The sequence below is a fragment of the Martinezella tropici genome, assembly GCF_003287875.1.
GTDB lineage: Bacteria > Pseudomonadota > Alphaproteobacteria > Rhizobiales > Rhizobiaceae > Rhizobium > Rhizobium tropici_C.
The window spans coordinates 110,822-165,994 of sequence record NZ_QMKK01000046.1; the positions used below are offsets into that span (position 1 = coordinate 110,822).

Consider the following 55,173-nt stretch of genomic DNA (forward strand, 5'->3'; position numbering starts at 1 on the left):
CCAGGCGTCAATTCGCCATTTCGTCGGCAATGCTCCACAGGAATTGCACCGCTCTTGCCGTCCGTGCGCGCCTCGCCCATAAAGGCTGCTTATCCCAAGTGAATTCAGGACCGGCATGAACGAAGAGCAATCAGGCGGCGGGACACGCAGTTTCCGCCTGCATAACAATCAGATCCCGGCCCGCCCCCTCGAACCGGCACTCTATCTGGTCGCGACGCCAATTGGCAATCTTGGCGACATTACCCTGCGGGCGCTGGAGACGCTGGCCGGTGCCGACGTGCTCGCCTGCGAGGATACGCGTGTGACGCGCGTCCTGCTTGATCGCTACGGCATCCAGAACAAGCCCTACGCCTATCACGAGCACAATGCCGACGAGGCCGGCCCGCGGCTGCTGCAGGCTTTGGAGGCCGGCCGCTCGGTGGCGCTCGTCTCCGATGCCGGTACGCCGCTCGTCTCCGATCCCGGCTATCGGCTGGCCGTGCAGGCGATCGAGGCGGGTTATAAGGTTGTGCCCATTCCAGGCGCCTCCGCGCCGCTGGCGGCCCTTGTCGGTTCCGGCCTGCCGAACGATGCCTTCTTCTTCGCCGGTTTCCTGCCCGCCAAGGACAAGGGCCGCCGCGACCGCCTGGCCGAGCTGGCAACCGTCCCCGCGACCCTCATCTTCTTTGAATCGCCGCATCGCATTGCCGCCACCCTTGCCGCCGCCGCCGATGTGCTTGGCGGTGAGCGCGCGGGCGCCGTCTGCCGCGAGCTGACGAAGACCTTCGAGGAATTCCGCCGCGGCACGTTGTCCGAACTCGCGTCGTTCTATGACGCCGTCGACAATGTGAAGGGCGAGATCGTCTGGCTCGTCGGCCCGCCGGCGGAGAGCGTTGCGGCGGAGGCCGATGTCGATGCCATTCTCGCCGATCTCTCAGGGACGATGCCGACCGCCAAGGCGGCAACCGAAGCCGCGCGTCTGACCGGCCTGCCGCGAAAGGAGCTTTATCAGCGCCTGCTGGATATGAAGGAGCGTCATGCCTGAGCCTAGGTTTGAGGTTGGCGAAAAGCTCAAACGGCAGAAGGCCTGGCGTCGCGGCCATATGGCCGAATATCTCGCCGCCGCCTTCCTGATGCTCAAGGGCTATCGCATCGTCGCCATCCGCCACCGCACCAAGCTCGGCGAAATCGATATCGTCGCCCGCAAGGGTGATCTCGCCATCTTCGTCGAGGTCAAGTCGCGGCGCGGCGCACAGGAGGCGATCGACGCGGTTTCCTTCTCCTCGCAAAACCGCATCCGTGCCGCGAGCGACCTATGGCTCGCCCGACAGCCGGATTTTGCCCGCCTATCGCAGCGCTATGACATCGTCGCCATGCTGCCCGGCCGCTGGCCGCAGCATTTTCCGGATGCGTTCTGAGCGCGGCGTTACAGGACCGTCATAAAATCAGCCTATTGCCGAGCGATCAACGCTCGCGATTTTCCCGCCGGCGCGCATCATCTCGTTTCGACAGGCCTTATCATGATCCGCAACATCGTTTCCGCCTTTACCGTTCCCTCGCAGGAGGAGCGCAGGGGCTTCGTTTCGCTTGAAAAAACCGCGGCCATTCATGCCGAGAAGCTTGCATCGCTCGCCTGCCTGAATGCGGTACGCATCGGCGGAGCGGACGCCAGGATCGAGGCTCTGTCCTTCCCCTTTACCGTCGCTGCCTGGAACCTCGAGCGTTGCCTGTTTCCAGAGGAAAGTGCGGCCAAGCTGCGGGAAACCGGCGCACCGCTGGTGCTGCTGTCGGAAATGGATCTGGGCATGGCCCGCACAGAACAGCGCGACCCGACGGCGATCATCGCCGGCGAACTCGGCATGAGCCATGCTTATGGCGTCGAGTTTCTGGAGTTGAGCCTCGGTTCGGAGATCGAACGTTCCTACTGCCGCGATGATTTCAACGAGAAGGGCTTTCACGGCAATGCCTTGATGGCCTCGGTCGCCCTGAAGGATGCTTTCTTGTTCCGCCTGCCGGGCGAGGCCGTCTGGTTCAACGACAGCAACGAGCAGCCGCGCATCGGCGATCGCTGTGCCGTCGGCGCCATCGCCGAGACCGAGGCGGGTCCGATGGTGGCGGTTTCCGTTCATCTCGAAAGTGTTGCGACCGCTGCCTATCGCGAAAAGCAGATGGCAGGGTTGATCGACGAGGTCGAGGCTTTCGCTCCCGGCCTGCCAATCCTGATCGGCGGCGATCTCAACACCGGCAACCATACCGGCGGCGATTTCTCTACCGATACGCTGTTCGCTATGGCCGAGGGCCGTGGTTTCGAGTGCCATGGCGGCCCGCTCGATCAGACCAGCACGCGACCGAGCCTGATCACCCGCTTTCCCGATCGCACCATGAAGCTAGACTGGTTCATCACCCGCGGCTTGAAGATCGGCGAAAGCCATCTTGTTTCCTCCCTTAACGGAGAAGGCAAGCCGCTCTCCGACCACGATATGGTCGTCTGCACGATCGAAGGTTTTTCCGCCTGATCGCTGCAATCGTTAAAATGCTCCGGGTTTCATGAACCGCGCCGTTACCGCTTCCATGCGATGAGGTCGCAGACGCGCATGGAATTGGGGGATTGCATGGTCTTGAAACTGATGTTGGCGAGCATGGCGGCTTTTGCCGCGCGTGCCGCCCCGGCCGTAGTCGCGCTGCCGCGGTCGAAAAGCTTCGTAGCTGGCGCCAGCAACGAAATGGAAATGAAGCCGTCGCCGATCGAACCCTCCTGGGTTTTGTCGGGTAATCCGGTCGCCCGCATCGCCGAGCATTCGCGCGGGCAGGACGATGCCGCGATGACGGCGCTGTGGGATTGCACCGCTGGCGAGTTCCGCTGGTATTTCGGCTGGGACGAAACGGTGATGATCCTTGAGGGTGAGGTGCATATCACTACGGAAGACGGCGTCGAGCGGACGCTCAGCGCCGGCGATGTCGCCTATTTCGCCGGCGGCACCTGGGCGACATGGCGCATCGATCGCTACCTGCGCAAGGTCGCCTTTCTGCGCAAGCCGTTCCCGAAGCCTCTGACCATGGCTTACCGCCTGCGCAACTTCGTCCGCCAGGGCGGCGCACAGGGTCTTGCCGCCTGAGTGCGGCAAGCCTGGTCGAGCAAACCTCCGGCGGAAGCCCTTGAATAGCCGTTGCGTTTGGATGCGGGCCGACCTACATCTGTGCGCAAATTCGAGCGAGGGCTGACTATGGCTGGTATCAAGAATGTTGCGGTCCAGATGGACCATGTGAAAAGCATCAACATTGCGGGTGACTCCACCTTCGCCATGAGCCTCGAGGCGCAGAACCGTGGCTACAAGCTCTTCCATTACACGCCAGAGCGGCTGAGCATGCGCGACGGCAGGATCTATGCCTCCGTCGAGCCGATGATCCTGCGCGACGTCAAGGGCGATCACTTCGAACTCGGCGAACCCGAGCGCGTCGATCTCTCGACGATGGACGTGGTGCTGCTGCGCCAGGACCCGCCCTTCGACATGGCCTATATCACCTCGACACATCTGCTCGAGCGCATCCATCCGAAGACGCTCGTCGTCAACGATCCGGCATGGGTGCGCAATTCGCCGGAAAAGATCTTCGTCACCGAATTCGCCGATCTCATGCCGAAGACGCTGATCACCCGCGATCCGGCTGAAATCCGCCGTTTCCGCGATGAAATGGGCGATATCATCCTGAAGCCGCTCTACGGCAATGGCGGCGCCGGTGTGTTCCACTCGACCCGCGACGACCGCAATCTCTCGTCCCTGCTGGAAATGTTCGGCCAGCTCTTCCGCGAGCCCTTCATTGCCCAGCAATATCTGCCCGACGTGCGCAAGGGCGACAAGCGCATCATCCTCGTCGATGGCGAGGCCGTCGGCGCGATCAACCGCGTGCCGGCCGAGCACGACGCCCGCTCCAACATGCATGTCGGCGGTCGCGCCGAAGCGACCGAGCTGACAGCGCGCGAGAAGGAAATCTGCAAGCGCATCGGACCGGCCCTGAAGGAGCGCGGTTTCCTGCTCGTCGGCATCGACGTCATCGGCGACTATATGACCGAGATCAACGTGACGTCGCCGACCGGCCTCCGCGAAGTCAAGCGCTTCGGTGGCGCCGATATCGCCAGCCTGCTCTGGGATGCGATCGAAGCCAAGCGATCCTGACCGGCAGTTCCCGCCACGCTTTCAGCTGAATGATCTATTTACCCCCGCATGTCGATAATTTCGACATGCGGCGTGAAATTTTTGTTCGTTTATTGTTCTTGTTTCATTCCTTGTCTTGTGCCAGATTGCAACCCGAAGTTTGCTGATCGGGGCACGTAACGGCAAACGGGTTCGGCGACAGGGGATAGGGCATGGTAGCGCGCGTCAGTACGGTGGCGTTTCAGGGGATCGAAGGCGTACCCGTCGAAGTGCAGGTGATGATCGCGCCGGGCAAGGTGCTGATGCACATCGTCGGCCTTCCGGACAAGGCGGTGGCCGAGAGCCGGGAGCGGGTTCAGGCGGCGCTGCACGCCTCCGGCCTTGCCCTGCCGCCGAAGAAAGTCACGGTCAATCTCGCGCCGGCGGACCTGCCCAAGGAGGGCAGCCACTTCGATCTTGCCATCGCGCTTGGGCTGATGGCGGCGCTCGGCGCGATCCCCGCTGATGCCCTGTCGTCCTACACCGTTATCGGCGAACTCAATCTGGATGGCACGATTGCGCCCGTTGCCGGCGCGCTTCCCGCCGCGATCGCCGCCAATGCCATGGGCAGAGGGCTGATCTGCCCGGCCGAAAGCGGCCCCGAAGCCGCCTGGGCCGGCAAGGAGATCGATATTCTGGCGCCGCGTAGTTTGATCGCGCTCGCCAATCATTTCCGTGGCACACAGGTCCTGTCACGGCCGGAACCGTCAGTCCGCGCCAATGCCGCCAACCTGCCCGACCTCGCCGATATCAAGGGGCAGGAAAGCGCCAAGCGCGCCCTGGAAGTGGCGGCCGGCGGCCATAATCTGCTTTTCGTCGGGCCTCCCGGCTCCGGCAAGTCGATGCTCGCCTCGCGCCTGCCGTCGATCCTGCCGCCCTTGTCGACGAATGAACTGCTGGAAGTGTCGATGATCCATTCGATCGCCGGTCAGCTTTCCGGCGGCAAGCTCTCGGACCGGCGGCCTTATCGCGCGCCGCATCATTCCGCCACTATGGCGGCGCTCGTCGGTGGCGGCTTTCGCGCTCGGCCAGGCGAAGTGTCGCTCGCCCATCACGGCATTCTGTTCCTTGACGAACTACCGGAGTTTTCGCCGCAGGCGCTCGATGCGCTGCGCCAGCCGCTGGAAACCGGCGAATGCGTCATCGCCAGAGCAAACCACCGTGTCTCCTATCCGGCCGGCATTCAGCTGGTGGCGGCGATGAACCCGTGTCGTTGCGGCATGGCCGGCGAGCCGGGGCATACCTGCGCCCGTGGGCCGCGTTGCGCTTCCGATTATCAAGGCCGCATTTCCGGCCCCTTGCTCGATCGTATCGATATCCGCATCGACGTGCCGGCGGTCTCCGCCGCCGACCTCATCCGGCCGACAGCCTCGGAAAGCAGTGCTGATGTCGCGCTCCGCGTTGCACGCGCCCGCGAACGGCAGCGGGAACGCTTCGAACGAGCCGGCATGAAGGACGTCGCCACCAACGCCCGCTGCTCGACCGCGATGATCGAAACCATCGCCGAGCCGGACGCCGCGGGGCTGCAATTGCTGCGCGACGCGGCCGAGAAGATGAAATTCTCCGCCCGTGGCTATCATCGCATTCTCAAGGTGGCGCGTACCCTTGCCGATCTCGATGACAAGCCGACCGTCGGACGCATCCATCTTGCCGAAGCCATCTCTTACCGGATTGCCGGCGAGCGACTGACCGCGCATGCCTGACAATTCGAGACTCTGCAGCACCCGATCGCCTCCAGCCTGCTCAAATAAAAAGGGGCGCCGCAACACCCCTTTCTCAATCAATTACTGCCGTTAACTCAGCCGCCAAGTCCTTCGAACAGCGCCGTCGAGAGATAACGCTCGGCGAAGGACGGGATGATGACCACGATGGTCTTGCCTTCGTTTTCGGGACGCTGGCCGATCTTGATCGCGGCCGTCAATGCTGCACCCGAAGAAATACCGACTGGCACGCCTTCGAGCTTGGCGACGAGCCGCGCCTGCTGGAACGCCTCGTCATTGCTGACGGTGACCACCTCGTCATAGACATGAGTGTCGAGGATCTTCGGCGCGAAGCCGGCGCCGATGCCCTGGATCTTGTGCGGGCCGGGATTGCCGCCGGAGAGAACAGGCGAATCCGTCGGCTCGACAGCGATGACCTTGATGTCGGGCTTGCGGGCTTTCAGAACTTGGCCGACGCCGGTGATCGTGCCGCCAGTGCCGATGCCGGCAACGAAGATATCGACCTTGCCTTCGGTATCGTTCCAGATTTCCTCGGCTGTCGTCTTGCGATGGATTTCCGGATTGGCGGGATTTTCGAACTGCTGCGGAATGATCGCATCCGGCAGGCTCGAGGCCAGCTCCTCCGCCTTGGCGATCGCACCCTTCATGCCCTTCGGTCCCTCGGTCAGCACCAGTTCGGCGCCGAGCAGCGCCAGCATCTTGCGGCGCTCGATCGACATGGTTTCCGGCATGGTGAGGATAAGGCGATAACCCTTGGCGGCGGCGGCGAAGGCGAGCGCGATGCCGGTATTGCCCGAGGTCGGCTCGATCAGCACGGTCCTGCCGGGAGCAATCTTGCCCTGCGATTCCAGGCTCTCGATCATGGCGACACCGATGCGGTCCTTCACGGACGCGATCGGATTGAAGAACTCGAGCTTTGCCAGGAGGTTGGCCTTGACGCCCTTCTCCTTCGCCAGCTTGTCGAGGCGGACGATCGGCGTGTCACCAATGGTCTCGGTGATTGAGGTATAGACGCGGCCTCGACCGGGTTTGCGGGTGTCGGACATGGGTAGCTCTCCCTACGTTTGAATTATGCGGTGACAATAGGATCAAACGCCTGCGGACACCAGAGTGCGCGCCCTTTGTGCCGCATCGGCCGTGAGAAAAGAATCTCCGGGAACCTTTCTCCGGGGATGTTTATTTCACGCGGCACGTGCCGCGATGAAGGCGGCCGTAGCGGCGAGGATGCTGGCCGCGACCCGGTTCAGGATCTGCAGCGCCCTCGGCTTCTTGAGGAAGGTGCGCGCCCGCGACGCCAGCAGCATATAGGGCACGAGAACGATCAGAAGGACGACGAAGGTCGCCGCCACCAGCGTCGCATATTCGCGCAGCCCGATGCTGCCGATATCGATCAGGGTCGGCACCAGCGCGACATAGAAAAGCATGGTCTTGGGGTTGCCGAGCGTGACAAGCAGGCCGGAGAGGAAGGACATGCCGGCGCTGTTCGATTTCTTCGCGGCAACGTCGGTTGCAAGCAGGCCCGCTGTCCAGAGCTTCCAGGCGATATAGCCGAGATAAAGCGCACCGGCGATCTTGATGAGGATGAAGACCTCGGTGAAAGTCTGCGCGACAAAGGCAAGCCCGAGAACGACCGCCGTCAGGTAGATGGTGTCGCCGAGCACAAGGCCGAGGCCCATGAAGAAGGTCTCGCGAAAGCCGGAGCCGAGGGCGCGCGCCACGATTGCCGTGATGCCCGGGCCGGGAATGGCCGCCGCGACGAAGAGCGCGCCGCAATAGGCGAGCAGGGATGCGAGCGTCATGGCCATTTCCTCCTCAGATGGTGCCTGCTCTATCGCACCACCTTTGCGTTTTCAAGCGATTGCGCTGATGCTGCGAACATATTACCAAGGCGTTGACGACGCGTCGAAACCGCTCTGCCCAAGGATATCATGTCTTCCGCATTGCTCCTGATCGATCTTCAGAATTCCATCCTGACCGGCCTCGGCACGCCGGAGCGTCAGCCTGATATCGATGCTGCGCTGGAGGCTGTTATCGCCAAGCTCGCGGCGCTGAAGCACAGCGCCCGCGCCGCCGGCATTCCCGCCTTCATCGTCCAGCATGACGGCACCCCAGGGCATCGCCTGGCGAAACGCGGCGAAGGCTGGCAATTGCGCCGGGAAATCGCCCCTGAAGCCGGCGATGTCGTGGTGCACAAGACGAGCTGCGATTCCTTCTTCGAGACGGATCTGGAGGTGCGGCTCAAGGGCCGTGGCGTCACCCATCTCATCGTCGGCGGCTGCATGACCCAATTCTGCGTCGATACGACCGTGCGGCGCGCCGTTTCGCTCGGCTTCGACGTCTCACTGATATCGGACGGTCACATGACGGCGGATATGGGCAAACTGAGCTTCGAAGAGATTGTCACCCACCACAATATGCTGCTTGACGGCTTCGATGCCGGGCCGCATGAAATCAAGCTGGTCGCATCCACCGACATCTCCTTCTGAAGCCCTCTCTCCGCCGGAGCCTCCATGCCGCATCTGACCAGTATCATCACCTTTGCCCTGATCGCCGTCGGAATGGTGGTGACGCCAGGGCCGAACATGATTTATCTGGTGTCGCGATCGATCTCGCAGGGGCCGGCGGCGGGACTGATTTCGCTTGGCGGCGTGGCGCTCGGCTTCGTCTTCTATATGCTTTCGGCTGCGCTCGGCATCACGGCCTTCCTGTTCGCCGTGCCCTTTGCGTATGACGCGCTGCGTCTCGTCGGTGCGGCCTATCTCGCTTGGCTCGCCTGGAATGCCTTGAAGCCGGGGGTCGGTCCGCCTTTCAGGTCCGCGATCTCCCAAAAGATGGGCCGCGCAAACTCTTCGCTATGGGTCTGGTGACCAGTCTGCTGAACCCGAAGGTCGCGGTCCTCTATCTTTCGCTGCTGCCGCAGTTCATTGATCCCGCTAACGGCAGCGTCTTCAGCCAATCCGTCATTTTCGGCTTTACCCATATTGCTGTCAGCCTCACGCTCAATTCCATCTTTGCGCTGACGGCCGGCTCCGTCGCGCTGTTCTTCTCAAGCCGCCCGTCCTTCATGCTGGTGCAGCGCTGGCTGATGGGCACGGTGCTGGCCGGGCTCGCCGTACGAATGGCTTTCGAGGCGCAGCGCTGATGCGAGCCGTCATCACCGGTCTTTTGACGCTCGCCTCGCTCGCAAGCCTGGCGCCGCTCGCTTTGGCGGCAGAGAAGGGAACGCAGACGATCGTCTTCATGCGCCATGGCGAAAAGCCGGAAGCAGGTCTCGGCCAGCTGAGCTGCCAAGGTCTTAACCGGTCGCTTGCCCTGCCGCCGGTGCTCAGCAAGCTCTTCGGCAAGCCTGCCGCGATCTTTGCGCCGGATCCGTCGAAGCGGAAGGCGGATTCAGGCATCTCCTACGACTATATCCGTCCGCTCGCCACCATCGAGCCGACTGCCGTTGCGTTCGGGCTGCCTGTTGATACCAGCTTCGGCTATGAGGACATCGATGATCTGAAAGCCGAGCTGAAGAAGCCAGTCTATGCCGGCAAGCTCATCTTCGTCGCCTGGGAGCATAAGCAGATCGTCGATCTCGCCCGCCAGCTGATGAGCGAGAATGGTGGCGATGAAAAAGCGGTGCCGAAATGGCATGGCAAGGATTTCGACAGCCTCTATGTGCTGCGCATCGGCGGCAAGGCTGGATCAGGCGCGACCTTCGAGAAGATGGCTGAGGGGCTCGATGGCCAACCGCAGAATTGCCCGCAGCCGGCTAAGTAAACCTGGAACACCGGCCACATGAGCAGGTGATCATTCGGCGGCGCCTTTGGAAAGATGGTGATTTCTATTCCAGGGCAGGGGGATCGTCCATCCCAGATTCATGCCGGCGGCAGCCGCGAGGATGATGATCGCGCCGATGACCTGGGCTGCGCCGAGCACGTGGCCGAAGGCGAAGCGATCGACCACGATGGCGGCGATCGGATAGATGAAGGATAACGCGCCGGTCAGATGCGTCGGCAGCTTCTGGATGGCGCCGTAAAGCAGCACATACATCAACCCGGTATGGACGACGCCCATGGTGACGAGGATCGACCAGCCGCCGACATCCTGGGGTGCGGCCGAGAAATTGGTGAAGGGCGCCAGCATCAGGATGCCGGTCGAAACCTGGATGAGAGCGATCAGGTGCGGCGGCGTGCCCTTCAACCATTTGGCGGCGATGGCTGTCAGCGCATAGAAGAAGGCCGCGCCCAGCGAAAGCAGGATGCCGATCGTATAACTACCGGTGCCGGCTCCCTCGCTCGGCTTGCCTTCGACGATCACAGCCATGCCGGCAAAGGCGAGAGCCAGCCAGAAGAGCTTGGTGAAGGTGATCCGCTCGCCGAGGAACAGCGCGCCGAGCCCCAGCAGCATGAAGGGCTGCGTATTGTAGACGGTCGTGGCAATGGAAATGGAGGCGTGTGAATAGGCGGCGAACAGCAGCAGCCAGTTGAGGACGATGGCAATCCCGCCACCGACGGCGATGGAAAATGTCTTGAGATTGACGATGCCGGGGCGGAGCAGGCCCATGGCAGCGCAGATGACGAGCAGTGTCAGCGCGCCGAAGAAACAGCGCCAGAAGACGACCCCGCTCACCGCCTGTCCGGACATCAGCACGAACCAGCCGATCGTCCCTGAAATCAGCATGGCTGCCGTCATTTCCACTGTGCCGCGTTTTATCTCGTTCATCACCTTGGCTCCCATCTATCGGAGCCAATCATATTGCGACGGGAGCATGGATAATATAGATTTATTTAGGCAAGGAAATCTCATCACCTAATTAAGTAAGGCTATATCATGAGCGTCCCTAACGCTTCCCTCAATCTCGACGAGATCGATCAGCGAATGCTCGAGGCATTGGCGCGCAATGCCCGGATATCCTTGAAAGAGCTGGCGGAAGTAGCCGGCCTGTCGTCGCCGAGCGCGGCGGAGCGGCTGCGGCGGCTGGAGGAGCGGGGCATCATCTCGGCCTTCACCGTCGATATCGCGCCGGAGGCGATCGGCTATCCGCTACAGGCGATCGTCCGCGTCCGGCCTTTGCCCGGTCAGCTCCATGTCGTCGAACGGATCATCCAGGAGACGCCGGAATTCATCGAATGCGACAAGGTCACCGGCGACGATTGCTTTATCGGAAGGCTTGTGGTGCGCTCCATGGGCGAACTCGATGGCATACTGGACAAGATCACCGAGCGCGCGGAAACCAACACCTCGATGATCAAGGCGACACCGGTCAAGCGCCGGCTGCCGCCGCTTTCCCGCTAAATTCTTGCGTCAAACGCCGGTCGAGCCGAAACCGCCTGCGCCGCGCGTGGTTTCGCTGATCTCCGCAATCTCGGCGATACGCACTTGCATGACTGGCGCTATGACCATCTGCGCGATGCGCATGCCGCGGGTGATCTCGAACGGATCCTCGCTGAGGTTGGCCAGCAGCACCTTCACTTCGCCGCGATAGTCGCTATCGATGGTACCGGGAGAGTTCAGGCAGGTAATCCCATGCTTGAAGGCAAGCCCGGAACGGGGGCGGATCTGCGCCTCGAAACCTTCGGGAACTTCGAAAATAAAGCCCGTTGGAACGAGAACCCGATTCCACGGCGCGATCGTCAGCGTCGCACCGTCGTCGATGGCGGCGCGCAGGTCCATACCGGCCGCGCCCTTGGTTTCGTAGGCCGGCAGTTCCAGGCCCTCGCCATGCGGCAGGCGGATGAGGTTCAGGGTCGGAGTAATATCGGTGTGAATGGTCATGCGGCAATAGTTTGCGCTCGAAAGCCGGAGGTCAATTGCATTTAGGACTTTGAGTCGCTAGATACGGCGCCAATTCACAGGATTCACAAGCATGGCCGAAAGTCTCGCCGAGGCGGTCTCCCGCCGCCGCACATTTGCTATTATCGCTCACCCGGACGCGGGCAAGACGACGCTCACCGAAAAGCTGCTGCTGTTCGGCGGCGCCATCCAGCTCGCCGGTGAGGTCAAGGCGAAGAAGGATCGCATGCAGACGCGCTCCGACTGGATGAAGATCGAGCGCGAGCGCGGCATCTCGGTCGTCACCTCCGTCATGACCTTCGAGTATGAAGGCAACGTCTTCAACATCCTCGACACACCCGGCCACGAAGACTTCGCCGACGATACCTATCGCACGCTGACGGCCGTCGATGCCGCCGTCATGGTCATCGACGCCGCCAAGGGTATTGAGCCGCGGACGCTGAAACTGTTCGAAGTCTGCCGCATGCGCGACATCCCGATCATCACCTTCATCAACAAGATGGACCGCGAAAGTCGCGATCCTTTCGAAATCCTCGATGAGGTCGAAGAGAAGCTGGCGCTCGATACGGCGCCGGTCACCTGGCCGATCGGTCGCTCCAAGACGTTCTGCGGCTCTTATCATCTGGCTGACAATACGGTTCGCGGTTCCGATACCGAGGTCGAGGCGACGAAGGTGAACGGCCCGCAGGCGGTCGCCGACCGGTTGCCGGAAAACGAGCGCCAAGCCTTTATCGACGAAACGGAACTGGCGATCGAAGCCTGCCGCCCCTTCGACCGGGACTCCTTCCTGGAAGGTCATATGACGCCGGTCTTCTTCGGCTCGGCGCTGCGCAATTTCGGCGTTCGCGATCTCATCAATGCGCTCGGTGCATTCGCGCCGCCGCCGCGCGATCAGGTCGCCGACATCAGGACGGTGCACGCGACCGACGACAAGATGACGGCCTTTGTCTTCAAGATCCAGGCCAACATGGACCCGAACCACCGCGACCGCATCGCTTTTGCGCGCATCTGCTCCGGCAAGCTGGAGCGCGGCATGAAGGCGCGGTTGTCGCGCACCGGCAAGCAGCTCGGTCTCACCGCGCCGCAATTCTTCTTCGCCTCGCAGCGCCAGCTCGCCGATACCGCCTATGCCGGCGATGTCGTCGGCATTCCGAACCACGGCACGCTGCGCATCGGCGATACGTTGACGGAAGGCGAATCGCTGGTCTTCCAGGGCGTACCGAACTTCTCTCCGGAAATCCTGCGCCGCGTGCGCCTTGAGGATGCCATGAAGGCAAAGAAGCTCAAGGAAGCCCTGCAGCAGATGGCCGAAGAAGGCGTCGTGCAGCTGTTCTCGCCCGAAGATGGCTCGCCCGCCATCGTCGGCGTCGTCGGCGCTCTGCAGCTCGACGTGCTGAAGGAGCGGCTGATGGCCGAATACGGCCTGCCGGTTTCCTTCGAAATGTCGCGCTTCTCCGTCTGCCGCTGGATCTCGGCCGATCAATCCGCCGACCTCGAAAAGTTCGTGACCGCACGCCGCGGCGACATCGCCCGCGATCTCGATGGAGACCCGGTCTTCCTGGCGCAGGACGGTTTCTCGCTGCGCTACGAGGCAGAACGTTACCCGGCTATCAAGATGGCCGCGATCAAGGAATATCACGCCGTCAAGGCGGCGTGATCGGTTCGGATGCGTTTCGTTTTGGAATAGTGCCTTCGCGATGTTCCATCCGATATAGCGCTATGCCATAGTGCCGCCCGATGATCTCCTTGATCGGAACAGGCATTTTCATGATGAAATTTCTTGCGGTTCTTGCTCTGGCGTTCGTCGGCCTGATGCCGGTCGCAGCCGAGGCGCGAATCATTACCGATGCGGCCGGACGCACGGTGTCGGTGCCGGACAAGATCAACCGTATTTTGGTGGCCGGGCCACCCGCCGCCGCACTGGTCTATGTGCTGGCGCCGGAAAAACTGGTGGGTTGGGTCCATGCGCCCGATGATGCCGCCAAGGCCTATCTGATGCCGTCCGTGCGATCGCTGCCGACAGTTGGCCGTTTGACGGGCAAGGATGGAACCATCAGCTCGCAGACGGTCGTGGACGCCAAGCCCGATATCATCCTCGATGCCGGCACGGTCGATCCCACCTACAAGGCGTTGGCAGACAAGGTGCAGAGCGAGACGGGCATTCCCTATATCCTCATCGACGGCAGCTTTGCCCGCACAGCCGATACGCTTCGCGACGTCGGCGCCCTGATCGGCGTCGAGGGTCGCGCCAACAAGCTGGCCGATTATGCCGATGCCGAGATCAAGGATCTGAACGAGAAGCTTGCGACATTGCCCAACGATCCGCGCCCGCGCGTCTATTATGGTCGCGGCGCCGATGGGCTGGAGACAGGCCTTTCCGGCTCGATCAATCTGGAAATCCTCGATGCCGTCGGCACGATGAATGTTGCCGCCGCCGCCGGCAAGGGCGGCCTTGCCAAGGTGACCGTGCAGCAGGTCGTCAGCTGGAACCCGGATATCATCATTGCCGAGAGCCCCGCTTTCGCCGCTTCGGTGAAGAGCGATCCGCAATGGGCTGGGATCAAAGCAGTCAAGGACGGCAAGATCTTCGTGCCGCCCTCCTTGCCCTTCGGCTGGTTCGATTCCCCGCCCGGCGTCAATCGGCTGCTCGGCGTGCGCTGGATGGAGAAGCTCATTTATCCGAAGCTCTTCCGCAGCGATTTTTCCGATGATGTGAAGCAATTCTACCAGCTGTTCTATCAGGTCGATCTGACCAATGATCAGTTGGCAGCGCTATTGAAGGGCATGAAGTAAGCTCTGTAGTCGAGGAGGCATTCATGGTCCGGGAAAACGAAATTCGCGAAAATGAGGTGGCCGTCGAGCCGCCCGCAGCCGTGGATGCCGGTCTCACCTTCATCGGCCGTATTTTCACGCCCTGGACCTCGCGCATGGAAACGCCGCGCCAGGGTCGGCATGATGGCCCCATCTGCCGGATCGAGATCTTCGAGCCTTGGGTGGCGGCGCTGCAGGGCGTGGAAGCCTTCGAGCGGCTGGAGGTTCTCTATTGGCTGGATCGGTCGCGCCGGGACCTCGTGCTGCAGAGCCCGGCCAATAGCGGCAAGGTGCATGGCACCTTCTCGCTGCGCTCACCGGTTCGGCCTAATCCCATCGGTACATCCATCGTCAAGCTGGAAGCGGTCGAGGGGAATGTATTGCTGGTGCGCGGCCTCGATTGCCTTGACGGTACGCCCTTGCTGGACCTGAAGCCGGACCGCACCCTGTTCAAACCGATCGCGCCGCCGCAGCCCGGAGATTTCCAGACCGGCGACGGCGAGACGGCGCATTACTGCCGGAAGCGAGATGCTTAGGGCGCGTCATGAAACCGCTCCAAGCTATTGCTATCAGTCCACCGCGACCATGACGTCCGATGCCTTGATGACGGCATAGGCCGAGGAGCCCGTCGTCAGGCCCAGCTCGTCCACGGCCTCGTTGGTGATTGAGGAGGTGGCGATCGAGCTGTTGCCGATGTCGATGCGGACATGCGCCGTCGTCGCGTGACCGGCGCGACAATATCGTCCTCTCCGGCGACAGGCCATCGAAATCCTATTCGCCGCGCGGATAGCGCTGGTTCTCTTCCAGCACGTTGAGGTCCATATGGTTGCGCATGTAGCGCTCCGATGCCTTTTGCAGCGGCTGGTAGTCCCAGGGATAGTAGGCGCCGTTGCGAAGCGCGGTGTAGACCACCCATCGCCGTGCCTGGCTCTCGCGCACGGCAGCGTCGAAGCTTGAAAGATCCCAGCGCGCCATGGCCTGCGCCCTCAGCCGGCTCAGCGTTTCCACGTAGGCCGGATCGCCGGCCAGATTGGTCAGCTCCTTCGGGTCCGCGTCGATGTCGAAGAGCATCGGCGGATCCTTCTCGCAAAGGATCAGCTTGTAGCGGCCGTCGCGCAGGCCTACGAGCGGCGCCTCGGAGCCCTCTGCGGCATATTCCATCGGCACGGGACTGCGGCCTCCGGTTCCAAGAACCAGCGGCGTCAGGTCCTCGCCATCGGTCCAGCGGCGCAGCGATGCGATGTCGATGCCGGCAAGGGCGGCCAGCGTCGGCGTCACGTCGAGCGTCGAAACCGGCTGGTCGATCCGCTTCGGCTGCCAGCCGGGCGCTGAGATCATCAGCGGCACGCGGGCGGAACCTTCGAAGAAGTTCATCTTGAACCAGAGACCGCGCTCGCCGAGCATGTCCCCATGGTCCGAGACGAAGAGGATGATCGTGGTGTCGGCCATGCGGCCGCGTTCCAGCGTGTCCAGGATTTCGCCGATTTTCTCATCGACATAGGAGATATTGGCGAAATAGCCGCGGCGCGCCCGGCGGATCTGCTCCGGCGTGATATCGAAGGCGGTGTGGTCGCAGGCCTTCATCAGCCGCTGTGAATGCGGGTCCTGCCGTTCGAAGGGGATTTCGCCGACTTGCGGGTCGAGTGCCGGACAATCCTCATAGAGATCCCAGAAGCGTCGGCGCGCGACATAAGGGTCGTGCGGATGCGTGAAGCTGACCGTCAGGCACCAGGGTCGCTCGTCGTGTCCGCGCGAGAGATCGTAAAGCTTGCGGTTCGCGTGATAGGCAACCTCGTCGTCATATTCCATCTGGTTGGTGATCTCGGCCGTGCCGGCTCCAGTCACCGAGCCGAGATTGTGATACCACCAGTCGATGCGCTCGCCGGGCTTGGTATAGTCAGGCGTCCAACCGAAATCGGCGGGGTAGATGTCTGTCGTCAGCCGCTCCTCGAAGCCGTGCATCTGGTCAGGGCCGACGAAATGCATCTTGCCCGACAGCGCCGTCTGATAGCCGGCGGCGCGCAGGTGATGGGCGAAGGTCGGGATATCGGAGCAGAATTCGGCCGCATTGTCGTAGACGCGCGTGCGGCTCGGCAGCTGCCCGGACATGAAGGAGGCACGCGCCGGCGCGCAGAGCGGGCTTGCCGTGTAGCTGTTGGCAAAGCGCACAGAGCGCTTTGCTAGAGCCTTCAGGACCGGAGCATGCAGAAACTCGGCCGGGCCGTCGGGAAAGAACGTCCCGTTGAACTGATCGACCATAAGGATGAGGATATTCGTGCGGGACATGCTGGTGTCTTTCTCGGAAATCAGAGGCCGATGGCAGCGAGGCCAGGCTTGCCGTCGATAGTGGTGACGCCGGCGAGCCGGAGCGTCAAGGTGGAAAGAAGAGCGCCGGCGGCCAGCCGCCCCATTGCAGACATGCGCATGACGATGGTTCCCTCTTGCTATTGGATTATTTTATTGAACATCACTAGAGTTATCGCTGTGAAGCAGGCATTTTTCGATAGATGCCAAAAGGAAATTTTATGGCTGAACGTTTGGTCGATCTTGGCTGGTTGCGAATCTTCGTGGAGGTAGGGCGCTCTGGCAGCCTGTCTGCGGCCGCCTCGGCGCTCGGCCTAACGCAACCGGCCGTCAGCTATCAGATCCGCCGCATTGAAGAGCAGATGGGTGTATCCCTGTTTCGTCGCCAGCATCGCGGCGTCGAACTCTCACCGGAGGGCCGGCGCCTGTTCGAGATCGTCGAGAAGTCCGTCGGCGGCGTAGACAATCTGGTGCGCAGTTTCCGAGCCGAGGCGGAGCGGCCATCCGTTCGCCTGCGCACGGACTACGCCTTTTCCGCCCTCTGGCTGATCCCCCGCATGCATGCGTTTCGGTTGCTTCATCCCGAAGTGGATATCCAGATCGTCGCCACGCAGCGGCTGGATCGCGGCGGCCCGGAAAGCGGCGATATCGCTGTCTTCTTCGGCACGCGCAGTGAATTCGGTCCGGCAGCCAGTTTGCTGTTACCGGAAAAGGTCGTGCCGATCTGCACCAGGGGTTTCGCAGAGCGCCACGGCCCGTTCGCCGATCCCTCGCAGCTTGCGGGCACCACGCTCGTCCATCTCGACTCGGAGATGCCGTCGCCATGGTTCGACTGGGAGAGCTACCTTGCAGCCTTCGGGGTTGCCCGGGATGCCTATGCCGGCCGCGGCGATCTGCGCTTCAATACCTATTCGCTCGTCGTGCAGGCAGCCCTCAGCGAGCAAGGTGTAGCGATCGGCTGGATGGGGCTTGTCGATTCCCTATTGGCGGCTCGGACGCTGGTGACGGCCGGCCCGATGCTGGAGGCGCCGGAACGCGGCTACTGGCTGCTGCCGCCGGCAGCAGCAAATCCGGAAGCGGAGCAGCTGGCGCAATGGCTGCTTTCGGAGGCTGCTGCCGAGCCGGAGTGATCTATTCCGACGTGAGATCTGCGAGAAACGTCTCGCACCAACGCGACACGTCATTTTCAAGCAGATAATCCATCATGCCGCGCCAGCGCTCCTGCCGCTCCTGCAACGGCATGTTGATGGCGCGCGCCAGCGCATTGGCGGTGCCGTCGACATCATAAGGGTTGACCAGCAGGGCGCCCTTCAGCTTTCGCGCCGCGCCAGCAAAGCGTGAGAGCACCAGCACGCCGGGATTGTCCGGGTCCTGCGCCGCGACATATTCCTTCGCGACCAAGTTCATACCGTCGCGTAAGGGTGTTACCAGCCCGACCTTGGCGAGCCGATAGAGGCCCGCCAATATGGGGCGGCTGATCGAGCGGTTGATGTAGCGGATCGGCACCCAGTCGACCGTCCCGATCGCGCCGTTGACCCGGCCGGCCTGTTCGGCAACCGCGTTCTGCATTGCCTCGTATTCCGGCACTTCCGAGCGAGATTTCGGCGTGATCTGCAGATAGGTGATGCTGCGTTGGTGAGCGGGATTGTTGGTAATGAAGCGCTCGAAGGCGTCGATGCGCTGTGTGATGCCCTTGGAATAGTCGAGCCGGTCGACGCCGAGGATCAGGTCGCGGCCTTCAATGCTTTGCCGCACCTTCTGCACCATGCTGTGCGACGCGGCCCTGCGGGCAAATTCGGCAAAACCCGCGGTCTCGATACCGATCGAGTAGGCGCCGCCGCGAAAATCATGGCCGTGGGCGCTGAAATGGCCGGGACTTCTCTCGATGCCCATCCCCTCGCGCTTCAGGCAGCCCGCGAAGTTTTCAAGATCGTAATCGGTTTGGAAGCCGAGCAGATCGTAGGAGGAAAGGCCACGCATGATCTCCTCATGCACCGGCATGGCAAGCACGACATCAGCCGGCGGCCAGGGAATGTGCAGGAAGAAGCCGATGCGGTTCTTCAAGCCCATCTGCCGCAGCTCCGCCGCAAGCGGAATGAGATGATAGTCATGCACCCAGATGATGTCGTCAGGCTCGATCAGCGGTGCAAGCCGGTGGGCGAAGAAGCGGTTGACCCGGAAATAGCCGGTCATTTCCTTGCGGGCATATTCGGCGAGATCGAGCCGGTAATGGCAGATCGGCCAGAGCACGCGGTTCGCAAAGCCCTGATAATATTCTTCGACATCGGTCTGGGTCAGATCGGTCAGCGCATAGGTGATGTTGCCGTCCTGCGTCATCTTCAGCGGCTCGGGCTCGACGTCGCCGCTCGATTTGCCGGACCAGCCCATCCAGATGCCGCCGCGCTCGGCAAGAGCTGCTTGCAAGGCCACGGCAAGGCCGCCCGCAGCTGCTGCGCCCTTGTGATCGGGCACGGAAACGCGGTTGGAAACAATGATGAGACGACTCAACGGTAACTTCCTTTCGAGAAGGCTGGGATCGGTGTCGACGTGATCGACTGATTACTTGACGAGCGTTCCCAGCACGTCCCTTAAACGCGCAGGCGAGCCAATGGATGCACGCGCAAGCGTTTTTCCGTTGGCATCGCCGATGCGCACGGATTGGCCGCCGAGACGGTTGGCGGCGGCAAACATCGTCTCGTCGGTCACGTCGTCGCCGATCGCAACCGGGCGGCGCCCTTCGAAGGGCGTTTCGGCAAGAAACGCCTCGACGGCGTGTCCCTTGCTGGCATGCGCGGGGCAGATTTCGATCACCATCTTGCCGCGCTGCAGGTTCCAGTCGGAACCGGCTTCCTCCAGATGGCGTTGCATGACCTCGCCGATTTCGGCCTCGTATGCGGGTGCATGCCGGAAGTGAACCGCGACCGCGGCCCCCTTGTCCTCGACGATGGCGCCGGGCCAGGCTTGGGCCTCGTAGGCGATGGTCTGCTTCATTGCTTGGAAGGCTGGCGGAATATGCGCTCGCCGCAGCCGCCCGGCCGCATCACGCCGCTCCGCGCCATGCAGGCCGGCGACAGGAAAGCGGAAGGGCGCAAAAAGGGGATCGACGAATTCGATGGCGCGGCCCGTCACCAGGGCGAGCGCGCCGCCGAGCTGGCGGGAAAGCGCATGCAGCGTGCCGGGCAGATAGTCGGGCACGACGATCGCCTCCGGCCTTTCGGCGAGATCGAGCAGGGTTCCGTCGATATCGAGGAACAAGGCCCAGTCCTGCGGATACAACGAGAGTGCGGTAAGGGCCGGTTCGTTCAGCGGCCTCGGCTTGGCTTCACCCTGTTCGGGCTGTTCCTGAGAAGACATGCTGGGTTAGCTAAGGCGCTCTTCCCGTTTGGCAAGGAAAAAAACGAACGCCTGAAAATCAAAAGGGGCCGCCTTAAGCGACCCCCCATGAGCTTTGGCCCGTAACTGGCCTGAAGCGACGAACGCTTCGGGAAGGTGTTGGTCAGAGCGAGGGCTGCCTCGCAACGTTCACAACCATTTCCATGCCGTATACAAAGACCGAAATCTCACTAGACATTGGATCACCTTCCTTTCGTTACGTTTCAGACAAGCTAAACGTAGCTCAAATTTGACCTGATGCAAGAGGCACGGCCTTGAAGAGCTTCACACTTATTGTCGCAGTGAAATGTATTGCCCGCCGTATGTCGGGCAAGAGCCCTGCCGCAGCGGCCTTCACAAAGAAAATGTTGCGATGCGAAACGTGAACGGACGAAGCGTCAAATATCTGTCATCTTGCACCGCGCGGCATGGAAAATTAAGACTTTATTATCCAATCCGCATAAACAATCGTCCTAGAGCCGGATGATTTTAGGTCGGCTCGACCTAAAATCTGAATCCGCTCTAGAATCGAAGAAGTAGAGCGTGATGTCGTCCGAAAACCGCCTACACTTTTCGGCATCACGCTCTGGATTTGCCATTCTCCCGCGAGACAGAAACACAGGCGGGAATCGGAGTATTAAGACACATGTGTCGCTGGGCAGCCTATCGTGGAGACCCCCTCTATCTGGAGGAGCTGGTGTCTTCGCCCGCCCACTCCCTGATCGAACAATCCCATTGCGCCACGCGCGCCAAGACCGCGACCAATGGTGACGGTTTCGGCATCGCCTGGTACGGCGATCGCCCGGAGCCTGGCCGCTACCGCGATATCCTGCCGGCCTGGTCCGATTGCAATCTGAAGAGCCTGGCGCGGCAGATCCGCTCGCCGCTCTTCCTCGCCCATGTCCGCGCGGCCACCGGCGGCGGCACACGGCGCGACAATTGCCATCCCTTCGTCTTCGAGAACTGGTCATTCCAGCACAATGGCCAGATTTCCAATTTCGATCGCCTGCGCCGGCCGATGGAAGCCATGCTCGACGACCGGCTGTTCCACGCCCGCAGCGGCACAACCGATTCCGAACTCCTGTTCCTGTTGGCGATGCAATTCGGTCTTACGACGAACCCGACGGCGGCGATCGCTCAGACCATTGGTTTCGTCGAGGGCTTGTCGCTGCATCTCACGGGCTCGGTGCTGGTGCGCTTCACGGCGGCCTTCTCCGACGGCAAGTCGCTCTATGCCATCCGCTATGCGACAGACCGCAAGGCGCCGACGCTCTATGCCTCGCTCGTCGGGTCAGGCTACTGCCTCGTATCGGAGCCGCTGAACGACGATGTCGATGCCTGGCGCGAGATCCCCGATGGCAGCGCCGTTCTGATCGACGACACGGGCGTCCATGTCACGCCCTTCCAGCCGGAAGAGCATGCCGTCGGAGAGATCCGGACGCCGGCTGCTATCCCTGCTTGAACTGTTCCGATATCAGCGCCGCCAGCCGCATCGCGACTTCATCCTTGTCGAGATCGGGCCACTGCTCTACGCCGCCGTGACTGACAATCTTCACGCGGTTTCGTGTACCCCCCATAATGCCTGTTGCGGGCGAGACGTCGTTGGCGACGATGAAGTCGGCGCCTTTGCGTTCGAGCTTCGCGCGGGCATTGCTCTCGACATCCTGGGTTTCGGCGGCAAAGCCGATGACGAGTTTCGGCCGCTGCGTATGGTGGCCCACGGTTTTCAATATGTCCGGATTTTCGGTGAGCGCCAGCGTTGGGATCGATTCGCCCGGATGTTTCTTGATCTTCTGGTCCGATGCGGAAGCGACGCGCCAGTCCGCGACCGCCGCCACCATCACGGCGATATCAGCCGGAAGGGCCGCAAGCACCGCGTCGCGCATCTCATCCGCCCGTTCGACATGGATCACGTTGAGACCGACCGGATCGGGTATGGTGACCGGGCCGGAGACGAGCGTGACATCGGCGCCGAGCGCAGCAAGCGCCGCGGCGATCGCATGTCCCTGCCGTCCCGACGAGCGGTTGGCGATGTAGCGGACCGGGTCGATCGGCTCATGCGTCGGTCCCGAAGTGACGACCGCCTTCTTGCCGGCTAGCGGCTTGGCGCCGTCGTCCAGCCGACGCTCGACGGCTGCGACGATATCGAGCGGTTCCGCCATCCGGCCAGCGCCGCTTTCGCCGCTCTCGGCCATTTCGCCGGTCATAGGGCCGATGAAGGCGATGCCGTCGCTGCGTAGAGTTTCGACGTTGCGCCTAGTCGCGGGATGGGCCCACATCTTCGGGTTCATGGCGGGGGCTGCGAGGACTGGTCTGTCCGTGGCGAGCAATATGGTCGAGGCGAGATCATCGGCCAGCCCGTTTGCCATCTTGGCGAGCAGATCGGCAGTCGCGGGCGCGATCAGCACGAAGTCGCAGTCGCGCGCCAGCCTTATATGGCCGACATCCTGCTCATCCTGCCGCGAAAACAGATCGGTGAAGACATGGTCGGCGGCAAGCGCGCCGACGGCAAGCGGCGTGATGAACTCCTGTGCGCCCGATGTCATAACGGGCCGCACGCTTGCGCCGCGCTCGCGCAGCCGGCGGATGAGATCGAAGCTTTTATAGGCCGCGATACCGCCGGAGATGATGAGGAGGATGCGCTTTCCTGCGAGAACCATGCCTGAACCCGTCGCCTGTTCTTTTGTTCACAAGCCTAAGCCTTTGGCGTGTCATAGGCAATCGCGGCATTGCCTTATGATGGTTGTGGGCCATGCTCGCCTCCATTTTCAGCGTGTAATCACGTGGGTCTCACATCCTTGTCATTTGCAGGCCTCCTCTGTCCCGAACAACATTGAACGCATTAACGATCGAAGGAGCAACGTCTTGAAACTGATGAAAGTCGCTGTCATCGCCCTGCCAATCATGGCTGCCGCCATGCCGGCCTTTGCCGAGCGTGCCTATTCGCCACAGGAGCAGAAGAACAAGGAAATCGTTCTGGATTTCTATCAGAAGGCGCTGAACGACAAGGATTTCGACGCGGCTTCCAAATATCTCGGCAAGTACATCCAGCATAATCCTCTTGCCGCCGATGGTCCCGAGGGCCTGCGCGGTTTCCTGGATTACCTGAAGAAAAACTATCCGCAGTCGAAGAGCGAGATCAAGCGGGTGATGGTCGATGGCGATTATGTGATCTTGCGCGTCCACGCCATTCGCCAGCCGGGCGATCGCGGCAGCGCCATCGTCGATATCTTCCGCGTCGAGGACAACAAGATCCAGGAACATTGGGATTCGGTGCAGCCGATCCCCGAGACCTCGAAGAATAGCAATACGATGTTCTGAGTTCAAAACATTCGAGCGACATGATCCCGCAACCATTTCATATGCTGCGGGATCATGTCCGCGTTCCGAAGTTGCCGGCGTGATAATTGCGTCGGCAAACCACTCGGTCAGGTACGCGTGATCGACAGGCCGCCGTCGACGAGCGAAGCGGTGCCGCTGACGAAGCTTGCGTCATCGGAGGCGAGATAAAGGACCGAGCGAGCGATCTCTTCCGGGCCGGCGACGCGCTTCAGCGCATGCAGATTGGTTATGAAAGCCTGCTTTTCGGCCGTATCGTTCATGTCGCGATACATATCGGTATCGACCGCACCCGGCAGGACGGCATTGACGCGCACATTCTGCGGGCCGAATTCCGCAGCCAGCGTTTGCGTCAGGCCGATCAGGCCGGATTTGCTGGCGGCATAGGCGGCGACGCCCGGGAAGCTGACGGTATGGCCGACAAAGGTCGATGTGAAAATCACGGAACCACCGCCGTGCTTGATCATTTCGCCGATCTGGTGCTTGGCGGCCAGGAAGGACGCGGTGAGGTTGATCGCCAGCGCTTCGGAAAAGCCTGCCTCCGAAACTTCGGTGCTGGGGCCGGCCTCGCCGATTGTGCCGGCATTGTTGAAGGCAATATCAAGCTTGCCGTAACGCTCGACTGCAAGGGCGACCAGAGCTTTGTGATAGTCTTCCGAGCGCACATCGCCGGCCAATACGGCTGCTTCACCGCCGGCTGCTTTGATCTCTGCGGCCAAGCTTTCCAGCTCTGCAACACGGCGAGCGCCGACGATGACCTTGGCGCCTTCGGCGGCGAAGAGCTTCGCCGTCGCGCGGCCGATACCGGAGCTGGCGCCGGTGACGATTGCGACTTTTCTATTCAAGCGGTTCATTGTTCCATCTCCTGTGTGAGAATGTGTCTTTCGGTTTGTCCGATACGAGGAAGATGGCCTTTTCCGATCGTTCGGATTAGTCTTCAAAAAGAGGAATTCGAATTCGGAGTTTCCGAACGATGCTGAAGATCGATGGGATCGCGACATTCGTGACTGTAGCCGAGGCCGGCTCGATCAGCGAGGCGGCGCGACGCCTGCGCCTGTCGAAATCAGTCGTCAGCGAGCGCCTGTCGGAAATGGAGAAAGCATTGGGGGCAACCCTGCTTCATCGCACGACCCGCAAGCTGACCCTGACGGAGGATGGCGCCGCTTTCCTGCAGCGCGCCATCCGCATCGCGCAGGAGGTTCGCGATGCGGCGGCCGATCTTGCCGAGCGGCGCGGCACGCTGATGGGACCGCTGCGCATCGCCGCTCCCGTCACCTTCGGCCGCCTGCATCTGGGGCCGGCCCTCTATCCGTTTCTCGCCGATCATCCGGAGATCGAGCTGACGCTTGATCTCGACGATCGTCGGGTCGATGCCGCTTCGGATGGCTATGATGCAATCATACGCCATGGCCTGATCGCCGACTCGCGCCTCGTCGCATGGAAGCTCGCCCGCAGCCGCCGCCTTCTCGTGGCCTCGCCGGATTATCTGAGCCGTCACGGCAAGCCCGCTTCCCTCTCCGATCTTGAGGATCACCGCGGGATTTTCTACACGAATCGCGGCGTCGCGGACTGGCGTTTCGAGCGACCAGACGGCGCTGTGGTCATCCGTGCGAAGCTGGCACTGGGCGTCAACAATGGCGATGTCCTCCACGATGCAGCGATTGCCGGGCTCGGCATTGCCCTGCTGCCGGCCTTCATTGCCGGACCTTCGGTGCGGGAGCGGCGCCTCGTCGAGATCGATGTCGGCTACCGTCCGGAACCGGAATTCATCTTCATGGCCCATCCGGAAGGCCGCAATCCCTCGGCCAAGCTTCGTGCGCTGGCCGATCACCTGAAGAAGGCCTTCGGCGATCCGCCTTATTGGGAGCGGGAGCAATTCCAGTAAAAGTATGAAGCGGTTTTGTGTCCGGAACTGCGTGAAAACAAATAATTACGCAATCAGGCACATGAGGTTGGCGATGACGGGCGATCGCTGCGCCTTGAGGCTGGCAAGGCCGAGCCGCGCCACGACGGGCGGTCCATCGATTTGCCGATAGGCGACGCCGTCGAGCTTGATCTGTGCGATCGAAGCCGGAACGATGGAAACGCCCAAGTTTGCGGCGACGAGATTGACGACAGATGGGATCTGCGGCGCTTCCTGCGTCACCACGAGGTCGAAGCCGGCTTGGCGGCAAGCAGCGACGATATCGTCATAGAGGCTGAGCCCCACCATGCGCGGGAAGAGAATGAAGGGCTCGCCCGCGAGCGCCGCAATCGGCACGCGTTCCTTTTTCGCCAGCAGATGATGGGCCGGCAGCGCGATCAGCATCGGTTCGTCGGCAAAGCGTTTCAGGCGTACGTCTCTGGGGTCTTCAAGGCCTGGCCGAATGAAGGCCGCGTCGATCTCACCGCGCATCAGCCGCTCCATCAGCGCATTGGTATTCATCTCTGTGAGCGATATCAGCACTTCCGGCCAGTGCCGCCGAAACTCGCGAATGGTCGATGTGACGATTGTGTTGAAGGCGGAAGAGGCAGTGAAGCCGAGCGACAGGCGGCCGATCTCGCCGCGATTGGCGCGCTGGGCGGCAAGCTTCGCCTTTTCTGCCGCATCGACCGCCATTTTCGCTTCCGCGAGAAAGGCCTCGCCCGCCGCCGTCAGTTCTGCGCCATGCGGTACGCGGTGGAACAGTTGTGCGCCCACCTCGTTTTCCAGGTCCCGGATCTGCTGGCTGAGCGGTGGCTGGCCGATGCCGAGACTGGCCGCTGCGCGGGTGAAGTTTCCCGCTTCCGCCAGCGCTAGAAAATAGCGGATATGACGCAGCTCCATCGCTATCTCCAAAAGCTATTAAGATTGCCTGTTCCATATATTGGACTAATGGAGTGGGTCTGGCTAGATTCCAGGGCAAGAAAGGTCAGGTGCCACCGATGTTTCGCGCCGTAAGTCAGCAGCAAACCACTGCGTCCGAAGTTCCTTCCCGCCCCGAATTGACGCTCGTCAGGAACGAGCCGCCAACCGAGACCCGCCAGTTTCTGACGCGCGGCACGCCTGCCTTCCGCCGCGCGACCATTGGGCTGTTTCTCTCCGGTTTCGCCACTTTCTCGCTGCTCTATTGCGTCCAGCCGCTGATGCCGATCTTCGCCGAAGATTTCGGCGTCACGCCGGCAGCAAGCTCGTTATCGCTCTCGCTTTCCACAGGCTTCCTGGCCTTCGCGATCTTTGGCGCCGCTGCCGTTTCCGAAAGCCTCGGCCGCCGCAGCCTGATGTTCATTTCGCTGCTCGGCGCGGCCATCTGTACGATCGTCTGCGCGGTGTCGCCGAGCTGGCATATGCTGCTTGCCGTTCGTGCGCTCGAGGGCTTTCTGCTGGGCGGCGTGCCGGCTGTCGCCATGACCTATCTGGCTGAGGAAATCGAACCGCGCGGCCTCGGCGGCGCCATGGGCCTCTATATCGCCGGCAATGCCTTTGGCGGCATGGCCGGGCGCGTGGTGACCGGTACGATCGCCGAATATCTGAGTTGGCGGCCGGCGCTGGCAACGGTCGGCATTCTCGGCCTGATCGCTGCTATCGGCTTCCTCTATCTCCTGCCGCCGTCGCGCAATTTCACCCCGCGCAAGGGCTTCGATGTGGCCTTCCACCTGAAGGCTTGGAGCGGTCACTTCGGCAATGCGGCGCTGCCGCTGCTCTTTGCCATCGGTTTTCTCGTCATGGGCTCCTTCGTCACAGTCTATAACTATGCCGGCTTTCGTTTGGTCGCTGACCCGTATGATCTCAGTCAGACCGAATTGGGCCTGATCTTCACCGCCTATCTCTTCGGCATCGGCGCCTCCTGGGCGGCTGGTCTGCTCGGCGATCGCATCGGCCATTTCGTCGTGCTGCCGGTGGGCGTGCTGATCGCCGCGCTCGGGGCGGCGGTGACGCTTTCCAGCTCCTTGCCACTGATCATTCTCGGCATCGTTCTGGTGACGATCGGTTTCTTCATGACGCATTCCGTTGCCAGCGCGCTGGTGGGGCGGCTCGCCCATGGCTTCAAGGGGCACGCCTCCTCGCTCTACCTGCTCGCCTATTATCTCGGCTCCAGCATAGCGGGCTCGGTCGGCGGCTATTTCTGGCTTGCCGATGGTTGGAATGCCGTGGTTGCCTTTATCCTCGTCATGCTGGCACTCTGTCTCGTCAGCGCTTTTGCCGTTGCCAGGCTGGCGCGTGGTTGAGTCAGGAGGCCGCCATGATCCGCATCGACCATCTCGATCATCTGGTGCTGACGGTCGCGAGCATTGAGGAGAGCTGCGATTTCTACACCCGGGTTCTCGGCATGGGCATAGAAATCTTTGGAGAGGGCCGCAAGGCCCTGACCTTCGGTAACCAGAAGATCAATCTGCATCGCGCCGGACATGAATTCGAGCCCAAGGCCGAACGGCCGACACCGGGCTCGGCCGATCTTTGCTTCATCAGCACAACGCCTCTGGGTGATGTCATCGCTCACTTGCAAGCTGAAGGCGTTGCGATTGAGGAAGGCCCGGTGCGCCGAACCGGCGCGACCGGCCCCATTCTCTCGGTCTATTTCCGCGATCCGGACCAGAACCTGATCGAAGTGTCCAATATCATTTCCTGAGATTGCGCGGCGGTCGGCGCTTCTTGACACAGCTCGTTGCAGCCTATAGTAAACCAGTAAGTTAATTAACTTTTTGGTTTAATAAGTCCTATGGATGTATTGAGCATGACCCTCTCGGCCCTTGCCGATCCGACCCGCCGGGCAATCCTGGCGCGGCTGGCTGCCGGTGAGGCATCCGTCTCCGAGCTGGCCGAACCCTTCGACATGTCGCTGGTCGCCGTCTCCAAGCATTTGAAGGTGCTGGAGAAAGCCGGCCTGATTTCGAAGGGCAGGGAGGCGCAGTGGCGCCCCTGCCGGCTGGAGCCCAAGCCGCTCCGGCAGGTGGACGACTGGCTGGAGAGCTACCGACTATTCTGGAGCGACAATCTCGATCGCCTGGAAGCCTATGCGGCACTATTGCAAAAGGGAGAAAAGAATGACCCCAGCAACTGAGGGCGGCAGCATACGCTCACCGCGCGAGATCGTGCTGACCCGCGAAATCGCCGCGCCGCGCGCTCTGCTGTTTCGTCTCTGGACGGAGCCGGAGCATATGGTGCGCTGGTGGGCGCCCCAGAACATGACCGCGCCATCCGTCTCTGTCGATTTGCGGGAAGGCGGTGCCTGGCGCCACTGCATTCTGACACCGGAGGGCAAGGAATATTGGAGCCATGGCCGCTATCTGGAGATCGTCCCACCCGAGCGCCTCGTCTTCACCTTCGCCTGGGAAAACCAGGAGGGGAGGCCCGAACATCCGATGCAGGTGACCGTCGAATTTCACGAGCGTGGCGAGAAGACGTACCTCGTCTTCCGCAAGGTCGAGCTACCCGACGACACCGAGCTGAAGCTGCAAACCGGCGGCTGGGAACAGGCGCTCGACAAATATGTCGCTTACGCAGAAGCCACCTCAAGGGAAGGATGAGAGTGATGAAGAAGACCTATCAGGGAAGCTGCCATTGCGGCGCCGTCGCTTACGAAGCCGATCTCGATCTGCAGGGCGGCACCTTCAAATGCAACTGCTCGATCTGCAAGAAGAAGCGCAATTGGTTGGCTGTCGCCACACCCGCCGATTTCCGCCTGACCTCGGGCGAGGATAGCATTGGCGAATATCAGTTCGGCCGGCGCATCCTGCATCACCTCTTCTGCAAAAATTGCGGCATCAGTTCCTTCAACTGGGGTGAAAACCCGGCACTCGGCGGCAAGTTCTATGCGATCAGCATCAGCTGCCTGGACGATGCCACCGACGAGGAACTCGCCTCGCTTCCCGTCGGCTATTTCGATGGCCGCGACGACCGCTTCGATCGTGCACCGGAAGAAACGCGTTATCTTTAGCCGCTCGACGAGGACTCCCAGTCTTCGAAACGTAGCTTGGGGACGCGTTCAAACTCTCTGACGTTGTGCGTTATCAGGATCAGATCGCGGGCGACGGCTTGTCCCGCGATCAAAACGTCATAGGCACCGATTGGTGTGCCGAGAGAAGCAAGGCCTGCGCGAATTTCGCCGGCCGCACGGGCATCTTCCTTATCGAAATCCAGCGTCTCGAATTGCAAGGCATCGACACGCGCCAGATTGTCGGAAACGCGCTGGCCCTTGTAGGCGCCATAAAACAACTCATGTACGACGATGGCCGGAATGGCGAAATCCTGCGGCTTGTGTCTGCGAAGCTCGTTGACGAAGCCGGGATGCCCTTTCATCAGGGCGATAACGGCATTGCTGTCCAGCAGATATTTCACTTGAAGATATCCAGCTCGGGGCGTTGCTGCTCAGCCGGCTCTTCCTCGGTTGCTTCTACGAAGTCTTGATCAACTGGCCCCGTAACAGACTCCAGCCAATCCCAATCTTCGGCGATCGGCTCCAGAATGATTGCTTTTCCCTGCCGGCGGATGCGCACTTCCTCGCCATCGAGGCGGAATTCCTTCGGCAATCGTACGGCCTGCGAGCGGCCGGACCAGAAGATCTTTGCGGTGTCCATGCCATGGCTCCCTTGAGATATGACATTGATATATAGCATCTCGAGCGCTATTTCAATTCGAGGCGTTATGATCCCGATTTTGTCGCCAGCCAGATGACATGGCGTGCACCAGTCTTGCCATTGGCGCGCGTGTTGACCACCTCGGCGGTAAAACCACTGTCGCGCAACCGCCTTGTGAAGCGCTCGTCAGGCCCTGAAGACCAGACCGCGAGCACGCCTCCCGGGCGCAGCGCATCGCGCGCTGCCTTCAGACCCTGATAGTCGTAAAGGCCGTCATTGGCCTCCGACGTAATGCCGTCCGGGCCGTTGTCGACATCGAGCAGGATGGCGTCGTAAGCCGTCTTTCTGGCACGGATGAGCGGACGCACGTCGCCCTCATGAATGGTGACCCGCGGATCGTCGAGACAGCCGTCAAAGACCGTTGCCATCGGTCCGCGTGCCCACGTCACGACAGCCGGAACCAGCTCCGCAACGGTGATCTTGGCGTCCGCACCGAGTTCGCCGAGGGCCGCGCGCAGGGTAAAGCCCATGCCGAGGCCGCCGATCAGGACGTGCGGCGCTTTCCGGTCCTTGATCTTCTCGCAGGAAAGCGTTGCCAGCGCCCGCTCGGAGCCGCTCAAGCGGCTGTTCATCAACTCGTTGGTGCCAAGCATGATGGAAAATTCCTGGCCGCGCTGCTTCAGACGCAGCTTGCCGCCGCCGGGGATTTTCGCAGTATCGAGCAAGGTCCAGGGGATCACGGGCAAATTCTCCAAAGCAATTCCAGAAAAACTGCGTAGCGGTTTTCCTGGAATTGCATGCAAACAGGTCGTTTCGAATTGCCCGGGACCATAGTCTCTGGAAGCTGCTAAGAACAGACGCGCCTATCCCAAACGGATATAGGGCACATCCTTTTTCGCGACTTCGTCTAGCGCTTCCTCATAGCCGGCATCGGCGTATCGCATGACGCCTAGCGCGGTGTCGTTGGTCAGTGCATGATCGAGCCGTTCGTCGGCGGCAGCCGTGCCGTCGGCAACTACGGTGACGCCGCAGCTCGTCATATAGCCGGCATAGCCGCCGCCGCCGGAGTGGACGACGACGAGATCGGCCATCGAGGAGCAGAGCATCATGGCGTCGATCAGCGGCCAGTCGGCGATGGCGTCGGAGCCGTCCTTCATGCGCTCGGTCATGATGTTCGGGTGTGCCATGGCGCCGGCATCCAGATGGTCGCGCGAGAAGGCGATCGGACCTTTGAGTTCGCCGCTCGCCACGAGCTCATTGACGCGGCGGGCAAGCGCTGTCCGCTCGCCATGGCCGAGCCACGCGATGCGTGCCGGCAGTCCTTCGAAAGGCACGTGCTGACGGGCAAGCTTGATCCAGTTGGTGATGATCTTGTTGTCCGGGAACATGTCCAGCAGCAGATCGTCGATGCGGGCGATATCGCTCTCCTCGCCGGAAAGAGCCATCCAGCGGAAAGGCCCGATGGCACGGCAAAAGAGCGGCCGCAGATAGGCTTCGGTAAAGATCGGAATATCGAAGGCATTGGCGACGCCGCCTTCCTTCGCCTGCGTGCGGATGAGGTTGCCGTTGTCGAAGACTTCGGAACCCTTTTTCTGGAAATCCAGCATGGCCTTTACATGCTCGACGATCGAGGCGCGGCTTGCCGCCATGAGCTGGCCCTGACCGTCGTCACGCAAGTCCCGAACCTGCTGCAGGTTCATGCCTTTCGGCACATAGCCATAGACGAGATCGTGCGCCGAGGTCTGATCGGTGACGATATCGGGCACGATGCCGCGGCGTGCAATCTCGGGATAGATCTCGGCCGCATTGCCGACGAGGCCGACGGAAAGCGCCCGCTTCTCCTTGACGGCCGCATCGATCATCGCCAGCGCCGAATCGAGATCGGGTGCGATTTCCTGCAGATAGCCGATCTCCTGGCGCTTCCTGGCGCGCTCCGCATCGATATCGACGCAGAGGATAGCGGCCCCCGCCATGCGGCCGGCGAGCGGCTGCGCGCCGCCCATGCCGCCGAGACCGGCTGTGAGTACGAAACGGCCGAAGAGATCGCCGCCGAAGCGGCGCTCGGCAATGCGCATGAAGATTTCGTAGGTGCCCTGGATGACGCCCTGGCTGCCGATATATTGCCAGGCACCGGCCGTCAGGCCGCCCCAGCAGATAAGTCCCTTGCGCTGCAATTCGTAGAAGACTTCCGCCTTCGCCCACTGCCCGACGATATTGCAGTTCGCCATGATGACGAGCGGCGCCTTGTCATGCGTGCGAATGAGGCCGATCGGCTTGCCGGACTGGATGAGCAGCGTCTGGTTCTCATCCATTTCGGTGAGCGCCTTGACGATGCCCTTGTGCGCAGCCCAGTTGCGGGCCGCCTTGCCGAGGGCGGCGTAGACGACGAGATTGTCGGGATCTTCGCCGACCGAGAGCACGTTTTCGAGCAGGCGCAGCAGAGCCTCCTGCCGCCAACCCTTGGCACGCAGCTCCGGACCGCCCGGAATGGGGAATTTCGGGTGACGTGGATTGGCTTTCGGCATGATTGCTTTTCCTTTTGTTTGATAGTCTTCCCTTCTCCCCGGCGGGGGTCCGAAGGACGGGTCGAGACGAGTGGCTCGACCCCGGTTGGTGGCCCGCCCTTCGGCAGGCGCAGTGTCCGGATGAGGGGGCGATGCGGCACATATCGTCTTCGCGTACCGCTCAGACGTTCGCTCCTTAGTCGCTCACCCCCTCATCTGTCCTGACGGACATCTTCTCCCCGCTGGGGAGAAGAGGAGTGTTCTTCAATACTCATTCATTTCGGCGGCAGGCCTTCGACGAAGTCCAGCGCGGCCAGAAGCAGCCGCTTGCGCAGCATGTCGTTGCCATAAGCTTCCGGCCCGGCGCGCACCCAGCCCTGCATTGTCCGTCCGCCCATCTGCATGCGGTTGACGTCGTGCTGCTGAACCGCCCAGCTATCGTTGCCCTTGCCGAGGCGGATCAGCATCCCGTCTTCGCGCGCGCCGCACAGTAGATGGCCGTTGAGAAGAAAAGCCCAGCCGCCGAACATCCCTTTTTCGCTAAGCCCGGGCCGTGGTCCGAGCTCCTCTCTCAGCAATTCTTCGAGACCTGCGTCACGCGCCATCTGCGCCTCCTGCGCTTTTCAGGCTTTCTTGCCGGCCAGAGCGTGATGCCGAAAAGTGTATGCGGTTTTCGGACGACATCACGCTCTACTTCTTTGTCTCGAGAGCGGATTCAGATTTTAGGTCGAACAGACCTAAAATCATCCGACTCTAGGGCGTATTTGGCGATCTCGATCCCCATGGCCTTTTCGACGGAGGGATAGACCGTTGGGTCGAGCACGCTGGCAGACAGCGGAATGATGTCCATCGGCACATGCAGGATAAAGACCTTCATGCCTTCATGCAGCTGGCCGACGCTCAAAGGTTCGCCTTCCGGCGACAGCGTGGTGATGACGGAGGGGAAGGTTGCCAGCCGCTTTCCGCCGGCATCCTCGACCGCCATGTACTCGTTCATCACATGCATGATGACGGCCTTGTCGCCGCTGCCGACCGTGATGGTGCCGATGTCGAAGGCTTCCTTCGTATAGACGACGTCCTTCTTGGTGATCGTGCCTTCGGCCAGGATATGGCCGCCGGTGGTCTTGCAGATGGCGTCGATGACGGCGCTGCCGCCTTGCTTTTCCGCCTCGATGATCGCCTCGCCGAGCGAAAGCGCCATGGAGATGCCGCCGAGCGCCGCATGCGTGCGGACGTAGGAAGCGCGAAGTGGGTTGCGGCAGGAGGCGATGAAGCCGCCGGACTGGTCGGAGGCCGCACGCAGGATCGGCGAAATCTTTGCCGTCGCGCCCTTCACGACGAGCTCGATATAGCGGTTCTCGGCGCGATTGCCGCCGACGGCGGTCTGGATCATCTGCTCGGGCGAACCGGCCATGCCGATCGAGCCCATATCACCAGTCGGATGGGCGCGGATGTCACCCACCGCGTCCACCACCTTCGTTCCGAGGATGGCCGATGGCAGCCAGCCGTTCAGCGTCGAGGACCGGCCGTTCTGGCCGATGATCAGGCCGGAAAGCTTTTCGCCAAGCTCGTCCTGCAGCAGCTGTACGGCTTTCACATAGTCGATGCCCTGCATTTCCCAGGGGGTGGTGGAGGCCGGCGCGCCGATGGCGGCCGCCGTCGCGATCCAGTCGTTTTCGTTGAGTTCGTCGATCGACACCAGTTCCGGCTTGCCGACATTGACGGCTGCGTAGCCGAGCATGCGGCCATGATCGGCCCAGCCGCCACCGCCTGCGGCGTAAACGGAGCCGCCCTTGACGGCCGCTTCAACATCCTTGGCAACGAGTATGCGTCCCATCGGCTACTCCCGGTTCTGTTTGAGGTTCTTGTCCATGTCGCGCACCGCTTCGAAAAGCACGGCGGCACCCATGGCGATGTCGTCATTCTCGGCCCATTCCTCGGCACAATGGCTGCGGCCTTCCTTGCAGGGCACGAAGATCATGGCGGCAGGGGCGACCTTGGCGATCCAGGCCGTGTCGTGGCCGGCGCCGGAGGCCATGCGGCGATGCTTGGCGCCGACAGTCTCGCAGGCGCGCTCGAGCGTTTCGAGCAGCACCGGAGCACCCGGCGTCGGCATATTGTCGGAGACGCGAACCGGCGGGTTGATCGTCACGCCATAATCGGCGGCAATCGTCTTCACCTCACCGTCGATCCAGGTCAGGAAATCTTCCATGTCGCTGCGGATTTCGGCGCGGCCGTCGATCAGGAGCACGACCTTGGACGGCACGACATTGGCCGCATTCGGCTCGATGCGGAATTCGCCGACGGTTGCAGCAAAATGGCCCGGCGTTTTCGCCTGCTCGGCAGCGCGTTGACGAATATCGAGTACCAATTGCGAGGCCGCTACCAGCGCATCCGCACGGCGATCCATTGGCGTCGTGCCGGCATGGTCGGCGCGGCCTTCCACGGTGATTTCGATGCGGGTGATGCCGGCGATTGCGGTGACGATGCCGATGTCCTTATTCTCGGCCTCCAGCACCGGACCCTGCTCGATATGCAGCTCCAGGAAGCCGGCGAGATCCGGCCGCTTCTGGGAGAGCAGCACGGAGGGATCGCCGCCGACTTCGGCAATGCCTTGAGAAAGCGTGCGGTCGCCGCTGACACGGGAGAGCCACGCCTCGGGGATCTGTCCGGTCATGCCGCGGCTGCCGATGCAGGAGACGCCGAATATGCTGACTTCTTCGGCGAGGAAATCGACGATCTCCAGATCATGGTCGAGCTCGATGCCGCGATCCCTAAGGGAGCGCGCGACTTCGAGCGCTGCGATCGTGCCGGCGATACCATCGAAACGGCCGCCATCGGGCACGGTGTCGGAATGGGAGCCGACAAGGATCGTGCCGAGGCCAGGCTCGGCGCCGGCGCGCCGGCCGATCAGATTGCCGGCGGCGTCGATGCGGGTCTCAAGCCCTGCCGCCTTCATCCGTGCTTCGATATAGGCTCGCCCTTCGAGGAAGAGTGGCGAGAAGGCGCGGCGCGTCCACGGGTGGCCCGGATCGGTAATCCTTGCCAGCGCATCGATATCCTCAGCGATGCGATCGGCGTTTACGGGCAGGTTGTGGCGCTTGGGGTCGGTCATCAGGCTGCATCTCCGGCAAGAATTTGGCGAGGCAAGGGACGGACGAAGCTGCCGGAGCCAGGTTCGGCCAGCACCTTCTGTCCCTCGGTGATCTGCTTGCCTCTAAGATAGGCGGCGGACACAGTCCAGGGCAGGCGAATGCCGTTATAAGGGCTCCAACCGACGACGTTGTTACCGCTGGCCGCCGCGTCATAAACCGTTTCGCGCGGTTCCAGCACGACGATATCGGCGTCCTTGCCCGGCGTCAGCGCGCCCTTGATATGGTCGAGGCGGAAATGCTTAGCCGGGTTTTCCGCCATCAGCTTCGCCGCCCAGGTCAGCGGTACGCCGCGCTCCAGGGCTCCCTTGACGAAGAGCGGCACCATGACCTCCAGTCCCGGCACGCCGGAAGCATTCGCCAGCATGTCCGGATTGGTTTTGCGGTTTTCCGACCAGCTGACGTGGTCGGTCGAGACGAGCCAGACATTGCCCTCCGCCACCTTGCGCCACAAGGTTTCCACTTCGGCACGCGGGCGGATCGGCGGATTAATTTTCGCCTTGCCGCCAAGGCGCCGCACATCGTTTTCCTCGTCGAGCGTCAGGTAATGGATGCAGCACTCGACCGTCGCTTCGAAGCCGTCGCGGCGATAGGCACGGGCGATGTCGTAGCCGCGGCCGAGCGAGCAATGCACGACATGCGCCGGGCAGCCGGTATCCGCGCCCGTTTCGAAGATCGTGTGCATGGCCAGAAGCTCTGTGATAGGCGGACGGGACAGGCCGTGAGCGCGATAGTCGGTGATACCGCTCGCCTTCACCTGCTCCATGTAGGTGCGGACTGCTTCATCATCCTCATTGTGCACACCGGCGGTCAGGCCCGTGGGCGCGATGGCAGCAAAGCAGGCCTCGAGCAGGGCGGGCGGAATGCGGGGAAAGCGCTTGGGATCGGTGCCGAAGGTGGAGAATTTGAAGGCGGAAACGCCGGCCTCGACCATCTCGGCGATACGCGCCGGACCTTCTTCCGGATCGATCGTGCCGTAGAGGGCGAAGTCGACGCGCGATTGCGGCGCGGCATGGTCGATCTTCTTCTTCACCGCTGCTGCCGAGCAGACGAGATTGCCTTCGTCATAGGGCATGTCGACGATGGTGGTGACGCCGCCGGCGGCTGCCGAACGCGTCGACCAGACGAAATCCTCCTGGTCCTTCTGCGAGAGCGAATGCACTTGCGCATCGATCGCGCCGGGCAGGATCAGCGCCTTGCCGAGCAGGTGCCGCTCGCGTGCGGCCGGCGGCACGCCGATGCCGACCTCAGCGATCTTGCCCTCGCGCACGGCGACATAGCCGGCTTCCACGATGCGTTCAGGCAGAACCACGGTGCCTTGCAGAACAAGATCGAAATCGGCCATGTGTATTCTCTCCGCTCGTCGGTTGGTTCAGATGGCAACGGTGTCGCGATAAAGGCGCTCTTCGACCCGCTCCAGCGAGCCGAGCGCGAAAAAATCATCATAGGCGAGGATCGGCTTGTGGGCGATCAGTTCAGAGACGAAGGACTCCGAGCCCAGCTCCTCCTCGATCGCCTCGACTTCGGCCGAAAGGGGACGGTCGATGACATAGAAGTCGGCATGCTTGCGCACGACGTCGTAGAGCATACGTGCGACGCCTTCCGGCTTGTCGCCGAGAATGTCCATCGCTTGGGCCGACAGCAGGGCCTCAAGGGCGGCAAGGCGCTTCAGTGCCCGCATCTGCCGTTCGAAACGTTCGATGACCAGCGGCAGGAAGGCGGCCTCGTCTTCCATGCCGGCCGCAACCACCAGCGACTGTGCCGAGACCGGATTGGACATGGAGAGAACGCGCGAGAAGATCTCGCCGGCGAGCTTGATGATCGGGCCGAAGCCGGTCGCGATCCTGCCTTCGGGTACGAGATTGACAGGCAGGCCGCGCCGCTGGCCGTTGCCGAGCAGGACGCAACGATTGAAGGCATTGCGGGCCGCATGCGCCATGCAGATGACGGCCGCTTCCAGAAGCACGGTGACATCGAGCGGAAGAGAGCCGCCGGAGGTCATCACACGCCCATCGACGATGACCGGGTTGTCGTCCGAGCGGCCGGTGGCGGCCAGAATCTTGTGGCCGGCGGTCAAGAGGTTTTCGATGACGGCGCCGAAGACCTGGGCGATCATGCGCAGGCTCAGCGGGTCCTGCACGTGGGTCGCGACCGGCCAGGGCCATTCATCCGAAGCGTTGCAGAGCCAAGCGCCGATCAGGGCCTCGCGGGCGGTGCCGACATGGCGCACGGAAATCCATGGATCGCGTGAGGCGCCGAGCGCGCCGGCGGCCATCATGCCGGTCGCGAGCAGCACGCGGATCGAGGCGGCGGCATTGCGGGTCGTCTCGGCAGCGGCGGCGAAGCTGACCGCATTGACGCTGAGCGAGGCCAGACTGTCGCGCGGCATCATCCTGACGGGAGCGATACCGGCGGCATCGAAGGCATCGGCCGCCTGCATGCGGCGGCCGCGATAGACGGCCTCGCCCACGCCGGTCAGAACCGCGCCGATCTGGCCCATCAGTCCGATATCCGCACAACCGATCGAGCCCGTACGCCTGACGACAGGAATGACATCCGCGCTCAACAGCTGCAGATAAGCTTCGATCAGTTCTTGCGAGCATCCGACCTGACCGGTGAGAGCCGTGTTAACCCGGATCGCCATGGCGTTGCGCACGACCGACATGGAGAAGGGCGCCCCGGTGCCGAAATGGTGGGCGCGCACGAGGCCGAGATTGAAGGCATCGAGATCTTCGGGGGACCATTCGACATCTTTCATGGCTCCGACACCGGTCGTGGAGCCATAGACCGGCATGCCCGATTGAATGGTGCTTTCGAGAACGCTGCGTGCCAACCGTATGCGAGCCATGCCGTTTTCCGATGCCGACGGCAGGACGGCGCCCGCTCCGATCCGCACCAGATCGCTGAACCCGAGGGGTTGCCCGCTGAGTTCGATACCGGCTCTCTGACGCTCCATCTTTGCTGTTCTCCTTTTTTACAAGGCTATGCGAGCCTTATCATCAATGGGATATCCCAAATGGCGAACACCTTGATCTGTGCCGGACGACTGATTTTGAGGCGAGCGCGCGCATCGCGCAACTCTATGTTTGCGCGCGCATATGGCTTCCCGCGCCGGCCAACTATTTCGGCCGAGGCGAGAAGAGCATCAGAAGGCTGGGCGATCAGCCGAGGTGCCAGGCGATATAGAGAAGCGTCAGCGCGATCACCCAAAGCGCGAAGCGGCCGGAGCGGCTGTGCTTGGCCTCGGCCTTGCCGATCGCTTCGGCGGTCTGCGGATCGAAACGCAGGCCGTTTTCGCTCATGTGCAGCAGTTCGTGATGGAATTTTTCGGTCTTGGCGGCAATCTCGGGCGCAGCTTCGGCAAGCTTAACGGCTGCCTTCAAACCATCCCTCAGATCGGTCATGATCCGTTTCGGGCCGAGATTGGTGCGGATCCAATCGCCGACGACCGGTTCGGACGCCTTCCACATGTTGAAGCGCGGATTGAGCATGCGCGACACGCCCTCGACCACAACCATGGTCTTCTGCAGCATCACCAGTTCGGGCCGGGTTTCCATGTCGAAGAGTTCCGTCACTTCGAAGAGCAGGGTCAGAAGCTTACCCATGGAGATGGTTTCGGCCGGCTGGCCATGGATCGGCTCGCCGATCGCGCGGATGGCCTGCGCAAAGCTCTCCGTATTGTGATGGGCGGGCACGTAGCCCGCCTCGAAATGCACCTCGGCGACCCGGATATAATCGCGGGTGATGAAGCCGTAGAGGATTTCGGCGAGGAAGCGGCGCTCCTTCTTTCCGAGACGGCCGACGATGCCCATGTCGACGGCGACGATCATGCCCCTGGGATCGACGAAGAGATTGCCAGGGTGCATGTCGGCATGGAAGAAGCCGTCACGCAGCGTATGGCGCAGGAAGGACTGGATCAGCGTATCGGCGAGCGCGTTAAGATCGTGGCCGGCGGCCTTCAGCCCCTCGACGTCGGACATCTTCACGCCGTCGATCCATTCCATGGTGATGACGTCGCGGCCGGTGCGCTCCCAGTCGACCTTCGGAACGCGGAAGCCCGAGTCCTTCTCGGTGTTCTCGGCGATCTCGGAAAGCGCGGCTGCTTCCAGCCGCAGATCCATCTCGACCTTGGTGGTCTGCTCAAGCGTCTTGGTCACTTCCACCGGCCGAAGGCGCCGGCTGGAGGGCATGAATCGCTCCTGCATCCCCGCCACGAGATACATCGCCTTGATATCGTTGGAAAAACGCTGGCGAACGCCAGGCCGGACCACCTTGACGGCGACGCGCTTGCGGCCCTCTGCCGTCTCGATTTCGGCCGGATGCACCTGCGCTATCGAAGCGGCGGCGATCGGTTCACCGAAGCTGACATAGAGGTCCTCGATCCGCCGGCCGAGCGACGCTTCGATGGCCGCCGTTGCCATATCATGCGGAAAGAAGGCCATGCGGTCCTGGAGCTGCGACAGGTCGTTGGCCATGTCGACGCCGACGACATCGGGGCGCGTTGCCAGGAACTGGCCGATCTTCACATAGGAAGGACCGAGCCGTTCGACCGCCTTGGCAAGCCGGTCGCTACGCGCCTGGCTCTTCGCTTTCCTGCGGGCGAAGATGCTGACGAAGGATTTGGCGAGGCTGACGGAGGGCGGCAGCCCTTCCGAAGGCAGCGCCATGACCACGCCTTCGCGCACGAGCACCCAGCCGACCCGAACAAGGCCGAAATATGCGCTGAAAGCACTCATATCGTCTCAAGATCTCGGAACACGGAGGCCATAAGCCGGATCGGATGACTGGATATCATGCTTCAGAGCTTCCAGCCTGAGTGCAGCGCGGCGATGCCGCCGGTGTAATTGGTGAAGCTTACACGCGAGAAGCCGGCCTCGCGGATCATCGTTGCGAAGTCCTGCTGATTCGGGAACTTGCGGATCGATTCCACCAGATATTGATAGGGCTCTGCCTCGCCTGTGATCGCCTTGCCGAACTTTGGAATGGCGTTGAAGGACCAGGCGTCATAGACGCGGTCGAGCAGCGGCAGATCGACTTCGGAGAATTCGAGCACGAGCAGCCGGCCGCCGCGCTTCAGCACGCGATAGGCTTCCTTCAGCGCGACATCGATATGCGGCACGTTGCGGATGCCGAAAGCGATCGTATAGGCGTCGAAGGAGTTCGGCTCGAAGGGCAATTCCTCGGCATTCGCTTCGACGAAGGTGAGATTGTCGGCAAGCTTCTTCTTTTCTGCGCGTTCGGCGCCGACGGCAAGCATCGAACCGTTGATGTCGAGCACGGTCGCATGCGCCAGCCTATTCGAGGCCTCCACGATGCGGAAGGCGATATCGCCCGTGCCGCCGGCAACATCGAGTATCTTGTAACCGGGATCCTTGCGGGGATTGAGCGCCGCGACCATCGCATCCTTCCAGGCGCGATGCATACCCATGGACATGACGTCGTTCATGACGTCGTAGCGCTTGGCGACCTTGTGGAACACCTCGTTGACGAGGCCCTGCTTTTCGCCATCGGCCACTTCGCGGAAGCCATAGGATGTTTCCATGCCGCCATTGGCGGAGGTGCGGCTTTCTGCCATCGGCTCAACTCCATTACACGACAGCGCCGCGCGTCATATGCGACGCGCAAAGGTCGCTACAGCACTTTAAATCTGCTGCATAATTTATTCCTTAAATCGATTCCGATTTAAGGAATTACGCAGTATTGAGCGGCGGACCATAGCGAAATCACGTTTGCCACGCTATCTCATCAGCCTGATCACCGCCGCGATGCCTTGGGCTATAGCTCAGATCATAAGCGGTTGAAACATAAAGATGGATAGCCATGCCGGAATTACCAGAGGTCGAAACCGTCAGACGGGGGCTCGCGCCTTCCATGGAGGGCGCCGTTCTGAAGGAGTTGGAGCTGCGCCGCAACGACCTGCGCTTTCCTTTTCCGATCGATTTCGCCCGGACGGTTGCGGGGCGCGGCATCACGTCGCTGTCGCGCCGCGCCAAATACCTGCTGATCGATCTCGATGATGGCAAGACGATCATCGCCCATCTCGGCATGTCCGGTTCGTTCCGGGTCGAGGCGGGGGCTGCGGCCGGCGCGCCGGGAAGCTTCCATCATCCCCGTTCCAAGGATGAGAAGCACGATCATGTCGTTTTCCATCTGGCTGGCGATAACGGCGATGCGCGTGTCATCTATAACGACCCCCGCCGTTTCGGCTTCATGGACATCGTCAGGCGGGCCGACATGGTCAGTCACCCCTTCTTCCGCGATCTCGGCCCGGAACCCACCGGCAATGAACTCGACGCTGATTATCTGGCTAAGCGCTTTGCCGGCAAGGCGCAGCCGCTGAAAAGCGCGCTGCTGGATCAGAAGAACATCGCCGGTCTCGGCAATATATATGTGTGCGAGGCGCTTTGGCGTTCGCATCTGTCGCCGTTGCGCGCCGCCGGCACGCTGGTCACGGATGCCGGCAAGCCGACAGAGACGCTGTGGATGCTGGTCGATGCCATCCGCGAGGTCATTGCCGATGCGATCGCCGCGGGCGGCTCGTCACTGCGCGATCATATCCAGACGGACGGCTCGCTCGGCTACTTCCAGCATTCCTTTTCCGTTTACGATCGCGAAGCCCAGCCTTGCAGTACGCCCGGCTGCGGCGGTACGGTCAGCCGGATCGTGCAGGCGGGACGCTCTTCTTTCTACTGCGCCTCCTGCCAAAGCTGATGGAAGGCCGAAGCTGATTCAAGAGAAAAGGGAGAGACAGGTGGCTTACGAAACCCTCATCGTCGAAATGCATGGGGCTGTCGGCCTCATCAAGCTCAATCGGCCACAGGCGCTGAATGCGCTGAACTCCACCGTGCTTTCGGAGCTGAAGCAGGCCTTTGCCGCCTTTCACCAGGATGATGCCATCGGCGCGATCGTGCTCACCGGTTCGGAAAAGGCCTTCGCCGCCGGTGCCGATATCAAGGAAATGCAGTCGCTCGATTTCGTCGACGCCTACAAGAACGATTTCTTCAGCGGATGGGCTGATATCGCCAATGCCCGCAAGCCGGTTATCGCGGCGGTCAGCGGCTTCGCGCTCGGCGGCGGCTGCGAGGTGGCGATGATGTGCGATTTCATCATCGCCTCGGAGACGGCCAAATTCGGCCAGCCGGAAATCACCCTCGGCGTCATCCCTGGCATGGGCGGCTCGCAGCGCCTGACCCGCGCCGTCGGCAGGGCAAAAGCGATGGATCTGGTGCTGACCGGCCGGATGATGGATGCAGCCGAGGCCGAGCGTTCGGGCCTTGTGGCGCGCGTCGTGCCTGCCGACAAGCTCCTGGACGAGGCAATGGCGGCCGCCGCCAAGATCGCCTCTCATTCCCGCCCATCCGTGCTCATGGCCAAGGAAGCGGTCAATCGCGCTCTCGAGACTACCCTCGAGGAGGGGCTGCGCTTCGAGCGCCGCCTGTTCCACAGCCTGTTTGCCACGGAGGACCAGAAGGAGGGCATGGCCGCCTTCATCGAGAAGCGCAAACCGGAGTTCAAGAACCGGTGAGGCCGAGATTCCGGAATTACGCGGCTTTGGCGAGAATCCGCGTTGACGACGGGGCTCATTCCGGTTATATGCCCGCCACAGTTTGGAAAGCCGCTCTGGTTTTCCGCAATTGCTCCCGCATTGCTGGATGAAGTGGCCGCAAGGCCCGCGCCGCAACGATGGAGTTTTGTTCGAATTCTAAGAGAGGCATACATGGCCAATACTACCTCGGCGAAAAAAGCGACCCGCAAGATCGCCCGCCGCACCGATGTCAACAAGGCTCGTCGCTCGCGCGTTCGCACGTTCGTTCGCCAGGTCGAAGAAGCCATCGCATCGGGTGATGCGGATCGCGCAAAGGCAGCTTTCGTTGCTGCCCAGCCGGAACTGGCTCGCGCAGCCACCAAGGGCGTGCTTCACGCCAACACCGCTTCCCGCAAGGTTTCGCGTCTTGCCAAGCGTGTGAAGGCCCTTTCGGCCCCGACCGCATAACTTTCCATTAACGATTTCGTCGTTAGACTTAAGCCCGGCCCTTGTGCCGGGCTTTTTGGATTCGGCCAAAAAATTGCCGCATTGCCAAAAAAGACCGACTGTTCATGTCATTGGCGTGACAGAAATATACTTTTAAAAACAAGAGCTTACGGCAGGATATCTCAGCGCTGGGTGATCTGCGTGACGCATTGCCGGCTCACAAGTGAGTCAAGGGATTTTTTATTTTTTTTGTTTTGAAAGCTGTGGGAATCGCGTTTGTCGGGAATCTCTTTGATTCAACAGCGATTCTTTTTTGAAGGGCTTGTGACAGTCAAAAATGGCTTCCAGAGTCAATGGCCGCCTCTTAATTTTGTGTAAAATTCATCGTTGATATCTGCCCGCGATCCTGCCTAAATGCATTTCAACAAGGGGCGCGGATTTCACCTTAAACGGCTTCGGCAAACACCGTCATCTACGGCGGCGTGGGTGGTTTTGTCTCTTGTGACGGAGCAGTTCAGCTCCGTTTTTTCAAACAGTTGACGAGTTAAAGCTGGAAGCGGCAACGCTTGCGGAACGAGGAAGCTTGTCTGTCCTTTGCAGCCGGAGTTAGTGGCGTGGCTGTGGAGAGGGGAGAAAATTGACAGCCATGGGGCAGCGGTCGGAATACGAGGGCCGATCGATGCTCCAGTTGCAGATAGTCGGGTGAAGGCTGCTTGAGAGCGGTTTTCGCCACAGTTTTTCTGTAACGCCCGTTGGCAGGGCATGGCTGATGAACCGGTATGCGGCGCGGCTTGGGACAACGGGCGCGATTGTCATGCTATGGCGAAGAACCTAGGGGCGGCGGTGCATTGCTCTCCCGCCCTATAAGAGACTGTGGAAGGCGGCATTATATGCAGATACATACGAGGGCGACGGGTGCGTTGGAGAATGGGGACAATGCGCAGGCGTTCGGTGCGGTTTGCTTAGAAGCGGCGGGGGAAAAGGGAGACGTGGCGCAAAATAATCTGTTCGAGCGCGTTAGCGCGCGCTTGAAGGCCCAGGTCGGACCTGATGTCTACGCCAGCTGGTTCGCACGGCTCAAGCTCCATTCGGTATCGAAGAGCGTTGTTCGTCTCACGGTTCCGACAACCTTTCTGAAGTCGTGGATCAACAATCGTTATCTTGATTTGATCACCAGCCTGTTCCAGGCTGAGGATGCTGAGATCCTGAAGGTCGAAATTCTGGTCCGCACCGCGGCACGGCAGGGCGTGAAGCCTTGCGCCGACGAGCAGCCTGCCCTGCCGGATCAGGCGGCCGTGGCGCCGATCCGCCGTCCCGCCGCACAGCCGGCGGGCCATGCGGCGGCGCAGGCCGTGAGTGCTGTCGCAGCCGCGCGGCCCGCAACGGCAGGTGCGCCGTTGTTCGGCTCTCCGCTCGATTCCCGCTTCACCTTCGATACCTTTGTCGAAGGCAGCTCGAACCGTGTCGGCCTTGCCGCAGCAAAGACCATCGCCGAAGCGGGTACCGGCGCCGTGCGCTTCAATCCGCTCTTCGTCCATGCGACGGTCGGTCTCGGCAAGACGCATCTTCTGCAGGCGATCGCCAATGCCGCCGTGCAGAACCCGCGCGGTCTGCGCGTGGTCTATCTAACGGCGGAATACTTCATGTGGCGCTTCGCAACCGCGATCCGCGACAATGATGCGCTGACGCTGAAGGACTCGCTGCGCAACATCGACCTGCTCATCATCGACGACATGCAGTTCCTGCAGGGCAAGATGATCCAGCATGAGTTCTGCCACCTGCTGAACATGCTGCTCGACAGCGCCAAACAGGTCGTCGTTGCTGCCGATCGCGCTCCTTGGGAGCTGGAATCGCTCGACCCGCGCGTGCGTTCGCGCCTCCAGGGCGGCGTAGCGATCGAAGTCGAGGCGCCGGATTATGAAATGCGCCTTGAGATCCTCAAGCGCCGCCTCGATGCTGCCCGTCAGGACGATCCCTCGCTGGAAATCCCGGCCGAGATCCTCTCGCATGTCGCCCGCAACGTCACTGCCAGCGGCCGCGAACTGGAAGGAGCCTTCAACCAGCTCATCTTCCGCCGCTCTTTCGAGCCGAACCTGACGGTGGAGCGCGTCGACGAACTGCTGGCGCATCTGGTCGGCTCCGGCGAGCCGCGCCGCGTCCGCATTGAGGACATCCAGCGCATCGTCGCGCGTCACTACAATGTCTCGCGCCAGGAACTGGTTTCGAACCGCCGCACGCGCGTCATCGTCAAGCCGCGCCAGATTGCTATGTATCTGTCGAAGACGCTGACGCCGCGTTCCTTCCCGGAAATCGGTCGCCGCTTCGGTGGCCGCGATCATACGACAGTGCTGCATGCCGTGCGTAAGATCGAGGAACTGATCTCCGGTGACAGCAAGCTGTCGCACGAGATCGAGCTGCTGAAGCGCCTCATCAACGAGTAGGCCCAGCGGTCATCATTGACGGTATATTCTTCGGCCGGCTTCATCGCCGGCCGTTCCTTTTGTACGATCAGGCAAGGCGGAGAAGCACGCCTATGCGGATGGCACCGTGCGGGACACTTCGGAAAACAGCCAGGATCGCAGGGCCGCAATAGCCGGCCGCTCCAATGCGCCGGGCGGATAGACGAGGTGATAGGCGAGCGCGCTCGCAAATCCGATCGGGAAGGGCGCAACGAGCGTACCCTCAGCCAGCTCCTGCTCCACGAAGGACCGGCGCATCAGCGCGATGCCGAGCCCCGCCTTCATGGCGTGATAGGCACCCGTCCCGTCGGTAAAGACCGGTCCATGCATCGCGTCCACGCGCGTCGCACCGGCAGCTTGCAGCCAGAGCTCCCAGTCCCGTCGATAGACATCGTGGATCAGCGTCAGATTTGCCAGAGCGTCGACTTCAGGAGAAGGGCCGAGGGCCGCCGCCGTCTCGGGCGTGCAGACCGGCACATACTCGTCATCCAGCAGCCTTTCGCTCGCCAGCCCCTCGTAGCCGCCGAGGCCGTGGCGGATGGCGATATCTATCCCATCCCGTTGGAAATCCATCATGCGGTGCGAAGCGCTGATGCGCAGGTCGATATCAGGATGCGCTTCCTCGAACCGCCGCAGCCGCGGCACGAGCCAATGCGTGGCAAAGCCGGCGGTACAGGTGACGGTCAGCACCGTGTCCTTCGAGCGCATCGCCAAGGCCGCTGTCGCCTCGCGGATGAGGCGGAAGGCCGTTCGCATCGTCGCGAAATATTCAGCGCCTTCGCTCGTCAATGCGAGGCTGCGGGTCCGCCGCTCGAAAAGCCGCACGCCGAGCGCAGTTTCAAGATCGCGGATCTGCAGGCTGATGGCGCCTGGCGTCACATGCAGCTCGTTTGCCGCCAGTGTCATGCTGAGATGCCGGGCGGAGGCCTCGAAGGCGCGCAGCGCCGAGAGGGATGGCAGTTGATCCATGATAATTGAGCTCAGCTAAATCATGATCTGAAAAAGACTCGTTTGTCAGAGTCCAAGAATAGCGGGATTATTCCAGCAATTCGAAAGGTTGGCAATCATATCGAGATCCGGCCATCGATAAGCAAAACTCAATCGGCAGATGCTGGAGATAATCAGATGTCTCAGAAATCCATGGGCGCAGTCGAATGGAGCATGTTGATGGGGCTATCCGTCCTTTGGGGCGGCTCCTTCCTGTTCAACGGCATTCTGGTGCGCGAACTCCCGCCCTTCACCATCGTTACCGCGCGTGTCGCGCTCGCCGCCATTGCGTTGCATGTCATCGTGCGCGCCACCGGACATTCCATGCCGAAAGACGGCAAGACCTGGCTCGCCTTTTTCGGCATGGGCTTCCTCAATAATGTCATTCCCTTCCTGCTGATCGTATGGGGGCAGACGCATATAGCCAGTGGCCTCGCATCCATCCTCAATGCCACCACGCCGCTCTTTGCCGTCGTCGTCGCCCATTTCCTGACGGAGGATGAGAAGATGACTGGCAATCGGCTGATCGGGGTCATCGTCGGCTTTGCCGGCGTGGCGCTGATGATCGGCCCGTCGGTGCTGGCGAGCCTCGGTTCCAACGTACTGGCGCAGCTCGCCGTGCTGGGTGCCGCCTTCAGCTATTCCCTGGCCGGCATATTCGGGCGTCGTTTCCGCCGCATGGGGCTGGCGCCGATCATTCCGGCCGCCGGTCAGGTGACAGGCTCGGCCATCCTGCTGTTGCCGATCGCGCTCTTCGTCGACCGTCCCTGGACGCTCACAATGCCGTCGTCGGAGACCTGGCTTGCTCTTGCCGCCCTGGCCATCCTGTCGACCGCCATCGCCTATATGCTGTTCTTCCGCATCCTTGCGACGGCCGGCGCCACCAACCTGATGCTGGTGACCTTCCTGATTCCCGTCAGCGCGATCCTGCTCGGAGCCCTCGTTCTCGGCGAGAGCCTGCAGCCGAAGCATTTCATCGGCATGGCCCTGATCGCCGTCGGTCTTGCCGCAATCGATGGGCGACTCTTCACTTTCCCCTTGAGGGGGAGGATCGGCACGTAGTGCCGGGGCAAGGTGATCTCGGCAAGAACCGAAGCTTGAATTGATCTTCAGCAGTCACCCCCACCCGCCGCTTCGCGGCGACCTCCCCCCTGAAGGGAGAGGTGTTAACAAGCGAGATCGGCGACGACCGAATCGAGCACCAGCATTCCCGCCGGCGTGCAGCGCAGGCGGGAGTTGCCGATCCGCTCTATGAAACCGTGTTCCAGTAAAAACGCCTCGCGCTGCGGATCGGGATCGCGGCCGGACAGTTGCTGCCAGCGGGCAAGATCGACGCCCTCCCGCAGCCGCAGGCCCATCAGCAGCAATTCGTCGGCCTGTTCGTCAAACCCGAGCATTTCCTGGTCGATCATGCCGTGGCCGTCGCGCTCAACCATCTCGATCCAGCTTTCCGGCTTGCGCTCGGTGGCCGTCGCCAGCTTCTGGGGCCCTCTGGTCAGGCGGCCATGGGCGCCGGGGCCGATACCGGCATAGTCGCCATAGCGCCAATAGGTGAGGTTGTGCCGGCTCTCGGCGCCGGAACGGGCGTGATTGGAGACCTCGTAGGCCGGCATGCCCTCGCGTTCGGTAATCTCCTGCGTCGCTTCATAAAGCAGCGCCGATTGATCGCCATCGGGCACGATCAGCTTTCCGGCCTTGTGCAGGCCGTAGAAGGGCGTGCCTTCCTCGATCGTCAGCTGATAGAGCGAGAGGTGATCGACCGCATAGGAGATTGCCTCCTTCAGCTCGCGCTCCCATTCCTCGACGGTCTGGTTGGGGCGGGCATAGATGAGGTCGAAGGACATGCGCGGGAAGATCTCGCGCGCTAGCCTGATCGCCTTCAGCGCATCCTCGACATTGTGCAGACGTCCGAGGAATTTCAGATCGCGGTCGTTCAGCGCCTGCACGCCCATCGACACGCGATTGACGCCGGCGGCGCGATAGCCGCGAAAGCGCTCCGCTTCGACGCTGGACGGATTGGCTTCCATGGTGATCTCGATACCATCAGGCACATGCCAGGTTTTTGCGATACCATCGAGCACCGCACCGACTGTTTCCGGTTTCATCAGCGACGGCGTGCCGCCGCCGAGGAAGACACTGGTGACGGTCTTCGGGCCGCTGATCATCCGCATCGTCGCCATTTCCTTCAGAAAGGCGGCGGCAAAGCGTTCCTGATCGACAGGCTGGTGGCGCACATGGCTGTTGAAATCGCAGTAGGGACATTTGGCCGCGCAAAAGGGCCAATGCACATACACGCCGAAACCGGGTTCGCCGGTATCGGGCAGCAATTGCGCGCCGTGCATCAGATCCTGTGTGTCCACGATTTCCACGGGATTAGCTTACGCCTCCAGACAGGTTTCGACAAAGATCTTGAAGGCGCGGGCGCGGTGCGACAGCGCCTGCTCGTCGCCGGGCTTCCAGCCATGCTTCTGCTCGGCGCTCATTTCGCCGAATGTGGTCGCGTATCCCTTGGGCTGGAAGACCGGGTCGTAGCCGAAGCCCTGGGTGCCGCGCGGCGGCCAGACGACGGTGCCTTCCACTTCGCCGCGGAAAAGTTCGGTATGCCCATCCGGCCAGGCAAGGCAAAGGACGCTGACGAAGCGGGCTCTCCGGCTCTCCGGCGAGGTGGCGCCGGCTTTCTCCAGGGCGGTCTCGACCTTCTGCATGGCCATGGCGAAGTCGCGCGTACCGTCAGGCCTCTCCGCCCAATTGGCCGTATAGACGCCGGGATCGCCGCCAAGCGCATCGATGACCAGACCGGAATCGTCCGAGAGTGCCGGCAGGCCGGAGGCATTGGCGGAGGCGAGCGCCTTGATCGTCGCATTCTCCTCGAAGGTCGTGCCCGTCTCGTCCGGTTCGATGAAGTTGAGATCGGCGGCGGACTTGGCGGTAAAGCCGAGCGGACCGATGAGATCGCGGATTTCCTGGATCTTGCCGGCATTGTGGCTGGCGACGACGATGGTCTTGGTATCGAGCTTGCGCATGTGCTGTCCTGTCATAGCCCCCAGATGCGGGGTTCGGCGCATTCCAGGCTGTTGCCGGCCGGATCGCGGAAATAGATCGATCGGCCGCCGTTCGGCCAGTGAAAATCGGCTTCGATATCGACACTGGCAGCCTTCAGCCTCTCGGCCATGGCCTCGATATCGTTGCTATCGACACGGAAGCAGACATGGCCATGGCCCTTGGTCCCATGCGGCGGCACGGGCAGGGCGCCCGGTTCGTGCGGCTTGAGCGTTTCTCCGCTGTTGAAGATCAGGAGCACACCTGGCCCACAGCGATAAAAGACATGGCGATTGCCGCCTCGCGATATCTTCTCCAGCCCGAGTATGCCGCCATAAAAGGCTTCGACGGCATCGAGATCGTCCGCATAGAGTGCAGTTTCAAGAACGCCTGTGAGTGTCGCATCGCTCAACGGATTAGCCCCTCACCCCAGCCCTCTCCCCCATGCGGGGAGAGGGGACGACCTCAGGCTCGATCGTCGTCCGATTCCAGCGTGGTGAAGAGGGATAACAAAGGGTGCATCTAGCCCCTTCTCCCCCTCTCGGCGGGGAGAAAGTGGCCACCCATCGATGAACTCGGGGGCCGGATGAGGGGCAGGCTGCACGCTCCGCATTCGTTGATATCCTCAGGCGATAGCCTGCTTCTGCAGCTCCACCAGTTCGGCGATGCCGTTCTTGGCAAGGTGCATCAGCGTGGCGAATTCCTCTTCGCTGAAGGGGGCGCCCTCAGCCGTTCCCTGGATCTCGACGATGCCGCCCTTGCCCGTCATGACGAAATTGGCGTCGGTCTCGGCCGAAGAATCCTCGAGATAGTCGAGATCGATGACCGGCTGATCGGCAAAGATACCGCAGGAGATGGCTGCGATGTGGTCCTTCAGCACGCGTTCCACCTTGACCATGTTGCGGCTTTCCATCCACTTCAGGCAGTCATGAAGCGCGATCCAGCCGCCGGTGATCGAGGCCGTGCGCGTGCCGCCATCCGCCTGGATGACGTCGCAGTCGACGGTGATCTGGCGTTCGCCAAGTTCCTTGAGGTCGACGACGGCGCGCAGCGACCGGCCGATGAGGCGCTGGATTTCCTGCGTGCGGCCACCCTGCTTGCCGGCGGCGGCTTCGCGCTTCATGCGCTCGCCGGTCGCGCGCGGCAGCATGCCGTATTCGGCCGTGACCCAGCCCTTGCCGCTGTTGCGCAGCCATGGCGGCGTCTTGTCCTCCAGGCTTGCCGTGCAGAGCACATGCGTATCGCCGAATTTCACCAGGCAGGAGCCCTCCGCATGCTTGGAAAAATTGCGCTCGAACGACACCTTGCGCATCTGGTCGGTTTTTCTGCCTGAAGGCCGCATTCCACTCTCCTGAAAGTTCGTTGACCGCTTCTACGACCCACAGCCTGCTTTTGCAAAGGAAAAGCAGGCTGTGAGACCTGTCCGCGCCTCCAGCGGCATTTTCCCTTTTGCCATTGCTAACCGAATGATTATATTTTGCCTAAGGCTCAACGGAATGGATCTGACAGCGAAATGGTATTCACGACATCGTCGGTCTCGGATGTCATTGCTGCACTGGACGAACGCTCCAAGGAAATCTTCCGCCGTATCGTCGAAGGCTATCTGGAAAATGGCGAGCCGCTGGGTTCGCGCAATCTCTCGCGCCTGCTGCCGATGTCGCTCTCGCCGGCCTCGGTGCGCAATGTCATGAGCGATCTGGAAGAGCTGGGACTCATCTATTCGCCGCATGTGAGTGCCGGGCGATTGCCGACGCAGGTGGGCCTACGCTTCTTCGTCGATGCGTTCATGCAGGTCGGTGATCTCTCCGCCGAGGATCGGGCCAATATCGACCGGCAGGTGCGCGGCAGCAATCGCGATCAGCCGATGGAATCGATGATGTCGGAGGCGAGCCGGGTGCTCTCGGGCATTTCGCGCGGCGCCGGTCTCGTCATCACCTCCAAGAGCGACCCGGTGCTCAAGCACGTGGAATTCATCCGCCTGGAGCCGACCAAGGCGCTTGCCGTGCTCGTCGGCGATCACGATCAAGTCGAAAACCGCATCATCGAACTGCCGGCAGGCACGACGTCGTCGCAGCTGACGGAAGCCGCCAACTTCCTTAACGCCCATATGACCGGCCAGACGCTGCCGGAGCTGCGGCGGCAGTTGCAAAGTCTTAAGGAAAGCGTGCGCCAGGAACTGGACAGCTTGTCTCATCAGCTGGTCGAGCGCGGCATTGCCGTCTGGTCCGGCGGCGATGACGAAGGCAAGCCGACGCAGCTCATCGTGCGCGGCCACTCCAATCTGCTGGCCGAAATCGGCGGCGCGGAGGATCTGGATCGCCTGCGCCTTCTTTTCGACGATCTCGAAAAGAAGGACAGCCTCATCGAGATTCTCAATCTTGCCGAAAGCGGCCCGGGGGTGCGCATCTTCATCGGTTCGGAAAACAAGCTTTTCTCGTTGTCCGGTTCCTCGCTGATCGTCGCTCCCTATCGTGACGACGATGATCGTATCGTCGGCGCGGTCGGCGTCATCGGCCCGACGCGGCTGAACTATGCCCGCATCGTGCCCATGGTCGATTATACGGCGCAGCTGATTTCGCGGCTGACCCGGCCGGGGATTTGACGAGACGGATCCGACGGTGACGGTCAATCGGCAAGCAGCATCCCAGATCCGCCCATCTCGGCCGGAAGGTCCTTCTGCTTCGGAAGCCCGTCGCCCATGTGCAGCACTGTCGTTTCATAGTTGACGTGCAGCGCCGGCTGGAAATCGAGGCCGGGCAGGATGGCGGCGTAGACATCGGTCACGCCCCATGTCGGATGCTCGGTCAAGAGATGGCCGCCGCAGACCGTGCACCACTTGCGCACGCTCGTCTCGGTTTTCTGGTAGCTGCCGATCTTGTCCGCACCTCTGGTGATGTGAACCGCTTGCGGCGGCCAGAGCGAAAAGGCATTGATCGGGCCTGCCGACCATTCGCGGCAGGAGTCGCAATGACAGTAGCCCATCGCCACTGGCTCGCCATCGACAGTAATTTCGACTGCCCCACAGAAACACTTGCCTGAAAGGGATTTGCCATTAGACATTGATCTCACCCCTCGCTGTGCTGCATCTCAGCATACCACCGGGGAGGAGGGCTGAACAGTCGATGTCTCGAACGGCATTCAAGAGCGGGGAGGCATATTGCCGCCGCCCGCAAAGCCGCGAATTGGCTGTTCTTCTCGACAAAGCCTTGATTTTTTCCGGGCAAACCTCGATATCGGGCACATCCAAAGACCAAGCAATTCGGAGACCGTCATGACCGACGAAACAACAAAAACCGGACCTGACGCCACGGCGGCCGACACGTCAGCGGATTTCGCGCAGGATGCAGCGGAAACCGTTGATGCGGCCGAGCCGTCTCAGCCAGATCCGGTTGAGCTGCTGAAGGCCGAGAACGGCGAACTGCGCGATCGCTACCTGCGCCTTGCTGCCGAGATGGACAACCTCCGTCGCCGCACCGAGCGCGACGTGAAGGATGCGAAGTCCTATTCCGTGGCAAGCTTTGCCCGCGACATGCTCTCGGTGGCCGATAATCTGCGCCGCACGCTGGACGCCATTCCGGCTGAAGCCCGCGCTGGCGGCGACGCCGGCCTGAAGACGCTGATCGAAGGCGTCGAGATGACCGAGCGTTCGATGTTATCGGCCCTCGAGCGCCACGGCGTGCGTCAGCTCGAACCGATCGGACAGAAGTTCGACCCCAATTTCCACCAGGCCATGTTCGAAGTGCCGAACCCTGAAGTGCCGAACAACACGGTCGTCCAGGTGGTGCAGGCCGGCTTCGTCATCGGCGACCGCGTTCTGCGCCCTGCCATGGTCGGGGTCGCCAAGGGTGGGCCTAAAATCGTGGAAAATGCCGAGCAGGGCGCCAACAGCCCGCTGGATGAAAAAGACGCCTGATCTTTCAGAGCGATAGCGAAAAAGACAGAGCCGGATGATCTGAGGTCATCCGGCTCTTATTTTTGCCTTGGTCAGATGCGACGCAGGTCGTCACGCGGCGTTGGATGCCTGCTCCTCGTTGAGGAAGGCGTAGATGGCGGAGGCGGAGTCGGTGGCGCGGAGCTTCGCGACGAGATCCTGGTCCCGCAGAACGCGGGCGATGCGCGAGAGCGCCTTCAGGTGGTCCGCGCCGGCACCTTCGGGTGCGAGCAGCAGGAAGACGAGATCGACGGGCTGATCGTCCAGCGCCTCGAAATCGACAGGCGCTTCAAGGCGCGCGAAAATGCCGGCGATGGACTTGATGCTGGCAAGCTTGCCGTGGGGAATGGCGATCCCGTTGCCGACGCCGGTCGAGCCGAGGCGCTCACGCTGCAGCACGACGTCGAAGATTTCGCGCTCGGGCAATCCGGTGAGCTTGGAGGCTTTGGCGGCCAACTCCTGAAGCAGTTGTTTTTTGGAATTTGCCTTCAAGGCGGGGATGATCGCATCTTGCTGTAGCAAATCTGCCAATGCCATTCTCTTTATCCTTCGTGTCGCCGAGAACCGATGACGGGCAAGCGGCGGCCAGCTGCCATGATGCGCAGCCGCCGCTTATCTTCTATTCTCAGCCTTTGATATTGGCCGCGTCGATCCAGCCAATGTTGCCGTCCTGACGGCGGTAGACGATGTTCAAGTGTTCGTTGCCGGGGCTGCGGAAGAGCAGCAGCGGTTCGTCGGTCATGTCGAGCGCCATCACGGCAGTCGCCACCGACATGGTCTTCAATTGCTTCGTGCTTTCTGCGACGATCGCCGGTGCGAAATCGGAAGGAACCTCCTCATCGTCGTCCGGAACGCCGTCCATGACGGTATAGGCAACTTCCGCCTGCCCGTTCACATGATTGCCGGCCTGATGGTCCTTGAGTTTGCGCTTGTAGCGGCGCAGGCGTTTTTCGATGCGCTCGGACGCGGCGTCGAAAGCGAGTTGCGGGTCCATGGCTTCCCCTGCGGCATGCAGCACCACGCCGCTGTCGAGATGAAGCTTGCAATCGGCCGCAAAGCGCGAGCTGGACTTCTGCACAGTTACCTGACCCGAATACC

The 55,173-nt window shown here is 61.7% G+C and carries 58 protein-coding genes and 1 pseudogene (1 of these 59 running past the window's edge); 29 read left to right on the plus strand and 30 right to left on the minus strand.

Going from position 1 to position 55,173, the window contains the following annotated elements; translation table 11 throughout:
• The first annotated feature begins 115 nt into the window (after positions 1-115).
• From rsmI to DQ393_RS20675, 6 genes are all read left to right on the plus strand, one after another.
• Complete coding sequence (gene rsmI, locus DQ393_RS20650) at positions 116-1,024, plus strand: 16S rRNA (cytidine(1402)-2'-O)-methyltransferase (protein WP_112343589.1); 909 nt, start codon at positions 116-118, stop codon at positions 1,022-1,024.
• Positions 1,017-1,397: a YraN family protein gene (locus tag DQ393_RS20655; RefSeq protein WP_112343590.1), complete on the plus strand. Its 381-nt coding sequence runs from the start codon at positions 1,017-1,019 to the stop codon at positions 1,395-1,397. The genes rsmI and DQ393_RS20655 overlap by 8 nt, the downstream gene beginning before the upstream one ends.
• Before the next feature lie 102 nt (positions 1,398-1,499).
• On the plus strand, positions 1,500-2,495 hold the full coding sequence (locus DQ393_RS20660; protein WP_112343591.1) for an endonuclease/exonuclease/phosphatase family protein: 996 nt from the start codon (positions 1,500-1,502) through the stop codon (positions 2,493-2,495).
• A 96-nt stretch (positions 2,496-2,591) separates the two neighbouring features.
• Complete coding sequence (locus tag DQ393_RS20665) at positions 2,592-3,095, plus strand: cupin domain-containing protein (RefSeq protein ID WP_181592396.1); 504 nt, start codon at positions 2,592-2,594, stop codon at positions 3,093-3,095.
• 108 nt (positions 3,096-3,203) lie between these two features.
• Positions 3,204-4,151, plus strand: a complete 948-nt coding sequence (gene gshB / locus DQ393_RS20670; RefSeq protein ID WP_112343592.1) for a glutathione synthase — start codon at positions 3,204-3,206, stop codon at positions 4,149-4,151.
• 191 nt (positions 4,152-4,342) lie between these two features.
• Positions 4,343-5,872: a YifB family Mg chelatase-like AAA ATPase gene (locus DQ393_RS20675; protein WP_112343593.1), complete on the plus strand. Its 1,530-nt coding sequence runs from the start codon at positions 4,343-4,345 to the stop codon at positions 5,870-5,872.
• Positions 5,873-5,967: 95 nt separating this feature from the next.
• Here the strand turns inward: DQ393_RS20675 and cysK are convergent, their stop codons facing one another.
• Positions 5,968-6,936 (minus strand): cysteine synthase A, encoded by a 969-nt coding sequence (cysK, locus tag DQ393_RS20680; RefSeq protein ID WP_112343594.1) that lies wholly within the window; start codon positions 6,934-6,936, stop codon positions 5,968-5,970.
• A gap of 135 nt (positions 6,937-7,071) precedes the next feature.
• Positions 7,072-7,689, minus strand: a complete 618-nt coding sequence (locus DQ393_RS20685; protein WP_112343595.1) for a LysE family translocator — start codon at positions 7,687-7,689, stop codon at positions 7,072-7,074.
• Between the two features lie 129 nt (positions 7,690-7,818).
• Between DQ393_RS20685 and DQ393_RS20690 the strand changes: the two genes are divergently transcribed.
• The 3 genes and pseudogenes from DQ393_RS20690 (at position 7,819) to DQ393_RS20700 (ending at position 9,652) form a co-directional block, all read left to right on the plus strand.
• Positions 7,819-8,376, plus strand: a complete 558-nt coding sequence (locus DQ393_RS20690) for a cysteine hydrolase family protein (RefSeq protein WP_112343596.1) — start codon at positions 7,819-7,821, stop codon at positions 8,374-8,376.
• Between the two features lie 24 nt (positions 8,377-8,400).
• Positions 8,401-9,032 (plus strand): annotated as a pseudogene (locus DQ393_RS20695) (LysE family translocator).
• Complete coding sequence (locus tag DQ393_RS20700; RefSeq protein WP_112343597.1) at positions 9,032-9,652, plus strand: hypothetical protein; 621 nt, start codon at positions 9,032-9,034, stop codon at positions 9,650-9,652. The pseudogene DQ393_RS20695 and the gene DQ393_RS20700 overlap by 1 nt, the downstream one beginning before the upstream one ends.
• Positions 9,653-9,682: 30 nt before the next feature.
• Here the strand turns inward: DQ393_RS20700 and DQ393_RS20705 are convergent, their stop codons facing one another.
• Entirely contained in the window at positions 9,683-10,597 is a 915-nt protein-coding gene (locus DQ393_RS20705; RefSeq protein WP_112343836.1) for a DMT family transporter, read from the minus strand.
• Between the two features lie 108 nt (positions 10,598-10,705).
• Between DQ393_RS20705 and DQ393_RS20710 the strand changes: the two genes are divergently transcribed.
• Complete coding sequence (locus DQ393_RS20710; protein ID WP_112343598.1) at positions 10,706-11,170, plus strand: Lrp/AsnC family transcriptional regulator; 465 nt, start codon at positions 10,706-10,708, stop codon at positions 11,168-11,170.
• Positions 11,171-11,179: 9 nt separating this feature from the next.
• On the opposite strand, the gene dut is transcribed toward DQ393_RS20710, so the two are convergent.
• Positions 11,180-11,650 (minus strand): dUTP diphosphatase, encoded by a 471-nt coding sequence (gene dut / locus DQ393_RS20715; RefSeq protein ID WP_112343599.1) that lies wholly within the window; start codon positions 11,648-11,650, stop codon positions 11,180-11,182.
• Between the two features lie 91 nt (positions 11,651-11,741).
• On the opposite strand from dut, the gene DQ393_RS20720 reads away from it, so the two are divergent.
• The 3 genes from DQ393_RS20720 (at position 11,742) to tsaA (ending at position 15,015) form a co-directional block, all read left to right on the plus strand.
• On the plus strand, positions 11,742-13,325 hold the full coding sequence (locus DQ393_RS20720) for a peptide chain release factor 3 (protein WP_112343600.1): 1,584 nt from the start codon (positions 11,742-11,744) through the stop codon (positions 13,323-13,325).
• 110 nt (positions 13,326-13,435) lie between these two features.
• Complete coding sequence (locus DQ393_RS20725) at positions 13,436-14,461, plus strand: iron ABC transporter substrate-binding protein (RefSeq protein ID WP_112343837.1); 1,026 nt, start codon at positions 13,436-13,438, stop codon at positions 14,459-14,461.
• Positions 14,462-14,484: 23 nt separating this feature from the next.
• Positions 14,485-15,015 (plus strand): tRNA (N6-threonylcarbamoyladenosine(37)-N6)-methyltransferase TrmO, encoded by a 531-nt coding sequence (gene tsaA / locus DQ393_RS20730; protein WP_112343601.1) that lies wholly within the window; start codon positions 14,485-14,487, stop codon positions 15,013-15,015.
• A gap of 33 nt (positions 15,016-15,048) precedes the next feature.
• On the opposite strand, the gene DQ393_RS20735 is transcribed toward tsaA, so the two are convergent.
• Together DQ393_RS20735 and betC are read right to left on the minus strand one after the other, a co-directional pair.
• A complete protein-coding gene (locus tag DQ393_RS20735; RefSeq protein WP_112343602.1) occupies positions 15,049-15,243 on the minus strand; it encodes a TOBE domain-containing protein in 195 nt (64 codons plus the stop codon).
• Positions 15,244-15,250: 7 nt separating this feature from the next.
• Positions 15,251-16,765 (minus strand): choline-sulfatase, encoded by a 1,515-nt coding sequence (gene betC, locus DQ393_RS20740; RefSeq protein ID WP_112343603.1) that lies wholly within the window; start codon positions 16,763-16,765, stop codon positions 15,251-15,253.
• Positions 16,766-17,004: 239 nt separating this feature from the next.
• On the opposite strand from betC, the gene DQ393_RS20745 reads away from it, so the two are divergent.
• Positions 17,005-17,913, plus strand: a complete 909-nt coding sequence (locus DQ393_RS20745) for a choline sulfate utilization transcriptional regulator (RefSeq protein WP_112343604.1) — start codon at positions 17,005-17,007, stop codon at positions 17,911-17,913.
• 1 nt (position 17,914) lies between these two features.
• Here the strand turns inward: DQ393_RS20745 and otsA are convergent, their stop codons facing one another.
• Both otsA and otsB read right to left on the minus strand, forming a co-directional pair.
• Positions 17,915-19,291, minus strand: a complete 1,377-nt coding sequence (gene otsA, locus DQ393_RS20750; RefSeq protein ID WP_112343605.1) for an alpha,alpha-trehalose-phosphate synthase (UDP-forming) — start codon at positions 19,289-19,291, stop codon at positions 17,915-17,917.
• A 51-nt stretch (positions 19,292-19,342) separates the two neighbouring features.
• A complete protein-coding gene (gene otsB, locus DQ393_RS20755; RefSeq protein ID WP_112343606.1) occupies positions 19,343-20,137 on the minus strand; it encodes a trehalose-phosphatase in 795 nt (264 codons plus the stop codon).
• A 664-nt stretch (positions 20,138-20,801) separates the two neighbouring features.
• Here otsB and DQ393_RS20760 point away from each other — a divergent pair.
• Positions 20,802-21,617 carry a class II glutamine amidotransferase gene (locus DQ393_RS20760; RefSeq protein ID WP_112343607.1) on the plus strand — a complete coding sequence of 272 codons (816 nt, stop codon included), beginning with the start codon at positions 20,802-20,804 and terminating at the stop codon, positions 21,615-21,617.
• Here the strand turns inward: DQ393_RS20760 and coaBC are convergent.
• A complete protein-coding gene (gene coaBC / locus DQ393_RS20765; RefSeq protein WP_112343608.1) occupies positions 21,604-22,815 on the minus strand; it encodes a bifunctional phosphopantothenoylcysteine decarboxylase/phosphopantothenate--cysteine ligase CoaBC in 1,212 nt (403 codons plus the stop codon). The two genes, DQ393_RS20760 and coaBC, sit on opposite strands and share 14 nt — an antisense overlap.
• Positions 22,816-23,029: 214 nt before the next feature.
• Here coaBC and DQ393_RS20770 point away from each other — a divergent pair, with 214 nt between their 5' ends.
• On the plus strand, positions 23,030-23,476 hold the full coding sequence (locus tag DQ393_RS20770; RefSeq protein ID WP_181592401.1) for a nuclear transport factor 2 family protein: 447 nt from the start codon (positions 23,030-23,032) through the stop codon (positions 23,474-23,476).
• Positions 23,477-23,583: 107 nt separating this feature from the next.
• Here the strand turns inward: DQ393_RS20770 and DQ393_RS20775 are convergent, their stop codons facing one another.
• Entirely contained in the window at positions 23,584-24,348 is a 765-nt protein-coding gene (locus DQ393_RS20775) for an SDR family oxidoreductase (RefSeq protein ID WP_112343610.1), read from the minus strand.
• Between the two features lie 119 nt (positions 24,349-24,467).
• Between DQ393_RS20775 and DQ393_RS20780 the strand changes: the two genes are divergently transcribed.
• On the plus strand, positions 24,468-25,379 hold the full coding sequence (locus DQ393_RS20780; protein ID WP_112343611.1) for a LysR family transcriptional regulator: 912 nt from the start codon (positions 24,468-24,470) through the stop codon (positions 25,377-25,379).
• 45 nt (positions 25,380-25,424) lie between these two features.
• Here the strand turns inward: DQ393_RS20780 and DQ393_RS20785 are convergent, their stop codons facing one another.
• Positions 25,425-26,300 carry a LysR family transcriptional regulator gene (locus DQ393_RS20785; RefSeq protein ID WP_112343612.1) on the minus strand — a complete coding sequence of 292 codons (876 nt, stop codon included), beginning with the start codon at positions 26,298-26,300 and terminating at the stop codon, positions 25,425-25,427.
• Between the two features lie 98 nt (positions 26,301-26,398).
• Here DQ393_RS20785 and DQ393_RS20790 point away from each other — a divergent pair, with 98 nt between their 5' ends.
• The 5 genes from DQ393_RS20790 to DQ393_RS20810 all read left to right on the plus strand — a co-directional run bounded on the left by DQ393_RS20790 (position 26,399) and on the right by DQ393_RS20810 (position 29,391).
• A complete protein-coding gene (locus tag DQ393_RS20790; RefSeq protein WP_112343613.1) occupies positions 26,399-27,682 on the plus strand; it encodes an MFS transporter in 1,284 nt (427 codons plus the stop codon).
• 14 nt (positions 27,683-27,696) lie between these two features.
• The gene (locus DQ393_RS20795) at positions 27,697-28,083 is read left to right on the plus strand and encodes a VOC family protein (protein WP_112343614.1); all 387 of its coding nucleotides are present in this window, start codon (positions 27,697-27,699) and stop codon (positions 28,081-28,083) included.
• A 90-nt stretch (positions 28,084-28,173) separates the two neighbouring features.
• Positions 28,174-28,515 (plus strand): ArsR/SmtB family transcription factor, encoded by a 342-nt coding sequence (locus DQ393_RS20800; protein ID WP_112343615.1) that lies wholly within the window; start codon positions 28,174-28,176, stop codon positions 28,513-28,515.
• Entirely contained in the window at positions 28,499-28,981 is a 483-nt protein-coding gene (locus tag DQ393_RS20805) for an SRPBCC family protein (protein WP_112343616.1), read from the plus strand. Before DQ393_RS20800 ends, DQ393_RS20805 begins: the two co-directional genes overlap by 17 nt.
• Positions 28,982-28,986: 5 nt before the next feature.
• Positions 28,987-29,391, plus strand: coding sequence for a GFA family protein (locus tag DQ393_RS20810; protein WP_112343617.1), 405 nt, complete (start codon positions 28,987-28,989; stop codon positions 29,389-29,391).
• Here the strand turns inward: DQ393_RS20810 and DQ393_RS20815 are convergent.
• The 11 genes from DQ393_RS20815 to ubiE form a co-directional block, all read right to left on the minus strand.
• Positions 29,388-29,792, minus strand: a complete 405-nt coding sequence (locus tag DQ393_RS20815; protein WP_112343618.1) for a type II toxin-antitoxin system VapC family toxin — start codon at positions 29,790-29,792, stop codon at positions 29,388-29,390. The two genes, DQ393_RS20810 and DQ393_RS20815, sit on opposite strands and share 4 nt — an antisense overlap.
• Positions 29,789-30,031, minus strand: coding sequence for a type II toxin-antitoxin system antitoxin VapB (gene vapB / locus DQ393_RS20820; protein ID WP_112343619.1), 243 nt, complete (start codon positions 30,029-30,031; stop codon positions 29,789-29,791). Before vapB ends, DQ393_RS20815 begins: the two co-directional genes overlap by 4 nt.
• A 65-nt stretch (positions 30,032-30,096) precedes the next feature.
• Positions 30,097-30,771: a spermidine synthase gene (locus DQ393_RS20825; RefSeq protein WP_112343838.1), complete on the minus strand. Its 675-nt coding sequence runs from the start codon at positions 30,769-30,771 to the stop codon at positions 30,097-30,099.
• Between the two features lie 123 nt (positions 30,772-30,894).
• Positions 30,895-32,556 carry a urocanate hydratase gene (locus DQ393_RS20830; protein ID WP_112343620.1) on the minus strand — a complete coding sequence of 554 codons (1,662 nt, stop codon included), beginning with the start codon at positions 32,554-32,556 and terminating at the stop codon, positions 30,895-30,897.
• 254 nt (positions 32,557-32,810) lie between these two features.
• On the minus strand, positions 32,811-33,140 hold the full coding sequence (locus tag DQ393_RS20835; RefSeq protein ID WP_037149213.1) for a TfoX/Sxy family protein: 330 nt from the start codon (positions 33,138-33,140) through the stop codon (positions 32,811-32,813).
• Positions 33,141-33,250: 110 nt separating this feature from the next.
• On the minus strand, positions 33,251-34,372 hold the full coding sequence (locus DQ393_RS20840) for a DUF917 domain-containing protein (RefSeq protein ID WP_112343621.1): 1,122 nt from the start codon (positions 34,370-34,372) through the stop codon (positions 33,251-33,253).
• A 3-nt stretch (positions 34,373-34,375) separates the two neighbouring features.
• On the minus strand, positions 34,376-35,650 hold the full coding sequence (locus DQ393_RS20845; protein WP_112343622.1) for a Zn-dependent hydrolase: 1,275 nt from the start codon (positions 35,648-35,650) through the stop codon (positions 34,376-34,378).
• Positions 35,650-37,032 (minus strand): dihydroorotase, encoded by a 1,383-nt coding sequence (locus tag DQ393_RS20850; RefSeq protein ID WP_112343623.1) that lies wholly within the window; start codon positions 37,030-37,032, stop codon positions 35,650-35,652. Before DQ393_RS20850 ends, DQ393_RS20845 begins: the two co-directional genes overlap by 1 nt.
• A gap of 27 nt (positions 37,033-37,059) precedes the next feature.
• Positions 37,060-38,643: an aromatic amino acid lyase gene (locus tag DQ393_RS20855; RefSeq protein ID WP_112343624.1), complete on the minus strand. Its 1,584-nt coding sequence runs from the start codon at positions 38,641-38,643 to the stop codon at positions 37,060-37,062.
• A gap of 205 nt (positions 38,644-38,848) precedes the next feature.
• Entirely contained in the window at positions 38,849-40,423 is a 1,575-nt protein-coding gene (gene ubiB / locus DQ393_RS20860) for a 2-polyprenylphenol 6-hydroxylase (RefSeq protein WP_112343625.1), read from the minus strand.
• A 62-nt stretch (positions 40,424-40,485) separates the two neighbouring features.
• Entirely contained in the window at positions 40,486-41,262 is a 777-nt protein-coding gene (ubiE, locus tag DQ393_RS20865; protein ID WP_112343626.1) for a bifunctional demethylmenaquinone methyltransferase/2-methoxy-6-polyprenyl-1,4-benzoquinol methylase UbiE, read from the minus strand.
• A 245-nt stretch (positions 41,263-41,507) separates the two neighbouring features.
• Here ubiE and mutM point away from each other — a divergent pair, with 245 nt between their 5' ends.
• The 4 genes from mutM (at position 41,508) to dnaA (ending at position 46,100) form a co-directional block, all read left to right on the plus strand.
• Complete coding sequence (gene mutM, locus DQ393_RS20870; protein WP_112343627.1) at positions 41,508-42,398, plus strand: bifunctional DNA-formamidopyrimidine glycosylase/DNA-(apurinic or apyrimidinic site) lyase; 891 nt, start codon at positions 41,508-41,510, stop codon at positions 42,396-42,398.
• 40 nt (positions 42,399-42,438) lie between these two features.
• Positions 42,439-43,212, plus strand: coding sequence for an enoyl-CoA hydratase (locus DQ393_RS20875; RefSeq protein ID WP_112343628.1), 774 nt, complete (start codon positions 42,439-42,441; stop codon positions 43,210-43,212).
• A gap of 192 nt (positions 43,213-43,404) precedes the next feature.
• Positions 43,405-43,680 carry a 30S ribosomal protein S20 gene (gene rpsT / locus DQ393_RS20880; protein ID WP_004108374.1) on the plus strand — a complete coding sequence of 92 codons (276 nt, stop codon included), beginning with the start codon at positions 43,405-43,407 and terminating at the stop codon, positions 43,678-43,680.
• A gap of 869 nt (positions 43,681-44,549) precedes the next feature.
• Positions 44,550-46,100, plus strand: a complete 1,551-nt coding sequence (gene dnaA, locus DQ393_RS20885) for a chromosomal replication initiator protein DnaA (protein WP_112343629.1) — start codon at positions 44,550-44,552, stop codon at positions 46,098-46,100.
• A gap of 90 nt (positions 46,101-46,190) precedes the next feature.
• Here dnaA and gcvA read toward each other — a convergent pair whose 3' ends face one another.
• Positions 46,191-47,087, minus strand: a complete 897-nt coding sequence (gene gcvA / locus DQ393_RS20890) for a transcriptional regulator GcvA (protein WP_181592398.1) — start codon at positions 47,085-47,087, stop codon at positions 46,191-46,193.
• Positions 47,088-47,243: 156 nt separating this feature from the next.
• On the opposite strand from gcvA, the gene DQ393_RS20895 reads away from it, so the two are divergent.
• Entirely contained in the window at positions 47,244-48,167 is a 924-nt protein-coding gene (locus DQ393_RS20895; protein WP_112343631.1) for a DMT family transporter, read from the plus strand.
• A gap of 104 nt (positions 48,168-48,271) precedes the next feature.
• Here DQ393_RS20895 and hemW read toward each other — a convergent pair whose 3' ends face one another.
• The 4 genes from hemW to rph form a co-directional block, all read right to left on the minus strand.
• Positions 48,272-49,447: a radical SAM family heme chaperone HemW gene (gene hemW, locus DQ393_RS20900; RefSeq protein WP_112343839.1), complete on the minus strand. Its 1,176-nt coding sequence runs from the start codon at positions 49,445-49,447 to the stop codon at positions 48,272-48,274.
• A 36-nt stretch (positions 49,448-49,483) separates the two neighbouring features.
• On the minus strand, positions 49,484-50,128 hold the full coding sequence (gene rdgB / locus DQ393_RS20905) for an RdgB/HAM1 family non-canonical purine NTP pyrophosphatase (protein WP_112343840.1): 645 nt from the start codon (positions 50,126-50,128) through the stop codon (positions 49,484-49,486).
• A gap of 11 nt (positions 50,129-50,139) precedes the next feature.
• A complete protein-coding gene (locus tag DQ393_RS20910; RefSeq protein WP_112343632.1) occupies positions 50,140-50,556 on the minus strand; it encodes a VOC family protein in 417 nt (138 codons plus the stop codon).
• Between the two features lie 213 nt (positions 50,557-50,769).
• On the minus strand, positions 50,770-51,486 hold the full coding sequence (gene rph, locus DQ393_RS20915) for a ribonuclease PH (protein WP_112343633.1): 717 nt from the start codon (positions 51,484-51,486) through the stop codon (positions 50,770-50,772).
• A 171-nt stretch (positions 51,487-51,657) separates the two neighbouring features.
• Between rph and hrcA the strand changes: the two genes are divergently transcribed.
• Positions 51,658-52,746: a heat-inducible transcriptional repressor HrcA gene (gene hrcA, locus DQ393_RS20920; protein ID WP_112343634.1), complete on the plus strand. Its 1,089-nt coding sequence runs from the start codon at positions 51,658-51,660 to the stop codon at positions 52,744-52,746.
• Positions 52,747-52,769: 23 nt separating this feature from the next.
• On the opposite strand, the gene DQ393_RS20925 is transcribed toward hrcA, so the two are convergent.
• The gene (locus tag DQ393_RS20925) at positions 52,770-53,204 is read right to left on the minus strand and encodes a GFA family protein (RefSeq protein WP_112343635.1); all 435 of its coding nucleotides are present in this window, start codon (positions 53,202-53,204) and stop codon (positions 52,770-52,772) included.
• Between the two features lie 211 nt (positions 53,205-53,415).
• On the opposite strand from DQ393_RS20925, the gene grpE reads away from it, so the two are divergent.
• Complete coding sequence (gene grpE / locus DQ393_RS20930) at positions 53,416-54,057, plus strand: nucleotide exchange factor GrpE (protein WP_112343636.1); 642 nt, start codon at positions 53,416-53,418, stop codon at positions 54,055-54,057.
• 90 nt (positions 54,058-54,147) lie between these two features.
• On the opposite strand, the gene ptsN is transcribed toward grpE, so the two are convergent.
• Both ptsN and hpf read right to left on the minus strand, forming a co-directional pair.
• Positions 54,148-54,612 (minus strand): PTS IIA-like nitrogen regulatory protein PtsN, encoded by a 465-nt coding sequence (gene ptsN, locus DQ393_RS20935; RefSeq protein ID WP_015338601.1) that lies wholly within the window; start codon positions 54,610-54,612, stop codon positions 54,148-54,150.
• 88 nt (positions 54,613-54,700) lie between these two features.
• A protein-coding gene (gene hpf, locus DQ393_RS20940) for a ribosome hibernation-promoting factor, HPF/YfiA family (protein WP_106996445.1) crosses the window boundary here: on the minus strand, positions 54,701-55,173 show its 3' portion. The gene runs 103 nt beyond the window's last position; only the last 473 of its 576 coding nucleotides appear in the window; its start codon lies beyond the right edge, outside the window; its stop codon occupies positions 54,701-54,703.

Coding starts and splice junctions, on each gene's coding strand:
- rsmI (WP_112343589.1), top strand. CDS start 116: ATGAACGAAGAGCAATCAGGCGGCGGGACACGCAGTTTCCGCCTGCAT.
- DQ393_RS20655 (WP_112343590.1), top strand. CDS start 1,017: ATGCCTGAGCCTAGGTTTGAGGTTGGCGAAAAGCTCAAACGGCAGAAG.
- DQ393_RS20660 (WP_112343591.1), top strand. CDS start 1,500: ATGATCCGCAACATCGTTTCCGCCTTTACCGTTCCCTCGCAGGAGGAG.
- DQ393_RS20665 (WP_181592396.1), top strand. CDS start 2,592: ATGGTCTTGAAACTGATGTTGGCGAGCATGGCGGCTTTTGCCGCGCGT.
- gshB (WP_112343592.1), top strand. CDS start 3,204: ATGGCTGGTATCAAGAATGTTGCGGTCCAGATGGACCATGTGAAAAGC.
- DQ393_RS20675 (WP_112343593.1), top strand. CDS start 4,343: ATGGTAGCGCGCGTCAGTACGGTGGCGTTTCAGGGGATCGAAGGCGTA.
- cysK (WP_112343594.1), bottom strand. CDS start 6,936: ATGTCCGACACCCGCAAACCCGGTCGAGGCCGCGTCTATACCTCAATC.
- DQ393_RS20685 (WP_112343595.1), bottom strand. CDS start 7,689: ATGACGCTCGCATCCCTGCTCGCCTATTGCGGCGCGCTCTTCGTCGCG.
- DQ393_RS20690 (WP_112343596.1), top strand. CDS start 7,819: ATGTCTTCCGCATTGCTCCTGATCGATCTTCAGAATTCCATCCTGACC.
- DQ393_RS20700 (WP_112343597.1), top strand. CDS start 9,032: ATGCGAGCCGTCATCACCGGTCTTTTGACGCTCGCCTCGCTCGCAAGC.
- DQ393_RS20705 (WP_112343836.1), bottom strand. CDS start 10,597: ATGAACGAGATAAAACGCGGCACAGTGGAAATGACGGCAGCCATGCTG.
- DQ393_RS20710 (WP_112343598.1), top strand. CDS start 10,706: ATGAGCGTCCCTAACGCTTCCCTCAATCTCGACGAGATCGATCAGCGA.
- dut (WP_112343599.1), bottom strand. CDS start 11,650: ATGACCATTCACACCGATATTACTCCGACCCTGAACCTCATCCGCCTG.
- DQ393_RS20720 (WP_112343600.1), top strand. CDS start 11,742: ATGGCCGAAAGTCTCGCCGAGGCGGTCTCCCGCCGCCGCACATTTGCT.
- DQ393_RS20725 (WP_112343837.1), top strand. CDS start 13,436: ATGATGAAATTTCTTGCGGTTCTTGCTCTGGCGTTCGTCGGCCTGATG.
- tsaA (WP_112343601.1), top strand. CDS start 14,485: ATGGTCCGGGAAAACGAAATTCGCGAAAATGAGGTGGCCGTCGAGCCG.
- DQ393_RS20735 (WP_112343602.1), bottom strand. CDS start 15,243: ATGGCCTGTCGCCGGAGAGGACGATATTGTCGCGCCGGTCACGCGACG.
- betC (WP_112343603.1), bottom strand. CDS start 16,765: ATGTCCCGCACGAATATCCTCATCCTTATGGTCGATCAGTTCAACGGG.
- DQ393_RS20745 (WP_112343604.1), top strand. CDS start 17,005: ATGGCTGAACGTTTGGTCGATCTTGGCTGGTTGCGAATCTTCGTGGAG.
- otsB (WP_112343606.1), bottom strand. CDS start 20,137: ATGTCTTCTCAGGAACAGCCCGAACAGGGTGAAGCCAAGCCGAGGCCG.
- DQ393_RS20760 (WP_112343607.1), top strand. CDS start 20,802: ATGTGTCGCTGGGCAGCCTATCGTGGAGACCCCCTCTATCTGGAGGAG.
- coaBC (WP_112343608.1), bottom strand. CDS start 22,815: ATGGTTCTCGCAGGAAAGCGCATCCTCCTCATCATCTCCGGCGGTATC.
- DQ393_RS20770 (WP_181592401.1), top strand. CDS start 23,030: ATGAAAGTCGCTGTCATCGCCCTGCCAATCATGGCTGCCGCCATGCCG.
- DQ393_RS20775 (WP_112343610.1), bottom strand. CDS start 24,348: ATGAACCGCTTGAATAGAAAAGTCGCAATCGTCACCGGCGCCAGCTCC.
- DQ393_RS20780 (WP_112343611.1), top strand. CDS start 24,468: ATGCTGAAGATCGATGGGATCGCGACATTCGTGACTGTAGCCGAGGCC.
- DQ393_RS20785 (WP_112343612.1), bottom strand. CDS start 26,300: ATGGAGCTGCGTCATATCCGCTATTTTCTAGCGCTGGCGGAAGCGGGA.
- DQ393_RS20790 (WP_112343613.1), top strand. CDS start 26,399: ATGTTTCGCGCCGTAAGTCAGCAGCAAACCACTGCGTCCGAAGTTCCT.
- DQ393_RS20795 (WP_112343614.1), top strand. CDS start 27,697: ATGATCCGCATCGACCATCTCGATCATCTGGTGCTGACGGTCGCGAGC.
- DQ393_RS20800 (WP_112343615.1), top strand. CDS start 28,174: ATGGATGTATTGAGCATGACCCTCTCGGCCCTTGCCGATCCGACCCGC.
- DQ393_RS20805 (WP_112343616.1), top strand. CDS start 28,499: ATGACCCCAGCAACTGAGGGCGGCAGCATACGCTCACCGCGCGAGATC.
- DQ393_RS20810 (WP_112343617.1), top strand. CDS start 28,987: ATGAAGAAGACCTATCAGGGAAGCTGCCATTGCGGCGCCGTCGCTTAC.
- vapB (WP_112343619.1), bottom strand. CDS start 30,031: ATGGACACCGCAAAGATCTTCTGGTCCGGCCGCTCGCAGGCCGTACGA.
- DQ393_RS20830 (WP_112343620.1), bottom strand. CDS start 32,556: ATGCCGAAAGCCAATCCACGTCACCCGAAATTCCCCATTCCGGGCGGT.
- DQ393_RS20835 (WP_037149213.1), bottom strand. CDS start 33,140: ATGGCGCGTGACGCAGGTCTCGAAGAATTGCTGAGAGAGGAGCTCGGA.
- DQ393_RS20840 (WP_112343621.1), bottom strand. CDS start 34,372: ATGGGACGCATACTCGTTGCCAAGGATGTTGAAGCGGCCGTCAAGGGC.
- DQ393_RS20845 (WP_112343622.1), bottom strand. CDS start 35,650: ATGACCGACCCCAAGCGCCACAACCTGCCCGTAAACGCCGATCGCATC.
- DQ393_RS20850 (WP_112343623.1), bottom strand. CDS start 37,032: ATGGCCGATTTCGATCTTGTTCTGCAAGGCACCGTGGTTCTGCCTGAA.
- DQ393_RS20855 (WP_112343624.1), bottom strand. CDS start 38,643: ATGGAGCGTCAGAGAGCCGGTATCGAACTCAGCGGGCAACCCCTCGGG.
- ubiB (WP_112343625.1), bottom strand. CDS start 40,423: ATGAGTGCTTTCAGCGCATATTTCGGCCTTGTTCGGGTCGGCTGGGTG.
- ubiE (WP_112343626.1), bottom strand. CDS start 41,262: ATGGCAGAAAGCCGCACCTCCGCCAATGGCGGCATGGAAACATCCTAT.
- mutM (WP_112343627.1), top strand. CDS start 41,508: ATGCCGGAATTACCAGAGGTCGAAACCGTCAGACGGGGGCTCGCGCCT.
- rpsT (WP_004108374.1), top strand. CDS start 43,405: ATGGCCAATACTACCTCGGCGAAAAAAGCGACCCGCAAGATCGCCCGC.
- dnaA (WP_112343629.1), top strand. CDS start 44,550: ATGCAGATACATACGAGGGCGACGGGTGCGTTGGAGAATGGGGACAAT.
- gcvA (WP_181592398.1), bottom strand. CDS start 47,087: ATGGATCAACTGCCATCCCTCTCGGCGCTGCGCGCCTTCGAGGCCTCC.
- DQ393_RS20895 (WP_112343631.1), top strand. CDS start 47,244: ATGTCTCAGAAATCCATGGGCGCAGTCGAATGGAGCATGTTGATGGGG.
- hemW (WP_112343839.1), bottom strand. CDS start 49,447: ATGCACGGCGCGCAATTGCTGCCCGATACCGGCGAACCCGGTTTCGGC.
- rdgB (WP_112343840.1), bottom strand. CDS start 50,128: ATGCGCAAGCTCGATACCAAGACCATCGTCGTCGCCAGCCACAATGCC.
- rph (WP_112343633.1), bottom strand. CDS start 51,486: ATGCGGCCTTCAGGCAGAAAAACCGACCAGATGCGCAAGGTGTCGTTC.
- hrcA (WP_112343634.1), top strand. CDS start 51,658: ATGGTATTCACGACATCGTCGGTCTCGGATGTCATTGCTGCACTGGAC.
- DQ393_RS20925 (WP_112343635.1), bottom strand. CDS start 53,204: ATGTCTAATGGCAAATCCCTTTCAGGCAAGTGTTTCTGTGGGGCAGTC.
- grpE (WP_112343636.1), top strand. CDS start 53,416: ATGACCGACGAAACAACAAAAACCGGACCTGACGCCACGGCGGCCGAC.
- ptsN (WP_015338601.1), bottom strand. CDS start 54,612: ATGGCATTGGCAGATTTGCTACAGCAAGATGCGATCATCCCCGCCTTG.